The sequence below is a fragment of the Pelovirga sp. genome, from assembly GCF_059864205.1.
This window is the reverse complement of record NZ_JCBCBS010000076.1, coordinates 1-57,671: the sequence shown is the minus strand read 5'-3', so window position 1 is coordinate 57,671 and position 57,671 is coordinate 1. Positions and strand designations below refer to the sequence as shown.

Annotated in this window: 48 protein-coding genes, 1 other RNA gene and 1 riboswitch (1 of these 50 running past the window's edge); of the genes, 34 read left to right on the top strand and 15 right to left on the bottom strand. The window is 52.9% G+C overall.

The window, feature by feature from the left end:
* The 5 genes from hflX to AC6F7T_RS04800 all read left to right on the top strand — a co-directional run.
* Positions 1 to 283 carry the final stretch of a GTPase HflX gene (hflX, locus tag AC6F7T_RS04820; RefSeq protein ID WP_500716865.1) on the top strand. The gene continues 1,427 nt to the left of window position 1, outside the view, so only the last 283 of its 1,710 coding nucleotides appear in the window; the start codon falls outside the window, past its left edge; its stop codon occupies positions 281 to 283.
* Between the two features lie 58 nt (positions 284 to 341).
* A complete protein-coding gene (locus AC6F7T_RS04815) occupies positions 342 to 1,925 on the top strand; it encodes a LysM peptidoglycan-binding domain-containing protein (RefSeq protein ID WP_500716864.1) in 1,584 nt (527 codons plus the stop codon).
* Positions 1,926 to 2,219: 294 nt separating this feature from the next.
* On the top strand, positions 2,220 to 2,945 hold the full coding sequence (locus AC6F7T_RS04810) for a tetratricopeptide repeat protein (protein WP_500716863.1): 726 nt from the start codon (positions 2,220 to 2,222) through the stop codon (positions 2,943 to 2,945).
* A gap of 6 nt (positions 2,946 to 2,951) precedes the next feature.
* Positions 2,952 to 3,638 (top strand): Smr/MutS family protein, encoded by a 687-nt coding sequence (locus tag AC6F7T_RS04805; protein ID WP_500716862.1) that lies wholly within the window; start codon positions 2,952 to 2,954, stop codon positions 3,636 to 3,638.
* 158 nt (positions 3,639 to 3,796) lie between these two features.
* Positions 3,797 to 5,572 (top strand): dynamin family protein, encoded by a 1,776-nt coding sequence (locus AC6F7T_RS04800; RefSeq protein ID WP_500716861.1) that lies wholly within the window; start codon positions 3,797 to 3,799, stop codon positions 5,570 to 5,572.
* Positions 5,573 to 5,585: 13 nt separating this feature from the next.
* Here AC6F7T_RS04800 and AC6F7T_RS04795 read toward each other — a convergent pair whose 3' ends face one another.
* A complete protein-coding gene (locus tag AC6F7T_RS04795) occupies positions 5,586 to 8,090 on the bottom strand; it encodes an Rne/Rng family ribonuclease (protein WP_500716860.1) in 2,505 nt (834 codons plus the stop codon).
* 516 nt (positions 8,091 to 8,606) lie between these two features.
* Here AC6F7T_RS04795 and AC6F7T_RS04790 point away from each other — a divergent pair.
* The 12 genes from AC6F7T_RS04790 to AC6F7T_RS04735 all read left to right on the top strand — a co-directional run bounded on the left by AC6F7T_RS04790 (position 8,607) and on the right by AC6F7T_RS04735 (position 20,684).
* Positions 8,607 to 9,305, top strand: a complete 699-nt coding sequence (locus tag AC6F7T_RS04790) for a cytidylate kinase family protein (protein ID WP_500716859.1) — start codon at positions 8,607 to 8,609, stop codon at positions 9,303 to 9,305.
* A gap of 175 nt (positions 9,306 to 9,480) precedes the next feature.
* A complete protein-coding gene (locus tag AC6F7T_RS04785; RefSeq protein ID WP_500716858.1) occupies positions 9,481 to 11,403 on the top strand; it encodes an ATP-binding cassette domain-containing protein in 1,923 nt (640 codons plus the stop codon).
* Between the two features lie 107 nt (positions 11,404 to 11,510).
* Positions 11,511 to 12,212 carry a DUF2226 domain-containing protein gene (locus tag AC6F7T_RS04780; RefSeq protein WP_500716857.1) on the top strand — a complete coding sequence of 234 codons (702 nt, stop codon included), beginning with the start codon at positions 11,511 to 11,513 and terminating at the stop codon, positions 12,210 to 12,212.
* A gap of 147 nt (positions 12,213 to 12,359) precedes the next feature.
* Positions 12,360 to 13,466, top strand: coding sequence for an ABC transporter substrate-binding protein (locus AC6F7T_RS04775; protein ID WP_500716856.1), 1,107 nt, complete (start codon positions 12,360 to 12,362; stop codon positions 13,464 to 13,466).
* A 185-nt stretch (positions 13,467 to 13,651) separates the two neighbouring features.
* Entirely contained in the window at positions 13,652 to 14,554 is a 903-nt protein-coding gene (locus AC6F7T_RS04770; protein WP_500716855.1) for an ABC transporter permease subunit, read from the top strand.
* Positions 14,555 to 14,563: 9 nt separating this feature from the next.
* Entirely contained in the window at positions 14,564 to 15,781 is a 1,218-nt protein-coding gene (locus AC6F7T_RS04765) for an ABC transporter permease subunit (protein WP_500716854.1), read from the top strand.
* A complete protein-coding gene (locus AC6F7T_RS04760; protein WP_500716853.1) occupies positions 15,774 to 16,574 on the top strand; it encodes an ATP-binding cassette domain-containing protein in 801 nt (266 codons plus the stop codon). The genes AC6F7T_RS04765 and AC6F7T_RS04760 overlap by 8 nt, the downstream gene beginning before the upstream one ends.
* Positions 16,567 to 17,274 carry an ATP-binding cassette domain-containing protein gene (locus AC6F7T_RS04755; protein ID WP_500716852.1) on the top strand — a complete coding sequence of 236 codons (708 nt, stop codon included), beginning with the start codon at positions 16,567 to 16,569 and terminating at the stop codon, positions 17,272 to 17,274. Before AC6F7T_RS04760 ends, AC6F7T_RS04755 begins: the two co-directional genes overlap by 8 nt.
* 41 nt (positions 17,275 to 17,315) lie before the next feature.
* Positions 17,316 to 18,641: a diguanylate cyclase gene (locus tag AC6F7T_RS04750; RefSeq protein ID WP_500716851.1), complete on the top strand. Its 1,326-nt coding sequence runs from the start codon at positions 17,316 to 17,318 to the stop codon at positions 18,639 to 18,641.
* Positions 18,642 to 18,691: 50 nt separating this feature from the next.
* Positions 18,692 to 19,033, top strand: coding sequence for a hypothetical protein (locus tag AC6F7T_RS04745; protein ID WP_500716850.1), 342 nt, complete (start codon positions 18,692 to 18,694; stop codon positions 19,031 to 19,033).
* Positions 19,034 to 19,145: 112 nt separating this feature from the next.
* Positions 19,146 to 20,030, top strand: coding sequence for an EamA family transporter (locus tag AC6F7T_RS04740; protein WP_500716849.1), 885 nt, complete (start codon positions 19,146 to 19,148; stop codon positions 20,028 to 20,030).
* A 222-nt stretch (positions 20,031 to 20,252) separates the two neighbouring features.
* Positions 20,253 to 20,684 (top strand): Hsp20 family protein, encoded by a 432-nt coding sequence (locus AC6F7T_RS04735; protein WP_500716848.1) that lies wholly within the window; start codon positions 20,253 to 20,255, stop codon positions 20,682 to 20,684.
* Between the two features lie 109 nt (positions 20,685 to 20,793).
* Here AC6F7T_RS04735 and AC6F7T_RS04730 read toward each other — a convergent pair whose 3' ends face one another.
* Complete coding sequence (locus tag AC6F7T_RS04730; protein WP_500716847.1) at positions 20,794 to 21,219, bottom strand: thioesterase family protein; 426 nt, start codon at positions 21,217 to 21,219, stop codon at positions 20,794 to 20,796.
* A 179-nt stretch (positions 21,220 to 21,398) separates the two neighbouring features.
* Between AC6F7T_RS04730 and AC6F7T_RS04725 the strand changes: the two genes are divergently transcribed.
* Positions 21,399 to 22,817 carry an aldehyde dehydrogenase family protein gene (locus AC6F7T_RS04725; RefSeq protein WP_500716846.1) on the top strand — a complete coding sequence of 473 codons (1,419 nt, stop codon included), beginning with the start codon at positions 21,399 to 21,401 and terminating at the stop codon, positions 22,815 to 22,817.
* A gap of 99 nt (positions 22,818 to 22,916) precedes the next feature.
* Here AC6F7T_RS04725 and AC6F7T_RS04720 read toward each other — a convergent pair whose 3' ends face one another.
* Positions 22,917 to 23,798: an OmpA family protein gene (locus AC6F7T_RS04720; RefSeq protein ID WP_500716845.1), complete on the bottom strand. Its 882-nt coding sequence runs from the start codon at positions 23,796 to 23,798 to the stop codon at positions 22,917 to 22,919.
* 211 nt (positions 23,799 to 24,009) lie between these two features.
* Between AC6F7T_RS04720 and nadC the strand changes: the two genes are divergently transcribed.
* The 8 genes from nadC (at position 24,010) to AC6F7T_RS04680 (ending at position 33,064) form a co-directional block, all read left to right on the top strand.
* The gene (nadC, locus tag AC6F7T_RS04715; protein WP_500716844.1) at positions 24,010 to 24,837 is read left to right on the top strand and encodes a carboxylating nicotinate-nucleotide diphosphorylase; all 828 of its coding nucleotides are present in this window, start codon (positions 24,010 to 24,012) and stop codon (positions 24,835 to 24,837) included.
* Positions 24,834 to 25,817 (top strand): biotin--[acetyl-CoA-carboxylase] ligase, encoded by a 984-nt coding sequence (locus AC6F7T_RS04710; protein ID WP_500716843.1) that lies wholly within the window; start codon positions 24,834 to 24,836, stop codon positions 25,815 to 25,817. The genes nadC and AC6F7T_RS04710 overlap by 4 nt, the downstream gene beginning before the upstream one ends.
* A gap of 26 nt (positions 25,818 to 25,843) precedes the next feature.
* Positions 25,844 to 26,611: a type III pantothenate kinase gene (locus tag AC6F7T_RS04705; RefSeq protein WP_500716842.1), complete on the top strand. Its 768-nt coding sequence runs from the start codon at positions 25,844 to 25,846 to the stop codon at positions 26,609 to 26,611.
* 96 nt (positions 26,612 to 26,707) lie between these two features.
* Positions 26,708 to 28,786, top strand: a complete 2,079-nt coding sequence (fusA, locus tag AC6F7T_RS04700) for an elongation factor G (RefSeq protein ID WP_500716841.1) — start codon at positions 26,708 to 26,710, stop codon at positions 28,784 to 28,786.
* A 60-nt stretch (positions 28,787 to 28,846) separates the two neighbouring features.
* Positions 28,847 to 29,905, top strand: coding sequence for an SPOR domain-containing protein (locus AC6F7T_RS04695; RefSeq protein ID WP_500716840.1), 1,059 nt, complete (start codon positions 28,847 to 28,849; stop codon positions 29,903 to 29,905).
* A gap of 11 nt (positions 29,906 to 29,916) precedes the next feature.
* Positions 29,917 to 30,957: a hypothetical protein gene (locus AC6F7T_RS04690; RefSeq protein ID WP_500716839.1), complete on the top strand. Its 1,041-nt coding sequence runs from the start codon at positions 29,917 to 29,919 to the stop codon at positions 30,955 to 30,957.
* A 166-nt stretch (positions 30,958 to 31,123) separates the two neighbouring features.
* Positions 31,124 to 31,627: a molybdenum cofactor synthesis domain-containing protein gene (locus AC6F7T_RS04685; protein WP_500716838.1), complete on the top strand. Its 504-nt coding sequence runs from the start codon at positions 31,124 to 31,126 to the stop codon at positions 31,625 to 31,627.
* A 228-nt stretch (positions 31,628 to 31,855) separates the two neighbouring features.
* Positions 31,856 to 33,064 (top strand): M24 family metallopeptidase, encoded by a 1,209-nt coding sequence (locus tag AC6F7T_RS04680; RefSeq protein ID WP_500716837.1) that lies wholly within the window; start codon positions 31,856 to 31,858, stop codon positions 33,062 to 33,064.
* 107 nt (positions 33,065 to 33,171) lie between these two features.
* Here the strand turns inward: AC6F7T_RS04680 and AC6F7T_RS04675 are convergent, their stop codons facing one another.
* The 5 genes from AC6F7T_RS04675 to ssrS form a co-directional block, all read right to left on the bottom strand.
* Positions 33,172 to 34,002, bottom strand: coding sequence for a Sir2 family NAD-dependent protein deacetylase (locus tag AC6F7T_RS04675; protein WP_500716836.1), 831 nt, complete (start codon positions 34,000 to 34,002; stop codon positions 33,172 to 33,174).
* Positions 34,003 to 34,017: 15 nt separating this feature from the next.
* On the bottom strand, positions 34,018 to 34,500 hold the full coding sequence (gene ybaK, locus AC6F7T_RS04670; RefSeq protein WP_500716835.1) for a Cys-tRNA(Pro) deacylase: 483 nt from the start codon (positions 34,498 to 34,500) through the stop codon (positions 34,018 to 34,020).
* Between the two features lie 40 nt (positions 34,501 to 34,540).
* Positions 34,541 to 35,275, bottom strand: coding sequence for a rhomboid family intramembrane serine protease (locus AC6F7T_RS04665; protein WP_500716834.1), 735 nt, complete (start codon positions 35,273 to 35,275; stop codon positions 34,541 to 34,543).
* 22 nt (positions 35,276 to 35,297) lie between these two features.
* The gene (locus AC6F7T_RS04660) at positions 35,298 to 36,479 is read right to left on the bottom strand and encodes a TraB family protein (protein ID WP_500716833.1); all 1,182 of its coding nucleotides are present in this window, start codon (positions 36,477 to 36,479) and stop codon (positions 35,298 to 35,300) included.
* A gap of 193 nt (positions 36,480 to 36,672) precedes the next feature.
* A non-coding RNA gene (gene ssrS / locus AC6F7T_RS04655) (6S RNA) lies at positions 36,673 to 36,854 on the bottom strand.
* Between the two features lie 342 nt (positions 36,855 to 37,196).
* Between ssrS and AC6F7T_RS04650 the strand changes: the two genes are divergently transcribed.
* Positions 37,197 to 37,577 (top strand): desulfoferrodoxin, encoded by a 381-nt coding sequence (locus tag AC6F7T_RS04650; protein WP_500716832.1) that lies wholly within the window; start codon positions 37,197 to 37,199, stop codon positions 37,575 to 37,577.
* Between the two features lie 133 nt (positions 37,578 to 37,710).
* Here the strand turns inward: AC6F7T_RS04650 and AC6F7T_RS04645 are convergent, their stop codons facing one another.
* The 5 genes from AC6F7T_RS04645 to AC6F7T_RS04625 form a co-directional block, all read right to left on the bottom strand.
* Positions 37,711 to 40,587, bottom strand: coding sequence for a biotin/lipoyl-containing protein (locus AC6F7T_RS04645; protein ID WP_500716831.1), 2,877 nt, complete (start codon positions 40,585 to 40,587; stop codon positions 37,711 to 37,713).
* A 65-nt stretch (positions 40,588 to 40,652) separates the two neighbouring features.
* On the bottom strand, positions 40,653 to 42,377 hold the full coding sequence (locus tag AC6F7T_RS04640) for a carboxyl transferase domain-containing protein (RefSeq protein ID WP_500716830.1): 1,725 nt from the start codon (positions 42,375 to 42,377) through the stop codon (positions 40,653 to 40,655).
* A 355-nt stretch (positions 42,378 to 42,732) separates the two neighbouring features.
* Positions 42,733 to 44,568 carry a YgiQ family radical SAM protein gene (locus AC6F7T_RS04635; RefSeq protein WP_500716829.1) on the bottom strand — a complete coding sequence of 612 codons (1,836 nt, stop codon included), beginning with the start codon at positions 44,566 to 44,568 and terminating at the stop codon, positions 42,733 to 42,735.
* A gap of 476 nt (positions 44,569 to 45,044) precedes the next feature.
* Complete coding sequence (locus tag AC6F7T_RS04630) at positions 45,045 to 45,221, bottom strand: hypothetical protein (protein ID WP_500716828.1); 177 nt, start codon at positions 45,219 to 45,221, stop codon at positions 45,045 to 45,047.
* A 189-nt stretch (positions 45,222 to 45,410) separates the two neighbouring features.
* Positions 45,411 to 45,593 carry an FmdB family zinc ribbon protein gene (locus tag AC6F7T_RS04625; protein WP_500716827.1) on the bottom strand — a complete coding sequence of 61 codons (183 nt, stop codon included), beginning with the start codon at positions 45,591 to 45,593 and terminating at the stop codon, positions 45,411 to 45,413.
* 159 nt (positions 45,594 to 45,752) lie between these two features.
* Between AC6F7T_RS04625 and AC6F7T_RS04620 the strand changes: the two genes are divergently transcribed.
* Positions 45,753 to 46,529, top strand: coding sequence for an enoyl-CoA hydratase-related protein (locus AC6F7T_RS04620; RefSeq protein WP_500716826.1), 777 nt, complete (start codon positions 45,753 to 45,755; stop codon positions 46,527 to 46,529).
* Between the two features lie 309 nt (positions 46,530 to 46,838).
* Positions 46,839 to 46,913: riboswitch (cyclic di-GMP riboswitch) on the top strand.
* A 415-nt stretch (positions 46,914 to 47,328) separates the two neighbouring features.
* A complete protein-coding gene (locus AC6F7T_RS04615) occupies positions 47,329 to 48,831 on the top strand; it encodes a diguanylate cyclase domain-containing protein (protein WP_500716825.1) in 1,503 nt (500 codons plus the stop codon).
* Between the two features lie 142 nt (positions 48,832 to 48,973).
* On the opposite strand, the gene ilvA is transcribed toward AC6F7T_RS04615, so the two are convergent.
* Both ilvA and AC6F7T_RS04605 read right to left on the bottom strand, forming a co-directional pair.
* The gene (ilvA, locus tag AC6F7T_RS04610; RefSeq protein ID WP_500716824.1) at positions 48,974 to 50,482 is read right to left on the bottom strand and encodes a threonine ammonia-lyase, biosynthetic; all 1,509 of its coding nucleotides are present in this window, start codon (positions 50,480 to 50,482) and stop codon (positions 48,974 to 48,976) included.
* A 27-nt stretch (positions 50,483 to 50,509) separates the two neighbouring features.
* The gene (locus AC6F7T_RS04605) at positions 50,510 to 51,595 is read right to left on the bottom strand and encodes a dihydroorotate dehydrogenase-like protein (protein WP_500716823.1); all 1,086 of its coding nucleotides are present in this window, start codon (positions 51,593 to 51,595) and stop codon (positions 50,510 to 50,512) included.
* A gap of 92 nt (positions 51,596 to 51,687) precedes the next feature.
* Here AC6F7T_RS04605 and AC6F7T_RS04600 point away from each other — a divergent pair, with 92 nt between their 5' ends.
* The 5 genes from AC6F7T_RS04600 (at position 51,688) to AC6F7T_RS04580 (ending at position 57,608) form a co-directional block, all read left to right on the top strand.
* Positions 51,688 to 52,008 carry a putative signal transducing protein gene (locus AC6F7T_RS04600; protein WP_500716822.1) on the top strand — a complete coding sequence of 107 codons (321 nt, stop codon included), beginning with the start codon at positions 51,688 to 51,690 and terminating at the stop codon, positions 52,006 to 52,008.
* Between the two features lie 323 nt (positions 52,009 to 52,331).
* Positions 52,332 to 52,853, top strand: a complete 522-nt coding sequence (gene dcd, locus AC6F7T_RS04595; protein WP_500716821.1) for a dCTP deaminase — start codon at positions 52,332 to 52,334, stop codon at positions 52,851 to 52,853.
* A gap of 49 nt (positions 52,854 to 52,902) precedes the next feature.
* Positions 52,903 to 55,545 carry an aminopeptidase N gene (gene pepN, locus AC6F7T_RS04590; protein ID WP_500716820.1) on the top strand — a complete coding sequence of 881 codons (2,643 nt, stop codon included), beginning with the start codon at positions 52,903 to 52,905 and terminating at the stop codon, positions 55,543 to 55,545.
* Between the two features lie 20 nt (positions 55,546 to 55,565).
* Positions 55,566 to 56,474 (top strand): NAD-dependent epimerase/dehydratase family protein, encoded by a 909-nt coding sequence (locus AC6F7T_RS04585; protein ID WP_500716819.1) that lies wholly within the window; start codon positions 55,566 to 55,568, stop codon positions 56,472 to 56,474.
* A 141-nt stretch (positions 56,475 to 56,615) separates the two neighbouring features.
* Entirely contained in the window at positions 56,616 to 57,608 is a 993-nt protein-coding gene (locus AC6F7T_RS04580) for a class 1 fructose-bisphosphatase (protein ID WP_500716818.1), read from the top strand.
* Positions 57,609 to 57,671 lie beyond the last annotated feature (63 nt).

Sequence of the window (57,671 nt, the reverse complement as noted above, 5' to 3'; positions counted from 1 at the left end):
TGAAAAGATTCTTGATGCTCTCAACCTGGGCCATAGCAAGCGCCTGCTGGTGTTCAACAAAACCGATCAGCTGCCAAAAGAGGAGCTTCCTCATATCTGTCGCCGTTTTAACGCCATTCCGGTGTGCGCCATTGATCGTGGTAGTTTTGGGCCGTTGCTGGACGAAATGCAGCGTCGTTTCTGGCCGGAAGAAATGCTGACCGACTCCTTTGTCGAAACCGGCGCGCAGGACAGCGCCGATCCAACGAGGACTCAGCCACCCCATTCAATGACGGCCGAATAAGGGAAATAATGTGTTAAAATACCGATACCTTCTTGTGTTGTTATGGTTTGTCCCAGTATTGAGCAGCTGCCAACTTGGTTCGGTGGCCCCCTTCCCTGACCCTGACCCTGGCGTGGCTGTCGAAGCGCTTATGCGCGAAGCTGATGTCGCTATAATCCCTGACCAACCCTTTGCCGCTGATTCGCTACTGGTTAACTCGATCCTGGCAAACCAGGAACTCTCCAGTGGCCTACCCGAGTCCCTGGGTAATTTTCTTCAGCCACAGCCGTTACTCCCCTATGCCGGCGATTTTCCGACGTGCGATCATCCGCGGGTGATGGCGTTTCTCGATCGCTATCAGGGGCGGCAGAAACAGACCTTAACCGCCTGGCTGCAACGTTCAGGGCGTTACATCCCCAGGATGCAGCTGGTTTTTGCCAGCGAGGGGGTGCCCCTTGATCTGGCCTATCTGGCGATGATTGAATCCGGTTTTAATGTGCGCGCCTACAGTTGGGCTCATGCTGCCGGGCCCTGGCAATTCATGGAGAGCACCGGGGAGATGTACGGACTGAAAAACGACTGGTGGCAGGATGATCGCCTCGACCTTGAGCGTTCAACCCGCGCTGCTGCCCGTTTTTTAAAAGATCTGCATAAGCGTTTTGATGGCGACTGGTATCTTGCTGTTGCGGCCTATAATGCCGGTCCGGGGCGCGTTTCTCAAGCCATTCGTGCCAGTGGTAGTCGTGATTTCTGGGATCTGGCCGATGGCCGGGTATTGCGCCCCGAAACGATCGAATACGTCCCCAAGTTACTGGCAGCCCTGCATCTGATCAGTAACCCGGAAGCTTACGGTTTTGCCGACCTTGAGCTGGCCGATCCCATCGATTACGAAGTGGTAGCTGTTGCAACCCAGACCGATCTGGAAATCATCGCTGAATTAAGCGGGGCCGGTTATCAGCAGATCAAGGAACTCAATCCGGCGTTGAAGCGCTGGTCGACGCCGCCGGGAGTTGAAAATTATCAGGTGCGGGTGCCGGTAGGAACGGCAGAGAGGTTTCAGCAGTTGTATGCTGAGCTGCCTGCTGATCAACGTGTTCGCTATCATCGTCATCAGATCAAGTCCGGAGATACCCTGCTGGCACTTGCCCAGCGTTACCAGATTCAGGTTGATGACATTATGGCGCTGAACAATATCAGTAATCCACGGGCTCTGCAGGTTGGCCGAGATCTGATTTTACCGTTGCGTGAAGGGTTCACCCAGCGCCCGGTGGAGTCGCTGGCCGATAGCTATGTGCGTAGTCGGCGCCGCAGCTACACCGTGCAGGCGGGTGACAGCCTCTGGTCGATTGCCAGGCGTTTCGAGGTAACCGAAAAACAACTGCGCGTCTGGAACACTCTGGGGTGGAGCAATATGCTGCGTCCAGGCCAGGTGTTGCTGGTTTCTCAGCCTTCAAGCCGTGTTGCAACCCAGATCGGTACTACAATGCAACCGACAGCCGAGGTGATTTACCAGGTTGAACCCGGCGACACCCTGTGGGGGATTGGCCGCCGCTTTGCGGTTAATACCGACCAGATCCGCCAGTGGAATGATCTGACCCGTGAGCATGTTTTGCGCCCCGGCCAGAAGCTTACTCTGCTGGTTCCCGCTGGTCGCCGGGGTTGATGACCTAGCCTCTTCCGCTTAGCGCAATGCATCCTTTTTATCAGTTCAGCACCGGGCCGGAAATCCTGTGCCAAGGGACGTTTTTCGCCGTCCATGGCAGCTTGACTGTCGCCGTCCCGGGCGACAGACACCCTTGTCACCGGATCCCCGACCCTGTGACAACGATGGGGCTGAATAATTACCCTTTTTTTTGACTTTTAGCAACCGGATTGCTATAAGGATTTCGCGGTTTTTACCGCTGTTTTGTTGCCGTATTTTTCCCCCGAATTTTTTACCAGAAGGATCCTTAAGGCTATGCTTAATTTGCTGATTTCGATTACCGCATCAATTTTTACTACCGCCTTGATGCTGCGCTTTGTGACGGATAATACCTGGATTGCCATGGCCGTTTCGACACTGGTTTTTCTGGCGATTTTTATTCTGATTACCCGTATTGTGATGAAAAAAGTGGGCGTGCTGATGCAGTCGGCACAAAAGGATGTTCTGGCCAACCGTGGGGATCGCGCGATCAAATCACTGCAGGGGGGGATGAAGTACGGTGCCTGGCAGTTTTATGTCAAACCGCAGATCAATTCCCAGATCGGCAGCATCCACTACCTCAAGCGCGAGTTCAATGAGGCTCTTCCCTATCTGGAAAAGGGGTTTGTGCGTAACTGGGTCAGCATGGCGATGCTGGGTATCAGTTACATGAAAAAAAACAAGCGCAATAAAATGCACGCCACCTTTGATAAAGCCATGACCGGCAACCGAAAAGAGCCGATGATCTATGCCCTTTATGCCTACTGTCTGGATCAGATCGGAGAACGCAACAAGGCGATCGAGGTGCTACAGAAGGGTATCAAGAAAACCGGCGGTGATGAACGTCTCAGTGAAAATGTGGCTTTGCTGGAGGCGGGTAAAAAAATGAAAATGAAGGGTTTTGGTGACGCCTGGTATCAGTTCCATCTTGAAAAACAGGGAGCGATCATCAAAAAACAGACCAAAGCCCTCACCGGACGCCGCAAGCAGGTGCTCAGGTAGCAAGAAATGGCCAAGAATAAGCAAACAAAACCCGTTGGCAGCAAACATCTTAACAACCCCTTTGGCTCGCTGAAGGGGTTTGCTGTTTCCGCAGGGCAACCTCCGGCTTCGGTACCGGTTACGGGCCCTGCTGACGAATCCTTGTCAGCTGCGGACGAAGCAGTTGACTTTGATGCGCAGATGGCACGTTTTGGGGTGCAGCGCCTGAATTCTGAAGAGCTGAGAGGAGATCATGATCGCGCCGAGCCATTAGTGGATAGTGAGTCAGGCCCGCAGGCTTGCGATCAGGATCTTTTTTTGTCGGCGATGAAGGGTCTGAATGTGGTCTTTGCTGACACCTTTAACGACGACGAGCCGCTGTCGCCCGGCGCGCCACGGCGAATGAAGCAACTGCGCCGTGGCACCCTGGTTCCCGAGGCAACTCTCGATTTGCATGGTGCTGTGCGTCAGGATGTTGAAGCAAAACTGACCTCATTTATTGCCAACGCGCGCTATCATGGCTGGCAGGTACTGCTGGTGATTACCGGCAAAGGGCTGCATTCGCCCGAAGGAGAAGGGGTTCTACGATCGGCGGTCGAAGAATTTTTACAGCGTGGCAAAAGTGATCTGGTAGCCGAGTGGGGTCGCGCTCCGCGCCGGTACGGCGGTGATGGCGCTATCGTATTGTTTCTGCGCCGTCAGCAGGAAGGATAGGTTACTGCTACAGCATTCACCTTTCGATCGCCGCCCTTGTGTGATAAATTCATTAAGAAAGGAATCATCGTGACGATCACATCGATTGGTTGGTTTCTCAAGTTGATGTGGGTTTTTCCTGCGGACATTAAACCCTTTATTGTAAAGAGTCCCTGTTGATGCCATCCGATGCGAATATGACTCTCGACGCGATCATTGATCGCGCCCTTGCCGCTCTTGCTCCAATTGACCCACAGCAGCAGGCTGGAGATGCTCCTCTACGGGCGTTACGGGCGCGGCAAGAGGAAGGAACCTTTCGGTTGGCGGTACTGGGGCAATTCAAACGCGGTAAAAGCACCTTTTTAAATGCTCTGCTGGGCGTAGATCTGCTGCCTACGGATATCCTGCCTGTCACCGCTATACCGACCTTTATTCGCACTGGCGATTCGGTAACGGCCAAGGTGTTTTTTTTCAACCAGACCGATCCGGTGAGCTTTGATGCAAAACAGGGGGGGAGCTTTGGTGATTTTCTGCAGGTCTACGTAACCGAAGCAGGAAATCCCGATAACCATCTTCAGGTGGAGCGGGTTGAGATCGGTCATCCGGCGGAGATTCTTAAACAGGGAGTGGTGCTGGTTGATACTCCGGGGATTGGATCAACCTTTAAGCACAATACCGAAGTTGCTTATCAGATTCTGCCGCACTGCGATGCTGCGCTGTTTCTGGTGTCCCCGGATCCGCCGATTACCGAAGCCGAAATTACCTACCTGCGCGAAGTGCGTGAACTGCTGCCGCGAACCTTTTTTCTTTTGAACAAGGTCGACTTTCTCAATGAAAAGGAAAAAGTCGTTTCCTTGACCTTCCTTGCTGATCAGCTTCAGCCCCTTTTTGACGGCGCGCCGCAGGTGTTGCCCATCTCCGCCAAAAGCGGTCTGGCCGCCAGGTTGACGCAGGATAAGGATCTGTGGAAAAGCAGCGGCATGTATCGGGTAGAACAGAATCTGATTGATTTTTTCGCGCGCGAAAAGCAGCTGACCCTCGAGTTATCGTTGCGGCGCCGACTCAAGGATCAGCTCAATACCCAGATCATGCATTTGCAGTTGTCCCTTGAGGCGCTGCGTTTGCCGGAGCTCGATCTGAAAAAGCGGATTGCCATGTTTCACGAAATCCTGCCCGCCATTGAGCGGGAGAAACAGGCTTCAGCTGATGTTCTTGCCGGTGATCTGAAGCGGATTGTCACGGCCTTGACCCAGCAGATTGAGGCGCTGCGAACAGCGGCCAAACAGCGGATTATGCCGAAGGTGGAAGGGGTGATTCAGGGGGTAGCGGATACCGAAGAGTTGGAGCGGCAGGTACGTGCCATTGTTGCAACCCAGTTGCCGATATTTTTTGCCCCGGCACTGCGCCAGGTTGATGATGCCATCAGGCGACAGGCGACAGAGATCCTTTCTATGCATCAGAAACGCTGTGAGCAGCTGATCGAACAGGTTTGTCAGGCAGCAGCGGAGCTTTTTAATGTTCCCTATCATGCGCCACTGGTAGAGAGGGTATACGCCCATTTTGATCCGCCGGGCTGGAGTCAGGACCTGTTTATTTCAGATATGGATCCCATCGGCCAAAAAATTTCCCGTAAGCTGATGACCAAGCGTTTCCGTCATCGGTGCACAGTACAGCGCCTGCGCGAGCAAACGCAAAAACTCCTCAACGAGAATACCGAGCAGATGAACTGGGCTTTAAGGCGCGGGCTGGATGAGAGTTTTCGGCGTTATGGTTTTGAGCTCGATGAGCAGCTTGCCAAGGTGATTGCCGCAACCCGAGCAGCGATGGACATTGCCCTGCAGAAAAAAGCCAACCAACATCAGCAGATTGAAGATCAGATCACTCTGCTGGAGCGTACCATTGCCGAGTTGCAGAACCTGGCGCAGGAATGTCTGGTGCCGGAAGAGTCAAACTGAATAATTCCCCTTTTCAGGACTCCGGGGGTATCGCGTCGGTTGTTTCTGCCGGCGCTGCTGCCGCTTTGGTCGGCTTGGTTCGGCGCCGGCGCTGAGGGGTCCTGGTTGCGGTTGTCCCGGTCGGCGGGGTCTGCTCCTGGTTGGCCCCGTTGCTTGTTGTGGCTATTTTGTTCTCCGCCGTTTCTGTGACAACTTCCTTTGTGTCTGGCTTTTGTGTAACGCTTTCTTTGTCCCCTGCCGCTGTCATCGCGGTGGTTTTGCGGCTACGGCGTGGGCGTTTTGGCGCTGGTTTGTCAGCTGGAGCGTCCTGGGTCTTTTGCTCCGTTTTTTCCGCATTTTCTGGAGCTACTGGAGTAGATCTTTTGGAAGTAGAGCCTTTGGCCGCAGATTGCCGGGGCTTACGTGCTGGTTTCTTCCCCTTGTCAACCGCATCCTGCCCAGATGGTGTTGAATCTGCTGTTATCTCTATTGCCGGCTGTGGGGTATTATCCACATCTGCTGTTGCAACGACGGCTTCCTTTTCTTGAGCAGTTGTCTCGTCTGCCTGGATGCTTTTCGCCGTCGTTTTGCGTGGCCGGCGTGGTCGGCGTTTGGGCTTTTCCTCAGCTGTTGGAGGCGTTTCTGCGGTTTCTGCGATAGCGGTCATTGAGGTGGCAGGTTGGCTGTGTTGGCTGTCAGTTGTCTCTTGCCCAGAGGGTTCAGTCGGCTGCTGTTCGACCCTGGTGGAGGTTTCCTCTGGGGCAGAAGGGTCGGCTGCTGCAGCTTCTTCACCCGAGGTCGGGGTGGGTTGCGCTGCCGGTTTCTTCCGCCGTCTACGACGACGTTTTTTTGCCGGAGCCGGGGTTTCGGCGTTTTCCGGAGATATTACAGCATCGGCCTCGGCAGCTGCTTCCGGGGTATTTACTTGTTCATCCGGGGTTGCTGCTGGATCTATAGCGACCGAGGAATCTGCCTGTTCTTCCTCTAGTTTTGCTTCCGCCAGAGCCATTTCGATCTGGTTGGCATGGGACACCGGTACGTTCTGGATGTCTTCACTGATGTTTTTCTCCCGTTTAAAACTTTCCAGATGGAGTTCGCCGGGAAGCAGATCAGACTGACCAAGGATGGTGACGTTGAGGCCGAGGAGGATTTCAAGCTGGGTAATGGTGTGCCGTTTCTGATTCAACAGGTAGTTGGCGACCTCGTAGGGAACACGTGCTTCTATGTGGCCGATCTGCCCTTTGGCTGCAGCTGTGTGTGCCTGGCGCAGAAAGGCTACTGCCTGGGCTTCGATGCTCTTGATGCGGCCCAGACCGTGACAGTGTGGACACTCCTGATAGGCTCCGACACTTAACACCGGCTTGATGCGCTGGCGACTCATTTCGAGCAGACCAAATTGGCTGATTCTGCCGACAGATACGCGCGCTTTATCGTTTTTCAGGGCTTTGCGCATTTCCTGCTCGATCTCACGAATATGTTTGCGATCGCGCATATCGATAAAGTCGATAACGATCAGTCCCCCCAGATCACGCAGACGCAGTTGACGACCGATTTCCGTCGCGGCTTCCAGATTGGTTTTGGCTGCGGTTGCTTCGATACCGCTTTCGCTCGACATTTTGCCGGAATTGACGTCAATAGCAACCAGCGCTTCCGTCGGGTCGATGACAATGGAGCCGCCGGAGGGCAAGGAGACCTGGTTGCGTGACAGGGCGTCGATCTGTTCCTCAATCTGGTAGCGTGAAAAGATTGGGCGGCGTTCGCGATGGCGTTTGACCAGATGGCCATGCTCGGGCATCACCAGGGCGAAAAAGTCTTTGGTGTCATGGAACACCTTCTCATCATCAACCAGCACTTCGTCCATTTCCGTGCTGAAATAATCTCGGATGGAGCGTATCGCCAGGTTGGACTCCTGATAGAGCTGTGCCGGCGCCTTGACCTGCTCTTTGCGCTGAATAATTCCTTCATAGAGGCGTACCAGATAGTCAAAATCACGCTTGAGTTCTTCTTTTTCCTTACCAATGCCGGCAGTACGAACAATGTAACCCATCTGGTCGGGGAGATTGAGTTCTGCCATGGTATTTTTAAGAACTTTGCGCTGCGCCTCTTCGGTGATTTTTCGTGATACCCCCTTGGTTGTGCTGTCCGGCATTAACACCATGTAGCGGCCGGGCAGGGATAAAAAGGTGGTTAAGGCTGCACCTTTGTTGCCGCGTTCTTCCTTGACGACCTGGACGAGAATTTCCTGACCGCGATGAAGAATGTCGGCAATCCGTGGCCGCCCGGTGGTCTGGTGTCTGGCGGGGTAGAGTTCGGGGTGGATTTCACTGATTTGCAGAAAGCCGAGTTTGTCAGCGCCATAATCAACAAAAGCGGCCTGTAGTCCGGTTTCTACCCGAACCACAACCGCTTTGTAGATGTTTCCTCTGCTCTGTTCCTGGCCGGCCAGTTCGATGTCTAACTCGCTCAGCACACCATCGACGACGATCGCCACCCGATTTTCCTCCGGGTGGGAGGCGTTAATCAACATCTTCTTGCTCATTGGTAAACCTTTCTGTCCGCATTGATGCGGCATCTGGTGGTGAATCACCGCTCCGGACCTCACCGCAATGCGGGGTCGGCAGAACAGTGCCTCAGCACTAAAGAGTAGGGGGTCGCCGGGTAACCAGGGAAGTTGGCGCCCAGCAGGGTGAAATCTATCAGCAGCCTCGACACGACACGGGCCGTGGAAGCACGTTTCATCGTGAGAACATTACTTTTGACGGTCATATACTAGCAGAGAACAGGACCCATTGAATACGGGAATTATCATTGCGCAAGATTTTCTGAAAATTAACCGGCGTTATTCCAGCGGACTGCCAGCGGGTGTATTTTAACTGTTTATTTCAGTGGTTTTTTTGTTAGCCAGGGAATATGCGAAGTGCGCCGGCTGATGGATTTCACCAGAGATCCAGGGAAGTTTTTTGATTTTTTCCCAAATGGATGAATAATCAGTTATAATTATGGCAACTTATAACTGTTGATCGGAATGAGTAAAACGGCCGATAAGGAGAATCTTATGATCAAAAGCAATGTCTGGACCCCACAGATGGAAGCTATGCTGCAGGCGTGGTATAAGCAACAGCAGCTGGCCGATCAAGGCAAGCCGGCGACCTGTGTCACCCTGACCCGTGAATTTGGTTGTCAAGCCCATGCGCTGGCCGGGGCCTTGCAAAAACGCCTCAATGCCCGCACCAAGGGGGAACCATGGGTTATCGTTGGCCGTCAGGTTATCGATGAGGTGGCCAAGATGTCGGGCTTTACTGTAGATCAGATCGAAAAATCAGAAAATACCCCGTCCTCGCTGAAAGCTATTCTCTCTATGTTTCTTGACCGCACCAATGCTGAAGAAACTGAAATATTCGCCCATATGCGTCGCGTAATTCGTGGTTTTGCCGAGCGCGGAAACTGCATTATCATTGGTCGTGGGGCTCCTCATATTACCCAGGATCTGGCGAACTGTATTCACCTGCGGCTGGTGGCACCGCTGGCATATAAAATTGATACCATCTCCAGCAAATACGGCATGAATCAGGCTGAAGCCCGCGATCATATTGACAGGCTGCAGGGGCAGCGCGAGGCTTTTGTCCAGCGTTTTGTCAACGAGCGTACTGACAACCCCACCCTCTACCATCTGATTATGAATAATGCGCGGATGGATACTGAAGGGCTTGCACTGCTGATAGATGGTTATATACAACGGTTACAACAGTCTTAACCGGACAGCGAACAGCCGTTAGCAGGGCACTCAACAGCGATGTTGTTTATTGAACATCATAAAAAATGGAGGTTTCCGCAGGGGACCCTCCGTTTTTTATGATATCTGGTTGCCACCTTGTTGTATAAGTGGGTTCCCGTCATTCTTTACTAACCAATAATGTCGACAGATTTTTATGCTGCAGCTTAAAAACATTGATAAATATTTTGCTGATCGCCGCTTGTTTGCCGCTATCGATTGGCATATTCGCCCAACTGATCGGATCGGTCTGTGCGGTGCCAATGGTGCCGGCAAATCGACCCTGCTCAAACTTCTTGCCGGTCTGGTAGAGCCTGATGGTGGCACCATGCAGGTTGCCAAAGGGACGACTTTTGGTTATTTGCCTCAAGAAGGGTTGGTGCACCAGGGCCGATCCCTGGTTGTTGAGGCGCGCAGCGCATTGGCCCAGTTGCAGCAGATGGAAAAAGACATCCGTCGGCTGGAGAGTTCTTTCAGTGCCCAGACAGCCTCTGCCGAGTTGGAACATTACGCACACTTGCAGCAGGAGTTTGAACGGCGCGGCGGCTACCTGATGGAAACGGAGGTTGGCAAGGTTCTTCATGGTCTGGGATTTTCTGCAGAGGATTTCGACAAGCACTGCGAACATTTTTCCGGCGGCTGGCAGATGCGCATTGCTCTGGCCAAGTTGTTGCTTCAGCGCCCCAATCTGTTATTGCTCGATGAGCCGACTAACCATCTTGATCTGCCGGCCCGGGACTGGCTGGAGGGGTATCTGCAGAACTATCCTTACGCCGTGGTTCTGGTGTCCCATGATCGCTTTTTCCTCGATCAGGTCGTTACCCGGATTGTCGAAGTCTGGAACGGCGCCCTGACTGAATATCCCGGGAATTACAGTCGCTATGTTAGTGCCCGTGATGAACGCATCGCCGCCCTTAAAGCCGCCAAACAGCAACAGGATGAAGAAATTGCGCGGACTGAGGCATTCATCAACCGCTTTCGTTACCAGGCCAACAAGGCGGCCCAGGTGCAGAGCCGGGTGAAGCAGCTGGATAAGATTGAGCGGATTTTTCTGCCACCGGAGCGCAAAAAAATCTCTTTCAGTTTTCCTGCGCCGCCCAAAGGTGGGCGGATCGCCCTGAGTCTGAAAGGGGCGTCGCAGCACTATGGCGCACTAAAGGTGTTGGAGCAGATTGACCTTGATATTCTGCAAGGGGAGCGCGTTGCCCTGGTCGGTCCGAATGGTGCCGGCAAATCGACCCTGATGCGCCTGTTGGCCGGCGTCGAAAAGCCGGTTAACGGCAAGCGTGTGGCGGGGCACAATCTGCTGCAGGCGTATTTTGCCCAGGATCAGGCAGTAACTCTTGATTCAGCCCGCAGCGTTTATGCCGAGCTGATGGCTGATGCGCCAGTGGCGATGGTGCCGCGCTTGCGCAACATTCTCGGGTCATTCCTGTTTTCCGGTGATGATATCGAAAAACCGGTTAAAGTTCTTTCCGGCGGTGAACGCAATCGCCTGGCTCTGGCCAAGCTGTTGTTGCATCCAGCCAATTTACTGCTGCTTGATGAACCCACCAATCACCTTGATTTGCAGTCAAAAGAAGTGCTCCTTGAGGCGTTGAAAAAATATCAGGGAACCATTGTTTTTGTTTCTCATGATCGCTATTTTGTCGATGCCCTGGCCTCCCGGGTAGTTGCTGTTGGTGGCGCTGCCATTGACTCTTATCCGGGTAATTATGGAGATTTTCTGGCGGCTCGTCAGCAACTGGGTGATCTAACCCATAGCGCCAAGCGGGTTGAACAACATGCCGATAAAGATTCTACAACAGAGTCGCGAGAAGATAAGGACGACCGCCTTAAAGCCCATGCACAACGCAAAGAGGAGCAGCGGCGGCACCAACGGCGCGAGCGTGAACTGAGGATTTTGGAAGAGCATATCGAGCAGGCAGAAGGGGCATTGGCCAAACTCGAAAAAACCATGGCACAGCCGGAACTCTATCAGGATCAGGAACAATGGCGGCACATTAGTCAGAACCACGAGCAGTTGCGCCGGCAGCTGGATGATATGTATCTGTCCTGGGAGCAACTGCAGGAGAGCTGAATCGCGCCAACAGTTCTTCAATAGTGCAGATTATCAGTTTTTTTTGTTACGATGCGTCGATTGTTTGGTTGCTGCAAGGAAGCAGAGTGTCAGTCTGGGAGAAACAGATGGTGAATTTACCCAAAGGAAAAGCTGTACGTCCGCAGGTCAATCCGGCCCGTATCAATCTGCCGGAAGCCATGGCCAAGTTGCGCGCCGGTAAATTTACCGGTTATCTGCGTTTCGATGCCCCGCAGGGTGCCGGCGTTGTGCTTTTTCAGAGGGGTAAATTAATCAGTTCGATTTTTGTCGCCAGCGAAAAGGGCTCCCGGCAGATTGCCTATGATGCTATTGCCAGAATTTTTGAAATGTCGATTATGGGTGACGCCCGCCTCAATATCTATCAATTGTCGGCTGATCTGGTCATTTCAGTACACGCGCTGTTGCAGGGGCGTTACTTGCATCGGGGGGAAGATTTAAGCCATTTCGATGTGGCTGCCATGCTTGAACAGATCAGCGCAGAAGGGCTTAACGTTTGTGTGCGGGTCCATGCCGTTGATCGCACGACCCTGATCTTTTACGACAGTGGTTATCCGCTGGGCTTTTTTCTCGAAGGGATGACAGATCTGCTACAGGAGGTTGATGTGACGAAGTCAGTAGCGGCATTGCCTGGCGCGCGCCTTGATCTGGTGGAAATCCAGAATCCTGACCAGATTGTTCTGGCCGACCTGATGGGTTCAGCAGATCTGGCCCCAATCTGGCGAAAGGCCCGTAAGGAATGGCTTGAGGAGCGTCGTCAGTATGAGGAAAGTCAGATCCCGTCGCAGTAAACAGGGATTGCGCTAGCGCCGCGGCGGCTTGACCGCCTGATCAAATTTTAGCAAAAATCCTGCCGATAGTTGACCGGTTAGGTCGGTTAGTTTATACATTGAAGTTCATCAGTTTTCTTAATGTCGTGACAAATCAGGAGGTTGACCATGAAAAGAATGGTAGTGTTGTGTATGTCGTTTGTGCTGTGCCTTGCCGTCACCGGTGTTTCTGCCGAGACCATCAAACTGGGTGTCGCCGGTCCTCATTCCGGTGATCTTGCTCCCTATGGTATTCCTACCATGCGTGCCGCTCAATTGGTGGTCAAGCAGATCAATGAGCAGGGCGGCGTTCTTGGCAAGCAGGTTGAATTATTGATTCAGGATGACCAGTGTAATCCGAACATTGCTACCAACGTGGCAACCCGCCTGGTCAGTGATGGTGCCCACGTCGTGCTGGGGCACATCTGTTCCGGTGCCACCCGTGCTGCCCTTGGCACCTACCGCGAAGCCAAGATTCCGGTTATGTCGCCGTCAGCGACCAATCCGCCGCTGACCCAGAGTGGCGAATATCCCAACTTTTTCCGTACCATCGCCTCGGATGATATGCAGGCAAAACTGGCAGTTGATTATGCTGTGAACACCCTTGGCGTCAAGAAAGTTGCTGTGCTGCATGATCGTGGCGATTATGGTCGTGGCTTTGCTGAGTTCGCCAAACAGACTCTTGATGAAAAAGAAATTGAGGTTGTTCTGTTTGAAGGAATCACTCCCGGCGCCATGGACTATTCTTCAATCATCCAGCGGGTCCGCCGCGAAGGGGCTGATTCGTTGATTTTCGGGGGCTATCACCCCGAAGCCTCCAAACTGGTGACCCAGTTGGAGCGTCGGCGGGTTGATGCCGTCTTCATCTCTGACGACGGGGTGAAGGATGAAAGCTTTCTCAATGTTGCCGGATCCGCTGCCGAGGGTGCCTATATGACCGGACCCAAGGATCTTTCCGCACTTCCACTAAATAAAGCGGCTGTAGATGCCTTCCAGGCTGCTTATGGTGCCGAACCAGGTGCTTTCTTCCAGGAAGGATATGCTGCGGCTCTGGCGTTGCTCAATGCTGTTCAAAAGGCCGGTAGCACTGATTATGACGCAGTCGTCAACGCGCTGCGCACCGAATATGTTGAGACTCCGGTAGGTCTGATCAAATTCGATGAAAAAGGCGATGCCGAAGGTGTTGGTTTTTCCATGTTCAAAGTGGAAAATGGAACATTTGTCGAAATGCAATAGTTTATGAAGGCAAGCAGGCGGCGATAAAATAGCTGATACCTGTCTATGGACAGCTGGCGGGGGACTGTTCTTTCAGACAGTCCCCCAATCTGTGTTGTGCCGAGATTGTTGTGCTTTGATCCTTAGTTTTTTTCGACTGGATTTCCTTTGCCCCGCACTTTTTCTGATCCGGGTGGTTGTCATTTATGGAATATTTTTTAGAGCTTTTCTTCAGTGGACTGACCCGAGGAAGTATTTATGCCCTGATTGCCCTGGGTTACACCATGGTCTACGGCATCATCCAGTTGATCAATTTTGCCCATGGTGAAATTTACATGATTGGTGCTTTTGTGGCTCTGATCGTGGCCGGAGTCTGTACCATCTACGGGCTCAGCGGGTTTGCAATCTTGATTCTGGCTGCCGCTATTGCCGCTGTTTACGCCGCTGCCTATGGCTATACTCTGGAAAAGATTGCCTACCGGCCGCTACGGGGTTCGCCACGCTTGTCACCATTGATCAGTGCCATCGGTATGTCGATTTTTCTGCAGAATTATGTATTGCTGGCTCAGACCCCTGATTTTCTTCCCTTCCCGCGACTGATTCCCGATTTTGCCTTTATGGATGATGTCGCCCACATTATCGGTTCGCCGGAACTGGTAATTCTGGTCACCACCCTGATAACCATGGTTCTGTTGACCTTGCTGATAAAGAAAACGCGGGTTGGCAAGGCAATGCGCGCAACCCAGCAGGATCTGAACATGGCGCGCCTGGTCGGTATCAATGTTGACCGGGTTATTTCCCTGACCTTTGTCATCGGCTCGGTCCTTGCGGCTATCGGTGGTGTTCTGGTGGCATCCTATATCGGGCAGGTCAGCTTCTATATCGGCTTTTTGGCCGGGATCAAGGCGTTTACTGCGGCAGTTCTGGGGGGGATCGGCTCGATCCCCGGTGCCGTTTTAGGGGGGTTAATCATCGGCTGGTCTGAAAGTTTTGCTGCCGGCTATATCTCGAGTGACTACGAGGATGTTTTGACCTTTGTTCTGCTGGTCGTCATTCTGATCGTCAGGCCGGCCGGAATTCTCGGAAAAGTCCGCAAGCAGAAGGTGTAGGTGAGAGTTATGTTGCAGGATTTCAAACAATCCCTGGTCGTCTCCCTGTGGTTCGTTTTTCTCACTTTCCCTCTGCTGGTCGTCCGGGTCAACACCATCGAAAATGTGGTGGTCTGGCGCTGGTCCAACATCCTCTGGGTTGCCATCGGCAGTTTTGTCCTGTCCTATTTCTGGCGTTTTTTGCTGCTCCGGCGTAATCGCCGGCAAAAGCAGGCTGAGGAAGGGATTGCTTCGTACGGACCGCTGCAGGCGGCTCTTGACAACATCCTGTTGCGTAATCGCGCAATGGCTGTACTGCTGGTTCTGGCGCTGATATTCCCATTGATTTTTGATACCTACCAGACCAATATCATGGTGACAGCGTTGATTTTCGTTGTCCTGGGGCTTGGCTTGAATATCGGGGTCGGTCTGGCGGGTTTGCTTGATCTGGGTTACGTTGCCTTTTTTGGCGTTGGTGCTTATTCCTACGCCATTCTCAATTACTATTTTGACCTCGGTTTCTGGATAGTGCTGCCGATCGGCGGCATTTTAGGTTGTCTGTTCGGCATTGTCCTGGGTTTTCCTATTCTGCGTCTGCGTGGTGACTACCTGGCGATTGTGACCCTGGGTTTCGGGATGATCTTCAAGGTGATGATGGAAAACTGGGAAACCCTATCCCTGGGACCCAGCGGGATTGCCAATATTGATCGCCCCGGTTTTTTTGGGGTGCAGATGAGCCTGGCGCAATCAACGACCTACATCTATTACATCATGATAGCGCTGGTGGTGTTGACGATCATTGTCACCAATCGACTGAAAAACAGTCGGGTCGGCAGGGCCTGGATTGCTCTGCGCGAAGATGAGATTGCCTGTGTCGCCATGGGGATCGATATGGCCCGCACCAAATTGTCCGCCTATGCCCTCGGTGCCTTCTGGGCCGGCATAGTTGGCGTCATTTTTGCTGCGAAAACGACCTTCATCAACCCGGCCAGTTTCACCTTTATGGAATCAGCGATTATCCTGTCGATTGTTGTTCTGGGGGGGATGGGGTCGATCCTCGGGGTCATTCTCGGCGCTTTTATTCTGGTGTTGTTGCCGGAATATCTGCGGGCATTTTCCGAATACCGGATGCTGGTGTTTGGTGCCGCTATGGTGCTGATGATGATTTTCCGTCCGCAGGGACTGATCAGCAATCTGCGCCAGATTTATCAATATAAGGGGACGAAGGATAAAACTGCTCATGACTGAAAATAAACACAAATTACTGGAAGTCAAAGGGCTGACCATGGATTTCGGTGGTCTACGAGCGGTAGACAGCGTTTCTTTGGCTGTTCACGAAGGGGAAATTGCCGCTCTGATTGGCCCTAACGGCGCCGGCAAAACGACATTTTTTAACTGTGTGACCGGGATTTATACACCAACGAGCGGTGATATCCTGTTGCATCCCAAGGGACTGGAGACCCGCCGCCTTAACGGACTCAAGCCGAACAAGGTCACTGAAATGGGGTTGGCCAGAACCTTTCAGAATATTCGTCTTTTTTCCAGTATGACGGTTCTCGAAAACGTCATGATTGGGCGTCACTGCCGTACCCGTTCCGGTATTTTCCGTTCCATTATCCGTAATCGCGGCGTCCGTGAAGAAGAACAGGAGATTGTGGAAACCAGTTATCGGTTACTGGAAAAGGTCGGTCTGGAAAAATTCGTCAATGAGTTCGCCCGGAATCTACCTTACGGAGCCCAGCGCCGTCTTGAAATTGCCCGCGCCCTGGCGACCGATCCCTTTTTGTTGCTGCTCGATGAGCCGGCGGCGGGGATGAACCCTTATGAAACGTCAGAACTTGACCAACTGATTTGCCGGATTAGCGAAGAAGAGCAGATTGCGATTTTGTTGATTGAACACGATATGAAGCTGGTCATGAAAATCTCTAATCCGATCTATGTCATGGAATACGGCAAGAAAATCGCGCAGGGATCACCCCTTGATATCAGAGACAACCCCAAAGTGATCGAAGCTTACCTGGGAGAAGAAGTCGATGCTTAAGGTGCAGAATATTCAGACCTATTACGGGAATATTCAGGCGTTGAACGATGTGACCATTGAGGTGGGAGAGGGGGAAATTGTTGCGCTTATTGGTGCCAATGGGGCGGGCAAAACAACAACGCTGATGTCGATCTGTGGCATTACTCCCCCTCGCGCCGGCGCAATCTTCCTTGATGGCGATCCGATTCATGGGTTAAGCCCGGAAAATATTGTCAAAAAGGGGATCGTCCAGGTGCCCGAAGGGCGGCGGATTTTTCCTGACATGACGGTGCTGGAAAATCTGGAAATGGGTGCCTTTCTGCGTGGCAATAAACGCCAGATTGAGCAGGATCTGAACTATGTCATGACCCTTTTTCCTATTCTGGAGAAGCGTCAATCCCAGTTAGGCGGCACGCTGTCCGGCGGTGAGCAGCAAATGCTGGCAATTTCCCGTGCCTTGATGGCGCGTCCCCGGGTCCTGTTGCTGGATGAGCCGTCATTGGGGCTGGCGCCGTTGATTATCAAGCAGATTTTTGAGATAATCCGCCAGATTAACAAAGAAAGTAACACCACTATTTTTCTGGTAGAGCAGAACGCCAATCAGGCCCTTAAGCTGGCTGATCGCGGCTATGTTATGGAAAATGGCAGGATTACCCTGGTTGATTCAGCACCGAACCTGTTGTCCAACGTTGACGTGCGCAAGGCCTATCTTGGCATTTGACCCGACCGTTGCCGATTCATTCGTCAGGGCGTGAATACGACATGCGTAAGCTGTTTTCAACAGTGACCAAAAAAGTCGTGATCGGTTATCTGGTCATTGTCTTTTTTACTCTCGGTGCCGTTGGTTACGCCCTCTATCAGCTCCACCAGCAAACCCGTCACACCGAACATCTGGTACAAATCGAGTTTTCAACCTTTGAATTGTTGCGCGATCTGCAGCAGAACCTGCTGGCCCTGGAAAATATCGAAAAGCAGTTGCTGATATTGCGTGATGTCGAATTGATCGACCTGCGCCGCAATCGTAACGATGAACTGGTACGTCACGTCTTGACCCTGCAGGGATTGCCCAGCAATGAACAGAGTCAGACCCTGCTGCAAATTCTCGATGCTTACCGTCAGGCTGATAAGCACCTGGCAGCGGCACTGCAGCACGAAGACTGGGTGGTGGCAACGGCCCTTTCCGGTTCGACGATGGTGCCGCTGCGCACCCAGATTGTTGAATTGCTGGTGGCATACCGGGAACGCCAGCAACAACAGATCAATACCGATCTGACTCGCCTGTCGCAAAAAACCAGCGCAGCTTTTCGCGCTACTGTGCTTCTTACCCTGTTCGGGATCTGTCTTTCGGCACCGGTAACAATCACCGTTATCATCAGTATTCATCGCTCGGTCAAGGCGCTTAAAAGAGCGACACAATCGATTTCAGCCGGCCGTTTTGATCATCGCCTGGAACTTCCTGGTGATGATGAGTTCTCCGAGCTGGCACATGATTTTTATCAGATGGGGGAGAAACTGCGTGAACTTGAACAGTTGCATCTTGATGCCAACCCTTTGACCCTGTTGCCGGGCAATCGAGCTATTGACCGCGCTATAGACACCCGCATCAACCAGAAAATTGATTTTTGCCATCTCTATATCGATCTCGACAACTTTAAAAGTTATGGCGACCGTTACGGCTACAAAGCCGGTAGCGATGTCATCAGTCAGGTTGGAAATCTGATTCAAGCCGTTGTCAATGAATGCGGTCATCCTGATGATCTGGTTGGCCATATTGGCGGTGATGATTATGTTGTTGTGACCTCGCCGGATAAGGGTGAAGTGCTGGCACAGACGATTATTTCCCGGTTTGATGAGATGGTGCCAACTCTCTATTCGCCGGAGGATCGCCAGGCACAATCTTTTGTCGGCAAAGATCGCTATGGGGTGGAGCGCACATTCCCCCTGTTGTCGATTTCTATTGCCGTTATTCACTCTACCCGTTACAAGTATCCATCGCGTCTGGCAATCAGCCAGGATTGTGCTCGCCTCAAAGAATACCTGAAGCTGCAGGATGGTAGTACCTATATGGTGGAGGAACACAGGGAATGAGCCGGTGGCCTTTTGTGTTGTCAATAGCTACGTTGTTGTCTGGATGTGCTTTGTTGCTTCCCGAAGAAAAAGAGTTGCCGCCGGTACTGCCGGAATCGGTGCAGGTACAGCAGCAGGAATTTAACCGCTATCTTGATGATTTCCTTGCCGTTGGTGATTCTGCCGCCCTGGGTCAATACCTTGCCGGCGCCCCTGACAATAAACAGCATCAAGCGATGAGGCGCCTTGCCCGCCAATTGCAGCAGTGCCGCGCTGAACATGCTGAATTGTCGGCGGAACTGGAATCCGGAAATCAGCTGGTTACTGATCTGGAGGGGGAAAATCGCCAGTTGCGGGAAACCATTGAACAGCTTAAAAGCTTGCTGATTCAGCTGGAACAGCGCGCCCACTAGATGCCTCACAATGGCTCTTTTCAGCCGTAGCGTCGGTCAATCTGTTGACTTACCTGTGTGCCGTCCTATTTATCAACTCTCACCTGGCGTAGCCTGACGGTTCTTTGTCCCTATGTCCGCACCCTCACCCACAGCTGTTCCGCCGCGCGGTATTGTCCTTCTTTATGTCGGGTTAACCCTGCTGAGCCTTAACGGTCTGTTCGCCAAATTGATTCCCCTTGATGCTTTTTCCATAACACAATTACGCAGCCTCATTGCAATCGGCGGGTTCTATCTGTTCTGTCGGCTTTTTCGTATGCCTTTGCGGGTGCAAAGTTTTAAACAGTTGCTGGCGATTTATGGGCTTGGTGTGGTCATGGGTGTGCACTGGGGTACCTTTTTTTATGCCATGCAGATTTCAACTGTTGCCGTCGGCATTCTTGCCCTGTTCAGCTATCCGATGATCACGATTCTGCTTGAACCCCTCTTTGCCCGCTGTCGTTTGTCGGCACGTGATGTTTTTTCCGGAATCCTCGTGCTGGTCGGACTGCTGATCATGGTCTGGCAGGATCTGGGTGGTGGATTGTTCGGCAATATGCTGCAGGGTGCCATCTGGGGCGTGTTTTCCGCACTGTTGTTTTCCCTGCGCAATTTATGTCAGAAATATTACTTCGCGGCGATTCCCAGCAGTACCCTGATGTTTCATCAATTGGTGGCGATTGCCCTGTTGTTTGTCCCTTTTGTCGATCTGACAACTGCGCGTTTGCTCAATAACCATGACTGGCTGCTACTGGTACTGTTGGGTTTCCTGGGAACCGCCGCTGCTCACACCCTGTACACCGCCAGTCTGAAACTGTTGGCAGCCAAAACCGTTTCCCTGGTTGGCTGTATGCAGCCGGTGGTTTCTATTTTGCTGGCTTGGGTTCTTCTGCGGGAAGTGCCATCTGCGGCAGTTATTGTCGGCGGGTCCATTATCCTTGTCGTTGCCATTGCCGAATCCCTGGCCAGATCCCGCTAGCTTTTTCTTTTGTAATCAACTGGTTGTAGTACAAGCATGGGGCCCTCAATGCCCGCGGCAGAAACTTGCAATCTGCCGATTATGCGCTATTCTTTTAGCAGGTTGTGCACTGAATAGCGTGTTTTTTCGATTTATTTTTGTCCGCTTTTTCTCGGGCTGAGGTCGGCTGGAGCGGGCAGCCTGCCTTATTAAACCATCCCGCGTTTACCCAAGGAGGAAGCGATGAAACTGACAAAATGGGATCCGTTCAGAGAGATGGAAGGCTTGATGGGACGCCAGGATTGGCCGTTTCGTGGTGGCACAATGACTGCTGGCGAAGGCGCAGATTGGGCTCCGCGGGTGGATATCAGCGAGACAGACACAGGGTTCACCATCAAGGCTGATATACCCGGGGTCAAGCGTGAAGATGTAAAAATCAGTATTGAAGACCGGGTATTGAGTATCCGCGGCGAAAGTCGGCAGGAAAAAGAAGACAAAAGTGAAAAAATGCATCGGGTCGAGCGTTTTTATGGCAGCTTCAGCCGCAGCTTTACTCTACCGGAGAACATCGACATCGAAAAAATTGACGCCAGCTTTAAGGATGGCCTGTTAAACTTGGTTATTCCCAAAATCGAGGTGGTCAAACCCAAGAGCGTTGAGGTAGAAATCAAGTGATCGGCCGTGATGGCGGCTGTCGTTGTGGTGCCGGGAAGAAACCACTCCCGGATGATAAGGCAGGCAGGTTGACCTGCCTTTTTCTTTTTTGACGGCTGTTGGCCGACGACTAAGGTTCCTCTTCCGGAGTAACCAGATCGAAAGCTTCACTGACGGCAATGTCAATTTTCTTCGGTTTTCCCGCTACGTTATCGACATAAACCCAGTCGGTTTCTGCCCGCGCCGGCGGCATTCGATCCGCACAGCGAAAAAAACGATAACGGCGCATCGAGCGGGTTCTTTTCATGTTACAAACCCATGTTAGTATCTCGATTTCTTCACCGGCAAATGCCGGCTGCAGATATTCAATCTGGTGCGAGCGCACGACCCAGCTAGTGCCAAGTTGTTGATACTTGTCTATCGTCCAGCCTTGCGCATCCGAATGCCTGATTGCCACATCCTGCATCCATTGTACGTAGGCGATATTGTTAACATGGCCATTGGCATCGTTGGCATCATCAGGTACAAAAAAGCGATAGGAAAATATTTTTGGCATCCTTGGCCTCAAAAAAACAGGGTGTTATCGTCACTACTTACTCAGGAACCCTTCTGGATGGGTGTTGACGATAATCTTGACAGGGTTTGATCCGATTTTCGCATTTTCTCGCAGGTTGAGCAAATCATTGTTATGATGATGCTGTGAATCAACGGTTCAGCTTTTATCAGGAGGTTGAAATGAAATCGTATGGCAAGATTTATATCGGTGGTCACTGGTGCCTCCCGGCATCCACTGACTTAATCGAGGTCATTAATCCGGCAACGGAGGCCGTTATCGCAACTGTTCCGGCTGGTTCCTCAGTCGATGTCGAGGCTGCCGTAACAGCAGCGCGCAAGGCGTTGCCCGGCTGGTCGACGACCAAACCCGCCATCAGGGCCGGTTATCTGACTCAGATTTACGAGGCCTTGGTAACGCGCGGGCCGGAGTTGGCCGAATTGATGACCACTGAATTGGGAATGCCGATCAAGCTCAGTCAACGCATTCAGGCGGGATTACCGACGGTTGTGCTGGAAAGTTACATCAAACTGTTAGGTGAGTTTGCTTTTTCCGAACGAATCGGCAATTCCCTGGTGTTAAAGGAACCTGTTGGTGTCGTTGCTGCCATCACCCCCTGGAACTATCCCCTGCATCAGTTGATGATTAAGGTGGCAGCGGCTCTGGCTGCCGGTTGCACCATTGTTGCCAAGCCGAGCGAACTGACCCCTCTCAACGCCCTGGTGCTGGCAGAGATCATTGATTCCAGCGGACTGCCGCCGGGGGTGTTCAATCTGGTGTCAGGTTATGGTGCCGAGGTTGGTGAAGCGTTAGTTTCTCATCCGGATGTCGATATGGTTTCATTCACGGGTTCCACTGCCATTGGCAAGCGCATCATGGCCCTTGGCGCACAAACAGTGAAGCACGTGGCGTTGGAACTGGGGGGGAAGTCCGCAACCATCCTTCTGGATGATGCCGATATTGAAACCGCTGTCAAAGCCACGCTGAGCAGTTGTTTTCTTAACTCCGGCCAAACCTGCAGCGCCCATACCCGTATGTTGATCCCCCAGGATAAATACGAGCTGGTGGTGGCGTTTGTCCGTCAGCATGTTGCTCTTTATGTTCCGGAAAATCCTCTCAATACACAGGCCCGAATCGGGCCGCTGGTTTCTGCCGTACAACGTGATCGGGTTCTTGATTATATTCGCAGCGGCATTGCTGATGGTGCCGAACTCCTGATTGGAGGTATCGAACCACCGGATGGATTGCCTCTGGGCTATTACGTGCGTCCGACGGTGTTTGGCCGGGTGACAAAAGAGATGAAGATTGCCCGTGAAGAGATTTTCGGTCCGGTGTTGTCAATCATGACCTACCGTGACGAAGATGAGGCGATTGAAATTGCCAATGACACGGTGTATGGCCTGTCCGGCGCTGTCTGGTCGGCTGATCCGGAGCGTGCCGAGCGGGTGGCGAGGAAACTGCAGACTGGACAGGTCGATATCAACGGGGGACGCTTCAATCCCCTCGCACCTTTCGGGGGCTACAAGCAGTCCGGTAATGGACGGGAGTTAGGGCGTTACGGTTTGGAAGAGTTTCTGCAGACCAAATCGCTGCAGTTTTGACCGGCGCTATGTCATGACGCAGAGGTCCTTTGATTGACTTTTTGAGGGTTAGCCTTCCGGTAGCCCCGGTTTGTACTGCCTACAGGACTAAAAGCTGATTCACTCACTGAGTTCCGACGCAAAGGGCACCAGCAGAATTTCGATGCGCCGGTTCTCGGCACGTCCTTCTGCGGTTGCGTTACTGGCGATCGGGTAATATTCACCAAAACCGGCCGCGATCAGCCGATTACCAGGCAACCCTACCTCCTGCTGTAAAAAGTGGATAACGCTGGTGGCGCGGGCAGTAGAAAGCTCCCAGTTGGTTGGGAATTGCTCCAGCAAGCGTGGGCTGATCGGAACATTGTCGGTATGTCCGGCAACCTGCAAGGCGCGCTCAGGAAAGCGATTAAGCACATCACCAAGGTTTTTCAGGACACTTTTGCCTTCCGCGCGCAGATGGGTGGCTCCTGAGTCAAAAAGGATCTGATTGAGCAGGTTGACGGTCAGCTTGCCTTCAAGGTTGGAAATCGTGAGTTCACCGCGCTTGATCTCGTCCTCGAGGGCTTCAACCAGCTCCTCATAGGTGTGCCTAACCTGCGCCAATCGTGCTTCGCGGGCAATGCGTTCTTTGTCCAGAGCATGGTTTAATTCTTCAACAGTTGCTTGTAGTTCCTCGCTTCTGGCCTGCATTGCAGCAATGCGCTGCTGATGAAGGGAGAGGTTCCCCTCCTGGCGTTCCTGGGTGGCAGTAGCGACCAACAGATCGCGTTGCAGGCGGGAATTTTCCTGGAGAACCTCCACCAGGCGAGAGTTGAGGGTTGCCAGGTCCGCTTGCAGAATCTGCTTGTCCTGTCGCAACTCTGCTACTGTGGCTGTGAGGGTGGTCACATCCTCGCTGAGGAGATCGGCTTCGTTAACCTTTTGCTGATAGCTGTTCTTGCTGACGCATCCGGCGGTCAGTAACAGCAATGCTGTCAGGAAAAAAAAATGGCGATAATTCATTTGCTACTCCTCGTCAGACGTGGTTTTGGGCGGCGTTTAAAACGATCCCTATTTTTATCACAAGTAACGGAAATGTAAAGGGGATTTGCTCCCTTGGCGACATTGTTTTCAGTTGCGAGAGAGGGAGCCGCTATGCTATAGATGAACCTCATTTATGGCATAAGTTCTTTGGTTTTGGGGCTGTTGCTATCCTTCCGTGGAGAGACCAGGGATGAAGTTTGAAATTGAAAGAATTGTCCGCACGGCACTTGAGGAAGATATCGGTCTCGGCGATGTGACGTCCATGGCTACCGTCGCGCGTGATACAACGGCGCGGGCCGAGCTGGTAGCCAAGGAGGATTTTGTCGTCGCCGGTCTCGATGTGGCGGCTGCCGTTTTTCATCAGCTGGACAAAGATGTTCGATTTGAGAAGATTTTTGTTGATGGCCAGAAGGTGAAAAGGGGCGATGTTCTCGCCTGGCTGAAGGGATCTGCCCTGATGTTGCTGCAAGGGGAGCGGGTCGCCCTGAACCTGTTGCAACGCATGTCAGGGATCGCTACTCTGACCGCGCGTTTCGTGGCGGCAGTTGAGGGTACCGGTGCCTTTATCGTCGATACCCGCAAAACGGCTCCCGGTTTGCGGGCGCTGGATAAATATGCGGTGCGGGCCGGTGGCGGGCGCAATCACCGTATTGGTCTTTTTGATGGGGTGCTGATCAAGGAAAATCATATTGCCGCCGCCGGGGATATTGCCGCAGCGGTTGCCGGCGCTCGGGAAAAAGTCCCCCACACCCTCAGGGTAGAAGTCGAAACCCGTGACCTGAATGAGGTTCAACAAGCCCTTGATGCTGGTGCTGATGTGATTATGCTTGACAATATGACCAACGCCGAGATGGTTCAGGCCGTGGCCCTGATTGATGGCCGCGCTCTGACGGAGGCCTCTGGTGGGGTCACCCTTGAACGGGTTCGTGAGATCGCCGAAACCGGTGTCAATATCATTTCTGTCGGTGCTCTGACCCATTCGGTGCTTGCGGCTGACATCTCGATGCTGTTCAAGTGATTCCGCCTCCTTTGTCTTCCCGTGATCGTATTCTGGCATTGCTGCGTTGTCACGCTGATGGCTGGTTGTCGGGTGAAAAAATCAGCACAGAGTTGCAACTGTCTCGGGCGGCGATCTGGAAACAGATTAATTCCTTGCGGGCCTTGGGCTTGGCGATTGAAGCGCGGCACGCCAAAGGCTATCGGCTACTTGAAATCCCTGATCTGCTGTTTAACAGCGACGTTGCCGGCGAACTTGATTGCCGTATCGTCGCCCGCTCACTGGACATCCTTCAGGTTGTTGATTCAACTAACCTGCAGTTGAAAGCCCAGGCGGAAGCAGGTGCTGCGGAGGGTGCTGTGCTGGTCGCTGATCAACAGTTGGCCGGTAAAGGGCGTCTGGGGCGGCAGTGGGCCTCTCCGGCCGGAGTGAACCTTTATTGTTCCATATTATTAAGGCCACAGATTCCGGTTCAACAGGCTCCGCAATTGACTTTTCTTTCCGCGGTAGCGGTCGTTGATGTTCTTGAGACGGTCGGCAAGGTCAAGGCAGAAGTCAAATGGCCTAACGATATTCTCGTTGGCGGGGCAAAAATTGCCGGTCTGCTCAATGAAATGAGTGCAGAAACCGAACAGATTAACTATGTTGTCCTTGGTATTGGCATTAATCTCAACATGACTGCCGATCAGTTCCCGCCGGAGCTTAACTATCCGGCAACATCGGTTCTGCTTGAAACCGGCCAGTTGGTTGACCGCCGGGTTTTTCTTCGCGCGTTGCTCGAGCGCCTCGATTTCTATTATGTTGAGTTTCTTGAGCAAGGGTTTGCTTCGATCCGTCAGCGCTGGGAACAGCGGTGTCCTATCATCAATCGTCGGGTTTCCGTCGACGCCGGCCCGGTTGGTACGGTGGTGGGACTGGAGGTGGATGGCGCCTTGCGCCTGCAGTTCGATGCCGGCACGATTGAACGGATTGTTGCCGGCGATGTGCGCCTGGTCAACTGATTGACGTTAAAAAGGATATTGACGCCATGCTGCTGGTGATCGACGTAGGTAACAGCAATACCGTATTGGGTGTTTATCAGGATCAGCAGTTGATCTATGACTGGCGGGTTGCTACCGATAAGTACCGCACCGTGGATGAATATGCCATGCTCATGCGGCAACTGTTTCAACTTGGTGGTATCAGCTTCTCCGACCTGCGCGACGTGATTGTCTCAACCGTCGTCCCGTCGATGCAGAATACCGTCGAAGGCTTGTGTAAGAAATATTTTCAGTTGACCCCCTATATGGTTGGTCCGGGAATGAAAACCGGCATGCCGATTCTTTACGATAACCCCAGGGAAGTCGGCGCTGATCGTATTGTCAACGCGGTTGCCGCTTATGAACAGTCCCGTTGCGCCCTGATTGTGGTAGATTTTGGTACGGCGACAACTTTTGATGTGGTATCAGCCGACGGTTGTTATCAGGGGGGAGCCATTGCCCCGGGAATCGGGATTTCAGCCGATGCGCTGTTTGAGCGGGCGAGCAAGTTGCCCCGCGTTGATTTTTTGAAACCCGCTCAGGTTATTGCCAAAAATACAGTCAACAGCATACAGGCGGGGATATTTTTTGGTTATCTCGGCCTGGTGGAGGGGATTGTCGGTCGCATGAAAAAAGAGTTGCCGCAATCGCCCCTGGTCGTCGCCACTGGCGGACTGGCTGCGCCGATTGCCGCGGCAACAACAATAATTGATCTAGTAGAGCCTTTTCTCACTTTGAAAGGGCTGCGGTTGTTGTACGAGCGCAACAAAAAATAGCAGGCCACTAATCTTTCTGTGCTTCGCAATGCTGCGTAACCTGTGTCGGTTCCAGCAATTTGCGGGGAAGTGACTTTTCATGCAAAGGAGCGTTTCATGAGCAAGCACGACACGACAAAGGTAAGAAATCTTGGCATTGTGGCGCACAATGGTGCCGGCAAAACCTCTCTGGTTGAGGCGATCATCTTCAATACCGGGATGACCGAGAAGCTGGGGAAGGTTGACCTTGGTACCTCGTTAATGGACTTTGAAGAGGAAGAAATCAAACGCAAGTCGACCTTGAGCGCGAGTCTCAATCACTGTCGCTGGGGTGACTACAGTCTCAATATCGTCGACACTCCCGGGGTCAGCAACTTTCTTCATGACACCCGGCGCTGCCTGCGTATCCTCGGCGGGGCGGTGGTTATTGTTTCCGCTATCTCCGGAACCAAGGCTCAGACCAAACGGATATGGGAATGGTGCGATAACTTCGAAGTGCCGCGCATCGCATTTGTCAATAAAATGGATAAGGAGCATGCGGATTTTCTCAAAGCCGTCGATGATATGGAAAAATCCCTTGGTGCCAGAGCGGTGGTGGTAACCCAGCCCATTGGCGCCGCAGAAAACTTCAAGGGAATTATCGATCTGGTGCGGATGAAAGCGCGCGTCTATACCTTTGATGAAACCGGAAAGTACGCTGAAACCGATGTTCCCGAAGAGTATCTGAAGGAGGCCACGCGTCTGCGTGAGCAATTGCTTGAAGCGGTCGCTGAGGCTGACGATGAATTGATGGAAAAATACCTTGAAGGGGAGACATTTTCCCAGGAGGACATCCTGCGAGGGTTGCGTGAGGGCACCCTGACAGGAGTTTTTACCCCGGTTTTCTGCGGCAGTGCGACGGCCAATATCGGTGTGCGGCAACTGCTCGACTATGTTGTTGCCTGTTTGCCATCGCCCATTGATAAGGGGATCCAGGTCGGCTTCAAGCCCGACACTGATGTGCCGACGGAGCGCAAACCCAGCCCTGATGACCCCTTTTCCGCCATGGTGTTCAAAACCATTAACGACCCCTATGCCGGCAAATTGACCCTGATGCGGCTGTACTCGGGGACGCTGTCGGCTGATACGGTTGTGTTGAATCCGAACAAAGATGAGAAAGAGCGGATCAGCAACCTTTATAAAATGGAAGGGAAAAAGCAGACCCCCATCGAGGTTGCCGCCGCCGGTGACATTATCGCTGTACCAAAACTCAAGGTGACGGCCACCGGAGACACCCTCTGTGATTTAAAAGAACCAATCATGTACGAACCACTGGTGCCCCTCAAACCGGTGATATCCTTTGCGTTGGAAGGTCGTAACAAGGGAGATGAAGACAAGATTTATACCGGGCTGCAGCGTCTCATGGAGGAAGATCCGACCCTGACCGTAACCCGTGACGATGAAACCAAAGAAATGGTTCTGTCAGGGATGGGGCAAATCCATCTGGAGGTCGCTGTTGAACGTCTCAAGCGTAAATATGGCGCAGATGTTATTCTGAAAGAGCCCAAGGTGCCGTATCGGGAGACGATTCGTGCCTCGACCCAGGTTCAGGGTAAGTATAAGAAACAGTCAGGCGGTCGTGGTCAGTACGGCGATGTCTGGATCGAAGTCAAGCCGCTTCCACGCGGTAGCGGCTACGAGTTCGTCGACAAGGTCGTAGGTGGTGTTGTCCCGCGCAACTACATTCCCGCTGTCGACAAAGGGATTATCGAAGCGATGAAAACCGGTCCTCTGACCAAGAACCAGGTGGTTGATGTTCAGGTCAGTCTTTATGATGGGTCTCATCACTCCGTCGATTCGTCAGAAATGGCCTTCAAAGTGGCCGGCTCCATGGCCTTCAAAAAAGCCATGGAACAGTGCAAGCCTGTTCTACTCGAACCGATTATGGCGATGGAAATCACCGTGCCTGATGACTGTATGGGGGATGTTATTGGCGATTTGAACTCACGCCGCGGCAAGGTTGTCGGGGTAGAGCCGCAAGCTAACAGTCAGACTATCCGTGCTGAAGTGCCGATGGCCGAAGTGTTGCGCTATGCTCCGGAGTTGCGTTCCATGACCTCCGACCGTGGCATGTTCACCATGGAATTCAGCAAATATGAAGAAGTCCCTTCCCATCAAACCGCCAAGATTCTTGAAGAACAAGCCAAAGAGGCTTAACCTGTATGGCGGGGTGTCCGTCCTGGGTGCCCCGCCGAAAATTTTTCCGGGAATCAGATCATGACAGAAGACAACAGCCGGGATCATTCAACGTCGACAATTACCAACACCGCTGTAAATCCCCCGGCATCGGCGCCCAAAAAAAGGATTGAAGATCTGCTGTTAGACGATGAATCCCCCATAAAAACTTTCAGGGAGCTTGCCGGTCAGGAAGCGAAAAGCGGCAAGAGCCCAGACCGTTCGTTGCGCTGGCCCCTTGTTGTGTCCGCGCTACTGATTGTCGCTGTTGTCGGCTGGTTTCAGTTCGGCGAATTATTCACTGGTCAGTCAGGGTCGCAAGATCAGATTCGCGTTGAAAAACGGATGGTTGTTCCCGAACGCCCGCAACCACAGGCAGCCGCCCAGCAAAAGAACGCGGATACAGCGCGGGACGTCGTGACCGGGGATGGGAGCGTTGATACTGAAATAGCTGAACAAGTAGTAACTGACGAGGCTGCTGAAGTGGCTGCTGAAGTGACAGAGGCTCCGCTGACTGAGGCTGTTGCTCCCCCCGAAGTTGTCCCTGGTGCTACCCGAGAGGATAGCGACGAAACCGTTTTGATCGCGACACAGGGCATAGTCAACCAAGAGCAGCAGATCGCAACAGAAGCGCCGGCTCCTGTGGTAGCTGAGCCGACTCATCGGGTTCTGGTCGGCCCCCTTGTCAATCAGAGGGATCTGGAGCAGGCAGCAGCACTGTTGCGTGAGCGCGGCTTTGAGCCGTACCAGCAGCATGGCTCGGGGACTGTTGATATGATCAGATTGCTCGAAGGGATCTACCCTCAGGCCCAAGCCCAACAGCGCCTGGAAGAGCTGCATAAAGAGTTCTCTTCTGCTTTTCTGCTCCCGGATGGTGAGCGCTGGGCACTCTACATCGGTTCTTTTTCTGATCGTGAACATGCACGTCGCCAGCAGCGCGAGTTGGCAGAACGGCAGATCCAGGTGGTGCCGGTTGATTCTCAACTGACCATGGAGGGACCGTTGCTGATTGTTGCCCGCAGTAGTTTGCAAGCTGCCGAAGAGGTTGCTGCAGAAGTCAATGCGGTTGGTTTGCGTGCGCGTATTGAGATCGAACGCTGATAAGGTGATCTGTGAACGGCGAGCATAAAAGCGAAAAGGTTCAGATCAAGCTCCCTGCTGAAGTGGCCAAAATCATGGGCAAGTGGGGTGGCCACGGTGTCCGGTTAGCTGCGGCCCGTGGTGCCTTGCCCATGTCCGGCCTCAATCTGGTCATGGTCCTTTTTGTTTTTTATCATGGTGATAATCAGGAACTGAAAGAAGAGGCGTTAAGTACCCTGCAGACCTTGCCGGCACAGATTCTTCTGGCCGCCCTGACCGAACCCCAACTTCATCCAGCGATTATCGACCTGATTGTTCATCTGCGCTATGAGGATGCAGTAGTGATGCAGGCGGTTCTTGCCCATCCCATGACCGGGATCAGAAGTCTGTTGTTTGTTGCCGAGAAGAGTTCTGGCGATGTCCTCGATATGCTGGCTGATCATGATGAAATTCTGCTAAAGTCCGACGTTATTCGTAAGATTATCATCAACAACCCCAATGCTGACAAGGTAACGCGATTGCGCCTGGGGTGGGTTGAGCCGCAGGAGGATCCAGCTCACACCGACCAGCGTGGGCCGGGAAATAAGAGCGCTGCGGCTACCCCCCAGATAGAAGAGACGGCAGAGGCTGACGCTGTTGATGTGGATGAATGTGATGAAGAGTCACTCTCCAAATATCAGCAGTTGCAGGAGATGACGGTCAACGAAAAAATCAAGATGGCCCTGACCGGCGATAAGGAGTGGCGGACGTTGCTGATCCGGGAGGCAAACAAACAGATCAATACCGGTGTGTTGCGTAATCCGCGCATCACCGAGGGGGAAGTGCTGGCGGTGGCGCAGAATCGCAGCAGCAGTGAAGAACTGATCCGGGTCATTCTGCTTAATCGTGACTGGGTGAAACTTTATGATATGAAGAAGGCCCTGGTGCATCATCCGCGGACGCCAGTGCAGCAGGCGATGCGCATGATGAACTTTCTGTCGGAGCGCGATATCAAGGAACTGGCAATCAGTCGCAATGTTACCCAGCCGATTATCAACAATGCCCGCCGCATGTTAACAACCAAGAAAAAATAAAGGTCACTGTACAGCACGAGATCGGGGCTGCTACGCCAAGGGATACTTTGCGCCGTCCATGGCGACCGACGCCCTTGTCATGGCAGCCCCGATCTCGTACAAAGTGGGTACTGAGTCGTAACAAAAAATTAACTCTTTCTTATTCTCTGGTAAAGGAGCTGCGCTGATGTCTTCTGAGCGATACCGTATTGGTATTCTTACCCTGTCAGACAAGGGCGCCCGTGGTGAGCGGATTGATGAGAGCGGGCCGCTTTTGTCATCGATGGTTGCTGGATTGGGCGATGTTGCACGTTATCAAATTATCCCCGATGAGGCACAAACCTTGACCCTGATGTTAACCCGGTGGGTTGATGACTTGAAGCTCGACCTGATTCTTACCACCGGCGGCACCGGGCTCAGCCCGCGTGATTTAGCCCCCCAGGCAACGGAAGTGATCCTCGATTACCAGATTCCTGGTATGGCGGAAGCGATGCGTGCTGCCAGTCTTATTAAGACACCACATGCCATGTTGTCTCGGGCGCTGGTCGGAGTGCGCAAACAGAGTCTGATCATCAATTTGCCCGGAAGCCCCAAGGGGGCCGGAGAAAACTTTTCAGTGTTGCTGCCGGTACTTCCCCACGCCCTGGCCAAACTCAAAGGCGATCCTGCCGACTGCGCTGTGGCGCCATAACAGCTTACCGTAAATGGGGATAGCACTGTCAGTAGCTGCTCAAATTGTCGTAGTACCCGATTAGCATAGCGGTCTTTTCCTCTTTAAACAATATTTGCGCATTCTTCCGACGGTTGTCGTAAGCATTTCTGGCCATGAAAGCCGCTGGAAGATAAAAGAAATCATAGCTGCTGCCGAATGTTGACGGGCCGCAGTCCCCTTCCTGATTTTTCCCTTCAAGGAGACAGCATGCGTATTACCCCACTGACAGAACTGATCGATCGCTCACACAAGCTACAGGAAAAGCTACGTGAACAGGACATCGATGCAACCATTCTGGTACAGAATAGTGATCTGTTTTATTTTACCGGCTCCATTCAACGTGGCCTTTATTATCTGCCGGCAGAAGGGGAGCCGCTCTATTTTGTCTTTCGTGACCAGGGGCGCGCGCGCATGGAGTCCGGGCTGTTTCATGTCGTGCCCCTTGATCGGCTTGGCAGTTTGCCCGGTGAACTTGTTCGTCGCGGGTTGCCGCTGCCGCAACGTGCAGGGATGGAATTCGATGTGCTACCGGTGGTCGAATTGCAACGCTATAAAAAGTTGCTTCCCGCTACCGAGTTGGTAGATGTGAGCTCACTTGTGCGCACCGTGCGCGCAGTGAAGAGTAGCTACGAAATCGAAATTATGAAGGATGGTGCCTTGCTCGCCGATCGGGTTTATGAGCAGGCAAAAAATCTGCTTGTTGTCGGCAAGACCGACCATGAGGTGATGGCTGAACTGTTCAGCTTTGCCCTCAAAGAAGGGCACCAGGGGCTGATCCGTATGCGCCGCTTTAATGCCGAAATGTTCTTCGGCCATATTTTTTCCGGTGCTGATGGCGCGGTCCCGGCGCACCTGGATGCTCCTTTAGGTGGCCTGGGAACAACCCCCGCTGTTGGTCAGGGGGCCGGGCACAAAAAAATTGCTGCCCATGAGCCTATTATCGTTGATTTTATCATCGCCTATGACGGCTACCTGGTCGACCAGACCCGTACCCTGTCGATTGGCCCCCTGCCGGATAAATTGTTGCGGGCCTATGCTGATATGCTGGAGATTCAGAAATTGATGTTTGAACTGGCGCGGCCGGGATTGAGCTGGTCCGAGCTGTATCAACGCTGCCATGAGCGCGCCTGTGAGATGGGACACGAACAACATTTTATGGGCTCAAGCCCATCACAGGTGCGATTTATCGGTCATGGCATTGGTGTCGAGGTCGATGAATACCCCTTCATTGCCGCAGGCTTTGATGATCAGGTGCTGCTACCGGGGATGACTTTTGCCTTTGAACCCAAGGTTGTTTTCCCGGGAGTAGGTGCAGTAGGGATAGAGAATACCTGGTGGGTTACGCAAGAAGGTGTAAAAAGGTTGACCTATTCCCATGAAGATTTATGGCAGTTGCCTTTGCCGGCGTCTACTTGATAGGTGCTTTTTTTCTGATTAGCGCCACACCTTGTTTTTCCAATGAAAGAGAAATTGTCCGCGACTGTTGGTTTTATCAGGTGATTAGATTTGCACATCAATACAGATCATGTGTCGAGGGCCTTCTGCAGTTCCGTGAGGGTTTCGATGGCGCCACCAGCAAAGGAAAAATGGTCACCACGAATCTGCGGTTCGCGCGGGTTGATACGAAAAACGCTGGTATCGGGACGCTGACCCAGGCGCTCACTGAGGTTGCGAATGGTTGGTATCGTTGTGCCGGCACCGATTTCAATGACGACCAATGGTTTTTCCTGATACTGCCTTAGAAACTGATCGAAACCTTCTTCCTGGGTGGCCGAGCGTTGGTGCAGCCAGGCGTAGTCACCGAACATCAGGATATTGGGTCTGGCTACGCGCCGACATTTGGGGCACAAAGGGACAGAGGTGGAGCGCATGGTCGCTTCATTGATGTCGAAGGTTTCCTGGTTAAGCCAGATATCGCGACTGCAGGGGGTTGTACATTGAAGATGATGGATGGAGCCATGGACTTCTAGAATCTGATCCTCAGTAAAGCCGGCTTTCTGGAACTGGCCGTCGACGTTTGATGTGGCAATGAAGGTTGGCAGGTTGAATTGTTCGCCCCAGGCCTTGATGAGGTGAAATCCGGCATGGGGAACGGTGTTGCGATAAAGATTGGTGCGGTGGCCGTAAAAGCCCCAGCCAAAGTGCGGATCCTGCTCAAAATGTTCAGGATTTGCCGCTTGGATAAAGCTCAAGCCCAGACGTTCGTACATGGGGTAGGCGTTCCAGAATCCCTGGTTGCCGCGAAAATCGGGGAGCCCGGAATCAACCCCCATGCCGGCACCTGTGGTGATTACCAGGGCCTCAGCGTTGCGGATGCGCTGTGCTGCTTCAGAGAACCGTCCTGTTACTACCATTGTTGCTCTCCTTGTTTAAATTGCCACCGACACCTTGACCGGTTGCAGAGTGCGAATCAGTTCCGCCGGGGAAATTTCAACCAGCAGACCGCGCTTGCCGCCGTTAATCCAGATTTTCTCCAGTTGTTCGATCGATGCTTCCATGTAGACAGGCAGGGGCTGTCGGGTTCCAAAGGGAGAAATGCCGCCGGTCTGGTAGCCGCTAAGGCGATCAGCTTTATCCGGATTGCAAGGGCTAACCTGTTTGACTTTGAGCTGTCTGGCCAGATGTTTGAGTGATACCTCGCAGCTGCCGTGCATCAGAACGATAAATGCTTGCTGCTGATCATCTTCCATGATCAGGGTCTTGATAACCGAGAATTCAGCGACATTCAGTGCCTTGGCACTGGCTTTTGTCCCCCCTTTTTCTTCGTAAGGATAGAGATGCGGAACAAATTTGACCTTATGCTGTTTTAGAAAACGGATCGCTGTCGTTGCCGGAACCTTCAGCTTGCTCATCGTTGATCTCCGTCACTGGGGCCAAGCAGATTGTTTGTTGTCAGCGGGCAATCCATGACAAGGGAATACAAAAAATGCTGATCACCGTTGCTATGGCAAATATCAGCCCACCGATCTGAAAAAGTCGTTCGGTCTGACGTAAGCCGCGAATGCTGATCGGCATCCACCAACCGATGGCTGCGCCTGATAGCAAACCACCTAAGTGCGCGGCATTGTCGGCACCGACCATAATCCCGAAAATAAAGGCCATCACCGCCCACTGAAACATGAAATTGCGGCGTTGAATACCAATATGTCCACCAATACGGTGATAATAGCTGACGGAAAAGCCGATGAGCCCAAAAATAGCGCCGGAGGCCCCCACGGTAACGACCTGGGGGTGCCAGAACAGGCCGGCAATGGTAGCGACCAGGGCGGTAACAATATAGATTGACAGAAAACGATTCCAGCCAATTTCCTGTTCCAGTAGCGGGCCAACCTGATAAAGAACCATCATGTTAAAACCCAGATGGATCAGACCGCCATGGGTAAAGGCGTAGGTAATAGCACGCCACCACTGCCCCCCTTCCAGCACCAGGGGCCAGTACTGCCCTCCCCAGTAAACCAGCAGATTAGTGGGAGGTCTGAGCATCACCTGCATGCCCAGGCCCAGGATGGTGCCGTGCAGAACCATCAGGGTAAACAGGACCAGATTGGTATAAATCAGAACCTGCACGAGCGAGCGCCCGCGCAGGGAGTTTTTGAGAAAAAACAGGTGACGTGACGGTTGGTTCATGTAGTACTCCAAAAAATCCCGGCTAAAATAGACTTTTTATCCAGCCAAGGGCAAAAAAGGTGCCGATGGACGACCCGAGGGACGAAAATAGAAAGACCAGCAGTACCCGCGCCAGGCGGTTGTGCCACCAGCCTTTTAGGCTCAGTAGATCTTCACCAACCCGCTTCATATCAGATACCAGTGGCGGGGCAACAAAAGATTGTACCAGTGCGGTAACAAAGCCGGCACCAATAGTTGGATTAAGGGATGTTAGTGGTGCAGCGATAAAAGCGGTGATAATGGTGGCTGGATGCCCCCAGGCCAGCAGCGCACCGGCGGCAGAGAAAAGGCCATTGGCAAGAACCCAGGCCCAGGCGGCCTGGGCCATCTGCTCAGAGTCGGCGAAAAAAAAACCACCGACAAACAGTGTCAGCACGATGACGGGAATCGCCCAGGGGATCAATTTTGACGAAAGGGATTTGGGGGGGATTTTGTTGATCCGCTCGATGTCAGTGGCGCTGGCCTGCTCCCCCTCCAGTCGTGCTATGATTCCAGGCAGATGGGCCGCACCAACAACCGCAACAATCGTGTCTCCCGGTGCCTGGCGGATATGATAGGCCATGTAGATGTCGCGCTCATCGACGAGGATCTGCTTGACGGATGGCAACAGTTCTCCCATTTCCTCCAGCATGCCGGCGAGGTTGTCTGCTTGCCTCAGTCTGGCCAGTTCCTCTTCGTTGATCTGCTGCTTTTCAAAAAGGCCGGCAAGCAAGCTTGCCAGAACCTTCATCTTGTTCCACAGTCCGGTAATGCGCCACACCCGTAACAGGGTGGTACGGATGTTGCGGTCAACCAGTTCCACTCTTATCCCGCGCTCTTCGGCAACCTGAGCTGCAGCAGCAAGTTCTGCGCCCGGTTGTACCCCGGTGGCTAAACCCATGCGCTTCTGGTAGGAAGAAAGGGCGAGGTTGACGAGAAGAAAGGGGAGCTGTTTTTTACGGATGACTTCTTTAAGGTTGAGGGATTCCCACCCCTTCTGATTAATCAGAGACTGGTAGCGCTGCTGGTCGAGTTCGACACAGACAGTGTCAGGATGCAGCTCATTGATCGCCCTGACAACGGTATCAACTGATTCCTGGGAGATGTGGGCCGTGCCAATCAGGGCAATGTTTTTGCTGTCAACCGTCAGATGGGTAACATCTGCAGATAATGGTGATTCGCTCACGGGTTCCTCCAGGACAATCCAAATCAATGAAACTACATGAAAAAACAGAGTTGCATACTAGCATAATGGCGGCGGTGGGGCCATGGTTTCGGGTTTTTTCAGCGGATAAAAAACAGGGATAGACGGTTCGAAACGGGGAGGAGCAAGAAAAAAACAGGGGACCCGGCTAGTTGCCGGAACCCCTTGATAAAGACGACTCTCCACCGCTACCGTGGGTCGTTGGACTCACATCGAGTGCCAATGAGGTGGGGCATGCTGTAAACCCTTCAGGCGTCCCACTCAAAGGGTGGGCTGGCTCACCGGATTTCTGTAGTGTGCCCCGATTTACTGCTATTCCGAGTGGACGTTCTGACCTCACCTGCAGGGCAGAGAGTCGATCATCGTCTATGTTTGCCAGTATAGATAAAATAGCGGTAAAGATCAAAAAGAATCGTAACAACTCCGTAACCACTTTGTACCGGATCGAGGCTGCCATGACTAGGGCGACTGTCGCCATGGACGGCGACAGTTGAACGGCGATGGACGGCGCAACGTGCCCCTTGGCGTGGCAGCCCCGATCCCGTGTTGAACAGTTACAAAGTATCATTTAAAAAGAACCGCAATCTCGGGGATGAAAAGAGATCAATTTAGTGCTATTATGCAGCGTTGAGCAAGGTCGGTTGATAGGCCTTTCATTGATCTGTGCCCTTTACGGCACCAAGCTAATGGAGGAAAACGATGCCCAAACGTCTCGAAGTGTACAAGTGCAGTATCTGTGGAAACATTGTCGAAGTGATGCACGCTGGCGCTGGTGCGCTGGTTTGCTGTGGTAAAAACATGGAACTGATGACAGAAAATACCGTTGATGCCGCAACCGAAAAGCACGTTCCGGTGATTGAGAAGGGTGATGGTACGATTACCGTCAATGTCGGCAGTGTTACCCATCCGATGGATGCGGCTCACTATATCGAGTGGATTGAATTGCTTGCTGACGATAAGGTTTACCGTAAATTTCTTAAACCCGGCGACGTTCCAGAGGCAACCTTTCATGTAACCGCAGAAAAGGTCACTGCCCGTGAATACTGCAATCTGCATGGTCACTGGACTGCCCAGGGCTAGTTAGTTTTCATCCGGAAATTGCATTAAAAAAGCAGATACATCCTTTTGGGCGTATCTGCTTTTTTTATGATCTGTGTAAGGTCGTCCTGAGACGGGCAGATTCTTGTGCCCGTCTCAGGGGACTATCTATTGATTAGAGGATAACTCCCAGATAGGCGTTGGTCTGTGCCTGTTTCTGGCGCACCACTTGCTGAGGATCGACCTCAACAAATTTTTCATCCGGGGTGACTTTAAACAGGGGTTGCCCCTTCTGGATGATGCTGCCGTCGCCACTGTCGATAAGAATCTTGTCGATGGTGCCGGAGAAAGGTGCAGGTACCTTATTGAACATCTTCATGACCTCCAGAATGAACAACGGCTGACCTTTCTCAAAGTGCATTCCTTCGGTGACGAAAGGTGGCAGGCCGGGCGCTTCCTGACCGTAATACATGCCGCCGCCGGGCGACACAATCTCGTCGGCCTTGGTCGAAGGCGGTGGCACCAGGATTTTTTTCATGGCAGCCTGGAGTTCCGGATCGTGGAGATATTCGGGAATCGTCACTTCCAGATCTTCTTCGACGCGCAGATCATAGAAGTTGGTATTTTCTGCGACCAGGAAGAGCATGCCGAGCAGTTCGTTGCCAATTTCATAACCGGCATGGGCGGACTGGATGCGCTCCCAGGTTTCCTTGTCGTAGCCCCCTTGCGGTTTGTCCTTGGCGAGGAGGTCGTTAAGCTCAACGAAATCCTGTGCGGTAAGGGAGAGTTTCTCGCGCAGTTTGGCATAGAAGCTGAGGGCATCTGCGAGTAGATCGCGATCGTGGGTCCAGATGACTTCAGCCGCCGGTGCTTCGGCCCGCCAGTTCATGTTGAGGTAGCGATAGGTATCTTCAAGAACCAGCAACGGATTGCGCAACCAGAGAATTTTGCCATTTTCCATGCGGTAGTTGCATTTGTTGAGACTTAACCATCCTGAGAGCAGATGAGGATCATTCAGCAACATTTCCATTGGTCGGGTCAGCAGCGTTCCCTTGCGGTCAAGGGCTAAAGAGGAATCCCTGGCGCCTTCCACATCATCAGCGAAGAGATTGCCGTAGTGTTTTTTGGTGGCTAGAAAGGCGTGAACGACATCGATCTTCTGCGCTTCTTCCTTGAGTTTGCCGACCAGAGTCAGATAAGGAACGATAAAACGGGTGGTCGGCTTGGCCATGACATTGTTGCCGATGAACCAGTTGACCAGGCCGTAATGGAACTTCAGATTGGTGGCCAGATTGCGCCCCCGCAGCACAGTACTGCACAGCACCTTCGAAAGGTGATTGTAGCTGTTGAGACGATCCCCCCCCTTGGTCAAAAGCAGGGCAATGTTGGAGTCGTAAGCACCAGCAAGGTGATAGAACATGAATTGACCGGTGTCGGGGTTGGGGGTGCTGATCCCCTGGTCATCACGGATTTCCCCTTCAATCGGGGGGGACCAGTAAAGGATGTAACCGCCGGCACTCGGTGACAGGGAGGCATCGGTAGCGTTCAGGCGCGCTTCTGCGGCAGCGCCAAAGCGTGGAATGCGTTCCGGGCGGGGCAGACGATCCTTGTGAAGTGCCAGCAGAGCCATGGCTTCGACCAGGGATTCGACGATAAAGAACTCGTTTTTATCATCGGGATTGGTGAATTTGAGGCTGTAGACCAGCTCGGTGACACGGTGCTCAACCTGGATGCGGGTGTTGACCTCCATAAAGTAGTGGCGCGCACCATCAACGATACATTCGAAAGTCGATGCCGAATCGAGCCCAACCGCGAGCCCGAAACGCTCGGACTCTTCTTCCATGCGCTTAAGCACGGTCAAGTCAGACTCGAGGGCTTTGACTTGTTTGCTGTTCCTGGCCTTTTTCGCCTTGTCGATCTCTTGCGCCAGGCCTTCCTGAGTGACGGAAATCTCCAGCAGTTTCTGCTCGTGCATCTGTAAAGAGCAATCACGGCCACCCAGAGCGATACACCACTGACCATTACCCAGCAGCTGAATCTCGTTGTGACGGGTCTGCTCAATATTCAGTTCGATCAGCACGTTCTTGTTGTCACCAACACCGTTGGCCTTAACCTCACCGAGAATTTCCCGGACCAGCCCCGGCGCATCAGCTGCAGCTTGCTCAATCTGTTTGTCCGTCGGCTGCTTGGCCATTAGCAGCGAGGCACCGAGGATCCGCTGCCCCTTGCCGCCACCACCACCGATGGCTTTGAGGCGAATCCGCGCTCCCGGATATTTTCTGAACATCTCAGCACATTCGAATTGCACCTGCTGGCCTAGTTCCTCAATGGAAATAAGGTCAATGCCCTTACTGTAGGATGCAAAAAGGACAGCGTCGGCTAGATCCTCGAGGGGGATGTCCTTGTCGTTGATCAGTTTGTGATCAAGATTCAACTCTTCTGCTTTGACTAATTCGCGCAATTGTTCACGGGTCTTGTTTTTCTTGAGCAGGGTACGGGCGGTAACATTGTCGATGCCCGGAGTAACCGAAACGTTAACCTGCAGGGCGGTGCGCTTGGCTTCGTCTTTTTTCCCGGCTGCGCGCTGGGTACCGGAGCAGGGACCAATAAAGCGCAGGCCGGCATTTTCGAGGGCGGCGACAAACTCATCATCTTCCGCCATAAAGCCGTAGCCGGCAAAAATCGAATCGTAGCCGTTGTCTTTGGCTATACTGATAATCTGCTGAATCCGTTCGAGACGCTCTTCTTTAGAAGCGCCACTGTAGTCGGGGACCCGATGAACCCTGCTGGTATCGGTAAGCTGACGCAGTTCCGGGGACAGGGCATTGGGATAGACGATGGAGTCTTTTTCCGATAAGAGAATACCATAGTGGGAGATACCCATTTCTTCGTAAACGTCCATCGCTTCTTTACGAATCGGCCCACGACAGACAATCAATGGTTTTAATTCCTCGCAGGAAAAGGAACTGATCCACTTCGATGGTGATTTGCCGAGACGACGATCTTTATGGATCAGGGGATTATTAAAGTACAGGGCGATATCTTGTTGCATGAGTTTTATCTCCAATTTTCATGTGATGAAAAATAGCACTCAACGGGTTCGTTAGGCCGCCGGAATCAGTGAAATTCGCGCTGGACGCCCTGCCAGGCCGAAGGCTTGTAGTGGCGCAGGAAGAAGTTCAGATTTTCTCCTAAAACCTTGCGCAGATCGGTCGGCATGACCAGCGAGGAGATGGAGCCCAGGGCCAGTCCTTCTTTCGGATTCATCAGTTCTCTTTCGTAACGCTGATTCAGTGCGGCCTCTTCAAGTCTGAGCCATTCCGCCACTTCTTTTTCCGCATCTTTCTTGGCTTCGGCGCCGTCAAGGCCGGCCTTGATGCGCTCGCCGGTACCTTGTGTGATGCGCGTCTTGACCGAGCCACGCAGCTTGCGTAACTCATCTTTGTAGACAAATTCTTTGCCGGCCGGCCCCATAACCGCCAGCCGGGTGGTTGGTAAAGCCAGTACCAGGTCGGCGCCGGTCGGATAGTTGTTGTAGGAGGCGTAGGCGCCACCGAAAGCATTGCGCAGAATCAGCAGGATGCGGGGGGTGCGTACATCGACGATGGCGTCGAGCATGGAACGTCCGGCCTGAACAATGCCGCGCGCTTCCTGCTCACGTCCGGGGAGGAAGCCGGTGGTGTCTTCCATGAAAATCAACGGGATATTGTAAATGTTGCAGAACCGCACAAAACGGGCGATTTTCAGAGCTGAATCACAGTCGATCTGGCCGGAGGAGACGGCAGAGTTGTTGGCGACGAAACCGACGACATTACCACCAAGCCGTCCGAAGGCGGTAATGGCTTCACGCGCCCTGGTCGGCTGGATCTCAAAGTAATCACCATGGTCACAGATCTGCTGAATGACGATGGAAACATCGAACGGCGTATTGAAACCGGTTGGGGAATTAAAGGCTTTTTTCAACAGGGTGTTGATCTCCCAGGTTTTGCGATCAAGAGGATCGCTGGTCTCCTGGAAGTGAGCCATGCTGTGGTTATTGTCGGGGAGGTAGCTGAGCAGGCGAACCGCTGTCCGCAGGGCGGCCATCTCGTCGGAGACAGTCAGGTCGGTCACACCGGAAGCGGCATGAACCTTGGGCCCGCCCAGATCCTCAGGGCTGATGTCCTCACCGAGAACCGACTTGACAACCCCGGGGCCTGTCAGGCCGAAAAAGGTGTCTTCCGGCTGGATGACAAAGCTTCCCTGTCGCGGCAGGTAGGAGCCGCCACCAGCATTAAAACCGAACATGCACATGATGGTCGGAATCACGCCGCTGATTTTGCGCAGGGCGGTAAAGGCTTCAGCGTAACCGTCCAGACCACCGACGCCGGCGGGCACAAAGGCCCCGGCGGAGTCATTCATGCCGATCAGCGGAATTCCTTTTTCGCCGGCCATATACATCAGTCGTGCCAGTTTCTGGCCATTGGTGGCATCGATGGAGCCGGCACGGACGGTGAAATCATGTCCGTAAATAGCCACGTCACGGCCACCGATATTCAGGATGCCGGTCACCAGCGAGGCACCGTCAAGATTTTTTCCCCAGTTCTGAAAGAGAATGTTGGGCTCGTGGCTGGTCAGGAAGTTGATCCGTTCCCAGACCGTCATGCGCTTTTTGAAGTGCTGCTTTTCGATCTGGGCAACGCTGACCGACTTGATCGGACGCTGGATCAGCTCGTACCCTTCACGCATGACTTCTTCATAGGGGCCTGCCTTGCCGGCTATTTCCCCAGGAATAGTGAAATCAACCTGTTTTTTGGCGGCGAGGGGGTTTTGCAATGAGGGCTTGATTTTGTTGTTTGACATCGTTGGCATCCCTTTACAAAAGTTTTAAGTCGATAGTCTGAAGTCTGTTCAACTCAGCAGACATCAAAATGTTGAACACTGTTAAGATGATAAGGTGGTTCAGGGTGAATAAGGTTTATGGTTCGTTCAGGGTCACGCCCGGATGGATCATCCTGATGATTGCTATAAGAACATAAAACGGCGTTTTTTACAGCGCTAACAAACAAAAAATGAGAGAAATTGTCAAGGATAATTTTACTTAGGGTAAAAAAATACAGAATTTGTTTATCCCGGGTTGAATGCTTTTAGCCTGTTGTTTGGCTGGGGTGAGACCTGATTCTATAAATTGTCGCGCATAAATGAGATAAAAGACCGGTTAACGGCGTTTTTTGCGAGGTTTAACAGCGGTTCTGTGCGAATTATGGGTGTCAAGCAGGACCGTCACCAGATCTTCACGCTTACACAGGTGCAAGGCTTCTTCAATGTCGCGACGGGATTCCGGGCGGTGGTAAAGGAGCAGTGCCTTCTGTAGTTTTTTCTCCTTTGCCGTGCGCGGCACGTGCACCAGGGTGCCGCTGAAGGGGTCGCTACCGGTGTGAAAGATACAGGTCGACAGGGTGCCGGGGGTCGGGGTGAAATCCTGTACCTGCTCAACCTTAAGTTGGTGTCGTTGCAGATAGAGGGCCACATCGATCATGTCATTCAGGGTGCAACCGGGATGACCACTGATCAGGTATGGGACGATTCCAGGGAAATGACCTGTTTGCCGACAACGTTGACGGTAGTCATCAAGAAAGGCGGTAAATACCGCAGCACCCGGTTTGTGCATGACCCGGCTGACCGGATCACTGAAGGTTTCCGGCGCCACCTTGAGCAGGCCACCGATGTGATGTTCCAGTAATGCGTGGTAATAATCAGGCTGTAGCGGCAGCAGATCGTAGCGGATACCGGATGCAACGAAAACGTGCTTGACTTTGTGATGGGAACGAATCTGCGCCAGCAATTCGGCATTCTTCTGATTATCCGTTTGCAGATGCCGACAGCGTTCGGGAAACAGACAACTACTGCGGCGACAGCTGCGCTCATGGTCGGGGTTGCCGCAGGCCAGGCCGTACATGTTGGCTGTCGGCCCGCCGACATCGCTGATGGTGCCGTGAAAATCGGGCTGTGCGGCAATGACATCGACCTCTTTGATGATGGCGGCGATTGAGCGTGACTGGATGCGTTTGCCCTGGTGAGAGGCGATGGCACAGAATGCACAGCCGCCGAAGCAACCGCGATGGCTGGTGATCGAATGGCGAATCTGCAGGTAGGCCGGGATCGGCTCCAGGTACGATGGATGGGGTTGACGACTGAAGGGGAGGGCATAGATGCGATCCATCTCCTCTTCGCTTATGGGCAGAGACGGTGGATTTACAACCAGTTGCCGCTCACCGTGAGGCTGGTTCAATGGCACGGCGGCAAAGGGGTTGGTCTGCTCGGCCGCCAGCCGAAAGGCCATATTATATATCTGTGGGTCGGCAACCACGTCTTCAAAACTCGGCAGAGGAAGTGAATGGGCTGGAAGCGGATGATCTTTGCCGGCCAGATAAGCCGTGCCTCTGATATCGCGAAGGGCTGAAATATCCTCCCCCTGAGCGAGACGATGGGTTAACTCGAGGATGGTGTTTTCCGCCATGCCGTAAATGAGCAGGTCGGCTTTGCTGTCGACCAGGATCGAGCGCCTGATCCGATCCGACCAGTAATCGTAGTGAGCCAGTCGCCGCAGACTGGCTTCAATGCCGCCGATCACCGTCGCAACACCTTTGAAGGCCCCCTTGACCGCAGCGGTATAGGCGATGGTGGCACGATCCGGGCGCAGTCCGGCTTTTCCGCCAGGTGAGTAGGCATCGTTAGAGCGGATTTTTTTAGCTGCGGTGTAATGGTTGACCATAGAATCCATGGCACCGGCGGAAATGGCAGCAAAGAGCCGTGGCCGCCCCATACGCTGAAGTTGCTCGGGCTGCTTGATGTCGGGCTGGGGTATCACGCCAACGCGGAAGTCGGCAGCTTCCAACACCCGTGCCAGCAGGGGAACCCCGAACGCCGGATGATCAACATAGGCATCGCCACTGATAAACAGCACATCAAGCTGCTCCCAGCCGCGCCTGGACATTTCCTCCCGGCAGGTTGGTAACGGCTGTGAATTGTAGTCTTGGGGGTGGATGATCATGGGGAGATTTTTACCTTTAAGCTGAGGTTGATGGTGTAACGAGTCGTTTTTGCCCGAGAATAAAATGACCCCTGGTCGATTTGCGTTAAGTTATTCTGGATTCTACTCTGCATGAACTGTGGATGTTACCACTTTTGTGATCATTGCTGTAGCCCCGCAAGCTGTCAGTATATTGTAGTTGCCAAGAGGCAGGGAGGTTGTAAGGATCTTAGATAACACAACAATGTGGGTGTTGGTGAGTAAAGATAATCTGCAGAAGGTCATTGTGAGAGAAACGATAGGTCAGCCAGCTAGTGTGAGCGACGTACGAATCGGTCTTGCTTGAGAACGCCGACCCTTGATTTCAGACGTTACCTGTTTGCCAATGGGCAATTTGCGTGCATACCGATTCGTTGGACGGACAGTGGCGAGTATAGTGAGAAAAAGCTGCGAACCCGCGCAACCGGAGAGCGCGCAGCCTTCAAGGTGTCATTCAATCAGCAGTTAGCAGTGCTGACAGTACCGATGGAAAATCCTTTACCGTATTGATTGTCGATATAGTTGACCTGGCGATCCCGGGTAAAGGGCAGGATCGATTCTTCAATCAGTAGATCAATGTCATTAACAGTGTGAAGCTGCAGGTCATTTTTCAGCTCATCCAGAGCCAACCCCAAGCGGGGGCCGCCTCAGCCAAAGCCTTCAAAAACAACCCGCAGGTATCTGTCGGGATGTTCCTGCATCAATTCCTTGATCTTGTCGCGAGCGAGATCGGTGATTTTCAGCATCATGCATCTCCTGGTGATGGTTATTGGTTCGTCGTCGATTCTGGATGCAAAGTGGGCACGCCACCTTGATGGTTACCCTCAGGTAAAACCGGTTCCGCTATTTGGACGACATGGACTGCCGGACCTGCTGAGTGCCGTACGTGATATCCTGCGTACGGCCGGGGTTGCACAGAGCGGGCAGGGGATATCGGCTAGCGGTTTTGATTGAATCTTTTCGGTAACTTTTTCACATTGGTGGCATTGGTATTCAAAGATCGGCATAACTCCTCCACATCTAAATATGCGGATAATAATATATACAGAACAGACAATTTGCAACATTTTTTTCTGTTACCGAAAGGTGATCATTCGATCATAGACTGGCGATCATTATAATATATACTAACGCTGTTTTACTTTATTCTTTACGAGGAGGTCATTATGACGGAAATACCTGTTTTGAGCCGTGTAGAGGATTATATCGGTTACATCACCCTCAATCGCCCCCAGGCCTTTAACACCTTTACCCCCGAATTTGCTGATCTGCTCGATCAGAGCTTGTGGGCGCTGGAGAAAAATGAAGAGGTTCGGGTCATTGTCGTTGAAGCGAAAGGGAAACACTTCAGCGTTGGTATTTCCCTTGAGGAGTTTCGTGGCAAGTCGCCCCTCGAAGCGCGGCGCTTTCTCCATCGGATCGATGCCTTTTATCACACCCTGAATCGCTTGAACAAACCAACCATTGCCGCTGTCCAGGGGTATGCAGCTGCCAATGGTGCCGGCCTCTCTTTTGCCTGTGATATGACGGTTGCGACCCAAAGTGCAGTATTCGGTACCACCGCCATCAATGTCGGACTGATCTGTCTTGGTCCGGCAGTGCCCCTGCTGCGCCTGGTCGGGCGTAAAAAAGCGCTGGAAATGATTCTCACTGGTGAGACCTTAAGTGCTACCGAAGCGCACCGCCTGGGGTTGGTCAATCGGGTTGTGGCTGACGATGCGCTGGCGGTCGAAACCCTGAAGCTGGCGCAGACCCTGACAGCTAAAAGTCCACTGGCTCTGCGTGCCGGTAAAGAAGGGTTGCGACGGTTGCAGGATGTGCCTTACCATCAGGCGTTGGAAAATATGGACGATCTTTTTGCCGCCCTGACCACTTGCAGTGATGCTGAAGAAGGGATTAGCGCCTTTCTGGAAAAGCGACCACCACAGTGGCAAGAATGTTGAATTTATAATGGTCATCTGGTCAGGTATGCTGGGAACGTCATCCATGACCGCTTGTTGTCGCCATCCATGGCGACAAACACCCCTGCCACAGGACCCAAAGGCCCTTCACAAGGATAGTGGTGAATAGTTACAAAAACAGTCGCCATCGTCTCACGGTTTCGACGTAGGTAAGTACGCCTTATTATTCAACCATGGCGCGCCTTGCATGTGGCGCTTTGAGCTTAGCCATCCAACCTGATGCTTTTGGCGCAAGTATCAAGGTTTGACAACAGGTAAATTTAGGCTACAGTTATATGACTTTTAATAAGCTTCCGATAACAGCAAACCCGGAGAGATCCGGGGACGCAAAGCCACGGGTCCCATGCGGACAGCCGGGTTGCCGAAGAGCCAGTGGTCGGGCCCACTTCGGGATGAAGCTGGGCTCTTTTTTTGCTGACCGTCGTAGCGGAAAAAGCGTGTATTGACGATGATCAGAGCTCGTGTCTAGATGTGATCTGATGATAAAAAGGTGAACGCAGGGTGCCCGGAAAAATAGTATTTAGTCGCTGTTCGGACGGGGTTGGATGATTGCAACCACTGGAGGTCGGCTTTGATGGACGCACCGCGAGAAAACATCTATCAGCAGCGTCGCGTATTGCGTCAAAAACGATCGCGATTTGCAAAATTCACTGCCGCCATTGGTCTGAGACCTCGTCTTTTATCCGCATTTTTTCTCGTCTCTTTGATCCCATTGATCCTTCTCTCTAGTGTTCAATACCATACTACCAAGCGCAATACCCTTGATTTGATTGAGGTAAGCATGGCCCAGCTGGTTGAAGGGCAGCAGCGGCACCTTAATCATGAATTGCAGCGTCTTTTGGAGCAATTGAAACTGGTGACCAGCCGGACCCAGCTGCGCACCAGCCTGAAGGCTTACAGTCAGACGCGGGATTCAGACCAGCTTGAGCTGTTGAACCGGATTTTGAACGATACTCTTTTATCAATGGAACATTTTGTCGGCATTTGGGTTCGTGATCCTGATGACGTTCTGGTGACGGGAGTTTTTGACAGGGATTCTGATGTTCTTCCTTCCTTGGTTCCGCCGGTGTTGAAAACAGCAGTGGAGCAATTACAGTTGCATTGGGGAGAAGGGGAACTTCCATACATCTGGGTAAGTGGCCCCCTTTATCGCGCCGATGAAAACATCGGCAGTCTTCATTTGCTGGTATCAATGGCAGACATATACGCTGTGCTTAAAGATTTCGGCTGCAAAGAGTTGGGCCGGAAAACCGCTCTGTTGCTGCCTGCTGCAAATCAGCAAGTAAAGGTTTTGGCCCCTGATTGTCCTGACCATTTTGAAGATCATCAGGGTTTTTACCATTTCCTGGAGTCGACAGATCTCTATAGCGCGGCCGTTAACCGGGGCGATCCGGTTACTGCCTACCACCGTGGACAGATAACGATGGTGCGCCAACTTAATCACGGCTTTGGTGATGTTTTTGTCCATGGTTCACCGACTTTTCTGGTGGATATCTTCTGGAGCCAGATACGCTATCTGGTGCTGATGACCCTGCTTTCGCTGGTTCTTGTCCTGTCAATGGCCTTTGCCTTGACCAAGATGATCGTGCGACCCGTCAGGGAACTGATCAAGGCAACAGCGATTATGCACTATGGTTCAACCGATGTGCGGATCAAGGAACGCTTCTGGGGTGAGTTTGCTGAGTTGACACGGTCTTTCAATCGTGCCATGCGGATGCTTTCACGCCGTACCCGGGAGTTGAACCGGGAAATTGAAGCACGGCGCCGATCACAGGAAAAACTGATTGACCTGGCCAATACCGATACCCTGACTGGTTTAATCAATCGCCGTTTTTTTATGGAAAAATTGCGCGAGACACTCAGCTCGCCGGGCCGAGAGCGTCAGCCCGCCGCTCTTTTATATCTGGATCTTGATGATTTCAAACCGATCAATGACCGGATGGGGCACGAAGCGGGAGATCTGGTGCTGCAGGTCGTAGCCGGACGGATCCGCCATCTGTTGCGTGAAGGAGACATAGCCGCCCGCCTGGGTGGTGATGAGTTTGCTCTGTTACTGATGAAGAGTACTAGCCACATCCTCGATCCAGACATGGTTGCGAAGCGGGTTGAAGAGCAGATAACCCTGCCGATGACCATCAAGGATCAGGTCATTAGCGTCGGCTGCAGTATTGGCGCGGTCAGGCTTTTTCCCGGTGATGTTCCCCAGGATGTGCTCAATCGGGCAGATCAGAAGATGTACCGGGTCAAGCATAAGAAGCGCGGCACAGTAGCTTCAATAATCTGAGCTTCCAATGGAAAGAACCGTTAAGCCGTTTGATGTCTGCGCAGCAAGGGTGGGATAATCGTAACAGAGACGAAGAATCAGTTGTCTACCGTCAACTCCAGGTGAATGAATCGCCAGTTTCATTGCCGCAGGCTGATGGCTGTCAAAGAAACAGCCTGTAGGCTGGATCATCTGTCTGCTCCAGATAGCGGTAGCCGATACGGTCAAGAAACTGCATCAGTTTGCTTTCATCCCCGTGCGGCAATTCCAGACCGATCAGCACGCGGCCAAATTCTCCCCCCTGGTTGCGGTAGTGAAACAGGGAAATATTCCAGTTGGTTCCCATATCGGCCAGAAAGCGGGTCAGGGCACCGGCGCGTTCCGGGAACCAGAAGCGGAACAGGCGCTCGCTGGTGGCGGTTGACGAGCGCCCGCCAACCATGTAACGCAAATGAGTTTTAGCCAATTCATTGGCGGTCAAATCGATAGTCGGGTAACCGCTTTGAGTGAGTTGGGTACAAAAGGCTTGACGCGCTTGCTCCCCCCCAACGGCAACGCCAAGGAACAAATGGGCTTGTTCGCGATCAGCAAGGCGATAGCTGAACTCGGTGATGCTGATCCCGACCAGCAGGTCACTACAGAAGTGGCGTAATGCTCCAGGTTCTTCCGGAATGGTGACGGCAAACAGAGATTCCAGTCCTTCACCGATCTGGGTGCGTTCCGAGACATAGCGCAGGCGCTCAAAGTTCATGTTGGCCCCGGAGTTGATGGCAACCAGGGTTTGTCCGGTGATCCCCTGGTGCTTGACATACTGTTTAAGACCGGCCATTGCCAGGGCGCCGGCAGGTTCAACGATGGAGCGACTGGCCTGGTAAACACTCTTGATAGCACTGCAGATCTCATCGGTTGAGACGCGAATAATATCATCGACATGTTTACGGCACAGGTCGAAGGTTTTTTTGCCGACCTGGCGCACCGCCACGCCATCGGCAAAAATGCCGACAGTCTCCAGGGTGACACGTCTGTCGGCGGCCAGAGACTGGAACATGGCGTCACTGTCGAGGGGTTCGACACCAATAATCCGGACCTGCGGTGCCAGCGCCTTGAAATAGGTAGCAATGCCGGCAATCAGGCCGCCACCGCCCACCGGCACAAAAATCGCGTCGAGCTTGCCGGCGCTCTGACGCAGGATTTCATCCGCTACGGTTCCCTGTCCGGCAATAATCAGTTCATCATCAAAAGGGTGGATAAAGGTCAGGTCACGCTGCTTCTGCAGCAGATCGCAATGGTCCGCGGCTTCGGAGTAGTTGTCGCCATGGAGAACAACCTCGGCACCGAGCCTTTTGACCGCGTCAATTTTTATTTTCGGGGTGGTTACCGGCATTACGATCAACGCCTTAATGCCGAGTTTTTTGGCGGAAAAGGCCACCCCTTGAGCATGATTGCCGGCCGAGGCACAGATAACGCCGCTGATCTGTTCGGTTTCGTAAAGGTGGGCAATCTTGTTGTAAGCACCACGAATTTTAAACGAAAAAACCGGCTGTAGATCTTCTCTTTTAATCAGTATCCGGTTATTCAGTTGCAGCGAGAGTTCTGTCGCATCTTCGAGAGGGGTTTCGATAGCCGCCTCGTAGACCCGCGAAGTAAGGATTTTGCGTATCATGTCTTGCATGGTGGTTGCTTCCTTTTAGCTATGGTGTTATTCGCTGCGCAGGTCGGCCGATTGGCCATCCCGTTCAATAAACATCTTCATGTATTGCAGCCGTTCATAATCTTTGGGGGTGTGGCTGGTATGGCGGCTCAGCTGTCCGCGAAATCCTGCTAGCGACCTATAGCCATTGTTTTCCATCCACTGCCGTAGCTCTTTTTCGATTACGCCCAGCTGACCTAACCCGTGCAGGTAAAGGGTCGAGCAGAGCTGCGTGACGCTGGCGCCGGCGAGCAGCGCTTTGATGACCCCGGCGCTATCGTGGATACCTGTCGTGGCACCAAAATCACAGTTGACGGTGCCGTAGAGCAGGGAAATCCAGCGCAATGTATCGGCCATATCATGGGGGGAACTGTAGGGCGAACCGTGGGTCAGTTGTTGCTTGTCAATATCGATATCAAAACGGTAAAAGCGATTGAAAAGAACCAAGGCATCAGCTCCTCTATGGATAAGCTTGCCGGGTTGACGATCCTTCCCCATCCAGCCAACGCTGTAGGCCGGTGCTTCGGCCTGGTTGCTGGTCAGGCGTTTGGCAACATGGGCAAAAGAGGTGAAGTAAGGACCGATTTTCAGCGCCACTGGAATGTTTGCCTGGTGTTTGACTTCACGCAGAATGCCTAGATAATCAGCGACAATGTGATCACAGGGAGGTGACGAATCGGTTGGCAGAATGCTGATATTGAGTTCGATGGCATCGGCTCCGGCTTCCTGGAGCTGACGGGCGTAGCCGGCCCACGAATCAGCACTGACGCAATTGAGGCTGGCAATAATGGGGATGGTCACCGCCTTTTTGGCTTCCCTGACCAGCTTGAGGTACTGCGAGGGGCCGAATGCAGTCCCGTAACTCTGCAAATACTGGAAGGCTTCGCCGTAGCCTGAGTATTCTTCAGCGTGAAGGCTTAAGGACGAAATTTCTCCCTTGATCTGCTCCTCGAACAGGGAGCGCAAAACCACGGCACCGGCACCGGCCTCGGCACATTGACGCACCCCGTCGAGGGTGCCGGTAAGACAGCAACTGGCGACAACCAGTGGATTTTTCAGGGAGAGCCCCATATAGTTAGTGGACAGGTCGATCATCGTCGCCTCCGTTGATCAGCGCCATTGTTGTTAGCCTTAATTGCGGCAGGCCTGTTTCTTTGTGTGTGTCAGTGTGGTTATACTAACGGCCTATGAAAAAAATCCATGTCTTCAGCTTTTATGAAGGATACCAGGCCGAGCTGCTGCGGGATATTCTCGCTCGCGAGGGGATAAACTGCGTTTTGCGCAATGTTCAGTTGACCGCCGCCGTCGGTGAGATTCCTTTTGTTGAGTGTTGTCCGGAACTCTGGGTTATAGATAATGAAGCCTGGCCTCGGGCAAAAATGTTTGTTGACGCCTGGTTTAAAAAAGACGCTGTTGCACCGTCATGGACCTGCCCGCAATGTCGGGAGGCCCTCGAAGGGCACTTCGGCGCCTGCTGGCGCTGTGGCACTATTCGCGCTGAAGGATAGATATTCTCCATCCGGCAGCCCTGGAAATCAACCGGCAAGTTTCTGTCCGCTAGATAACATATCGCTGAGGCGGTGAACAGGGTTGTCTGGTCTAAAGATCGACACAGGCTGTTCTTTTAGCGTTTGTAACTGTTCAGCACCGGATCTTCGGATCCTATGTCAAGGGACGCGATTGTTTCCCGTTGGGTCATCCATGACCGCTTGTTGTCGCCGTCCATGGCGACAAACACCCCTGCCACCGGAGCCCCGATCCTGCACAAGGATAGTGCTGAATAGTTACTAGCGTTTTTCGCTAAAGAGGATCAAAAGAAAGGAATAGACAGATGATACTCTCCGGCCGGGAAATCGACGCTCGCATGGGTCAGGATATTGTTATCCAACCCTACGATAAATCGCGTCTTAACCCCAACAGTTATAATCTGGCATTGCATGACGAGTTGCTGATTTACACGGAGAAGCAGCTCGATATGAAAAAGAACAATCCCTGGACCACCCTCACCATTCCGCCGGAAGGTTTTGTGCTGGAGCCGAACCGGCTGTATCTTGGTCGGACAGTGGAATATACTGAGACCCTCAATCTGGTGCCGATGCTGGAGGGGCGCTCATCAGTGGGGCGCCTGGGGTTGTTCGTTCACGTGACGGCAGGGTTTGGGGATGTTGGCTTTCGCGGCTTCTGGACCCTGGAAATGTTCAGCGTGCAGCCAATCCGAATTTATGCCGGAGTAGAGATATGCCAGATATATTACCACGCCCTGCAGGGGGAAAGTGATCCCTACAGCAGCGGTAAATATCAGGATAACCGGGGAATTCAACCGAGTCTGCTGTATTGCGACTATATCGATTAACTTGATTGTTCCATCATCTTTACAACGTGCATTTTAACTTTGGAGTTTTATGTCAACGCAATCGCCGCTAACTAACTATCTGAAGGATTATCGTTCTCCAGCCTATCTGGTTGAGCAGGTTGACCTCGATTTTTATCTGAACCCGACAGCGACCCAGGTCACCTCGATCCTTAAACTGCAACTGAACCATGATCGCAGCGGGGTCATTGAACCGCTGGTGCTGGACGGCGAAAATCTGCACTTGCTGGGAGTCAAGGTGGATGGTATTCCCCTGTCCCCGGTCGACTATCGGTGTGATGACGTCAGTCTGACGATTGTTGCCCCGCCTGCACGGTTCGTTCTGGAAGTTGTCACCCGTATTGATCCGCTCAACAACACGGCGCTGGAGGGACTTTATCAATCCAACGATATTTTCTGTACCCAGTGTGAGGCCGAAGGTTTTCGCAAGATCACTTATTATCCCGATCGCCCCGATGTCCTGGCACCTTTCCGGGTACGGATCGAAGGGGAGCGGACCGACTGTCCGGTGTTGCTGAGTAACGGCAATCTGTTGGACCAGGGGGTGCTGGATAACGGTCGCCACTTTGCACGTTGGGAAGACCCGTTTCCCAAGCCGAGCTATCTGTTCGCCCTGGTGGCCGGTAATCTGGTTTGTCTCGAAGATTATTACACCACCCTGTCCGGGCGGCAGGTGCTGTTGCAGATTTATGTGGAGGAGCGTAACCGCAACGACTGTGACTTTGCTATGGAGTCGCTGAAAAAATCGATGAAGTGGGAAGAGGATGTCTATGGGCTCGAGTACGATCTCGATCGCTACATGATCGTTGCCGTCGATGATTTCAATATGGGCGCGATGGAGAACAAGGGGCTTAATGTATTTAACTCAAAATACGTGCTTGCCCGACCGGAAATAGCAACCGATAGCGATTATCTGGGAATTGAAGCGGTTATCGCCCATGAATATTTCCACAACTGGACCGGTAACCGGGTCACCTGCCGTGACTGGTTCCAGCTGAGCTTAAAGGAGGGGTTGACGGTGCTGCGTGATCAGCAGTTTTCTGCTGATATGCAGTCTGCCGCAGTCAAGCGAATCGATGATGTCGCCTTGCTGCGCCAGTTTCAGTTCCCCGAAGACGCCGGACCGATGGCCCATCCGGTGCGGCCGGAATCCTACGTTGAAATAAATAACTTTTACACCACAACCATCTACAACAAGGGCGCTGAAGTCATCCGTATGATCGAGACTTTGCTCGGCCGCGAAAAGTTCATCGAAGGTGTACGCCTGTATCTGGCCCGCCATGACGGGCAGGCGGCGACCTGTGAAGATTTTGTCGCGGCCCTGGAGGAAGCCGGTCAGGTTGACCTGACCCAGTTCCGGCGCTGGTATACCCAGGCCGGCACCCCTGAAGTGCAGATTGCCGGCCGCTATGACCCTGACGCTCAAACCTTCACCCTCGACTGTCAGCAAAACTGTCCGCTGACCCCCGGGCAGCCCGAAAAGGAGCCGTTTCATCTGCCGCTGGTTGTCGGCTTGCTCGGCAGCACCGGCACGGATCTGCCGCTGCAGTTGGTCACGGATGAATCCCCCGCTGCCGGTAGTCGAGTTCTCGTGCTGAAACAGGCGCGCGAGCAATTCACTTTTGTTGGCGTTCAGGAACAACCGGTACTGTCGGTGCTGCGAGGCTTTTCCGCGCCGGTACGATTGAAAATGCAAGATCGGGCAGAAGATCTGGCTTTTCGCATGGCGTATGACCGCGATTCCTTCAATCGCTGGGAAGCCGGTCAGCAGCTGGCCGTTACCGAACTGCTGCAGCTCTACCGTCAGAAACAACAAACCGAGGTGTCTAGCGGGCTGAGCAAGGTGTTTGTTGATGCCTGGGGCGTTGCTTTGGCGGATAACACGGCTGATGAAAGCCTGCTGGCGCGCATGCTGCAATTGCCCAGTGAACAGTATCTGGCGGATCAGTTGACAGAGGTTGATCCGCAGTTGATCAGGGTGGTGCGTGAACAGGCCCTCCGCCAGTTACTGGCTGCCCATCGTGACCAACTGGCACGGCGTTATGCCAGCTATACCAGCACGGGAGACTATTCCCTTAGTCCGGTTGCGGTTGGTCGCCGCCGTCTTGCCCATGGCTGTCTGGCGCTGCTGATGCTGGAGCCACAGCAGGCGCAACTTGATCGTTGTTTGCGGCAATATCAGCAGGCCGATAACATGACCGATCGGCTGGCAGCCTTTACTGCCCTGGTAGATAACGATAACCCGCTGCGTGATCAGGTCAAGGAGGACTTCTATCGGCAGTGGAAACACTATCCATTGTTGCTCGATAAGTGGTTTTCTGTTCTGGCGTCGAGGCGTCACGAAAACACTTTTTTTGACATAGAGCGTTTGCTGCTGCACCCTGATTTTACCCTGAACAACCCTAATCGTGTGCGTGCACTGCTTGGTGCCTTTGCCCAGAATCTGACGGTTTTTCATCGCAGCGACGGCACTGGTTACCGCTTGCTCACCGAGCAGATCAGGCGTCTGGACAAGCGTAATCCACAGGTGGCGGCGCGTATGGCAACCCCCCTGACGCGTTGGCAACGCCTGGAGCCGAAGCGGCGTGCGCTGCTGCGCGAAGAGTTGGTGGCTTTGCAGCAGGGAAACCTGTCACGTGATTTATACGAAATCGTCAATAAAAGTCTGGCCTGAGACGGGAGTAATGAAAGCTGATGGATTATACAATTATTGGGTGTGGTGATATCGGTAAACGGGTTGCCGGAGAGTTGCTTGGTCAGGGACACAGGGTGCAGGCGACGGCCCATAAGGCCGATGGGGTAGCTCAACTCGCAGAAACAGGAGTTGTGCCGGTCGTTGCCAATTTCGATTATCGGGAGGACCTGCCGGTCCTGGCAGTCCATTGCCACCGGGTCTTTTATTTTATGCCACCGCAAGGAGGCGGAACCAGCGATGCGCGCATGGCAAACTTCTGTCGCATGCTGAGTTCCGATAACTGCCCGCAGCGGATTGTCTATGTGAGTACCAGTGGCGTTTATGGTGACTGCGGCGCTGAGCTGGTCACCGAGGAAACGCCGGTCAACCCGCAGACCAGCCGCGCCAAACGCCGCGTCAGTGCCGAAAACCAGTTGCGTGACAAAGCCGGAGAGTTGGGTTTTGACCTGATCATTCTGCGCGTGACCGGCATCTATGGTCCTGGTCGCCTGCCATTGGCACAACTGCATAAAGGGCATCAGGTGTTGCGCCCGGAGGACTCACCGGTTACCAATCGCATTCACAGCCTCGATCTGGTGCGTATCTGCCTGGTCGCTATGGAGCGTGGCGAGGCGGGGGACATTTTTAATGTCTGCGATGGTCAGCACAGTAGTATGAGTGAATATTTTACTGCGGTCGCTGATCTGTATAATCTTCCGCGACCACAGCAGTTAAGCTGGGACGAAGCGCAACAGATCATGAATCCCCTGACCCTGTCCTTTCTTCAAGAATCGCGGCGTATGACCAATCGCAAGATGCTGGGAAAGCTTGGCATCGAGCTGCTGTATCCGACCCTCGAGGAGGGGTTGACGGTCTGCCGCCTACTCGATGAGGAACAGGCTGCGGCAATAACGGTCACGTCGGAGTGATGGCTGGCGTTTTTGTGTTATTAACGTCAGTCAACGGTTGCTGGAAATCTTGTAGTGGGCTAAAGTGACAGTTCGAGCCGAGATCTTAAAGCTGACTTTTCACGTCGATTGATACCATCAAGGATAAAGGGAGCATATCTCATGAGTGAACCGGGAAAAACCAAGTTTCAGATCGATCTGCGCCGCCATTTGCGCGAAACTGGTGTTGAGGAGAACCTGATCCATCTTATTTGTGAGATTGCCGAAGCATCCAAATACATTATCCATTCCATTCGAACCGGTGATCTTGGTGTTGCCGGTACTTCCAATCTCTATGGTGAGAAGCAGCTGGCTCTGGACGTTCTGGCGGATCGGATCCTGCGCAAACGTCTTGATCATTCCGGGGTAGTCGCTAACATGATGTCGGAGGAAATGGATCAGATCATCCCCGTTTCCCCGGACTGGGAGGGTAAATATTCGGTTGCCTTTGACCCGCTGGATGGTTCTTCGTTGGTTGACGTCAACCTGGCGGTAGGGACCATTGTTGCCATTTTTCCCGGCTACGATCTAATGCGCCCCGGTCGCGAACAGGTGGCAGCAATGTATATCCTCTATGGTCCGCGCACGACCCTGGTTTACAGCGTTGGTGATGGCGTCTATGAATTCGGAATGAACAGTCTGATGGAGTACACCCTGTTGCGCGAGAACATCACCTTAAAGCCTGAAGGCAAGCTCTATTCTCCCGGTGGTTTGCGTAATCAGTACACCCCAGGGGTCGAGGCTTATGTTTCCGCCCTGGAGAAGCGTGGTGTAAAGTTGCGCTACAGTGGCGGTTTTGTGCCGGATATCAATCAGGTTCTGCTCAAAGGGGAGGGCATTTTTCTCTACCCCCATCTTAAGGACCTGCCGCGCGGCAAGCTGCGCCTGCTGTTCGAACTCAGTCCGATGGCGTATCTGATTGAGCAGGCCGGCGGAGCGGCTTCCGACGGCCACCAACCGATCCTTGATCTGGTGCCGAGCCATATCCACGAGCGCGCACCGGTCTTCATCGGTTGCAAGGAAGATGTCGCTCTGGCAGAGAAAACGCTGCGTAGCCACGAAGGGGGAATAGACGCTCCTGCACAAAAGGGGCGTACAGCGAAGACATCAGCATAATTGCTTGGCCGGGGTTTCCTTCTGGAGGCCCGTCGGGTTTAGCGCAAAGCTAACGGGGGGGAG

Bases quoted from the DNA above. Each gene is read 5' to 3' on its own strand.
- pepN (WP_500716820.1), top strand. From the start codon at position 52,903: ATGTCAACGCAATCGCCGCTAACTAACTATCTGAAGGATTATCGTTCT.
- AC6F7T_RS04580 (WP_500716818.1), top strand. From the start codon at position 56,616: ATGAGTGAACCGGGAAAAACCAAGTTTCAGATCGATCTGCGCCGCCAT.
- AC6F7T_RS04650 (WP_500716832.1), top strand. From the start codon at position 37,197: ATGCCCAAACGTCTCGAAGTGTACAAGTGCAGTATCTGTGGAAACATT.
- AC6F7T_RS04770 (WP_500716855.1), top strand. From the start codon at position 13,652: ATGGAATATTTTTTAGAGCTTTTCTTCAGTGGACTGACCCGAGGAAGT.
- AC6F7T_RS04620 (WP_500716826.1), top strand. From the start codon at position 45,753: ATGACGGAAATACCTGTTTTGAGCCGTGTAGAGGATTATATCGGTTAC.
- AC6F7T_RS04780 (WP_500716857.1), top strand. From the start codon at position 11,511: ATGGTGAATTTACCCAAAGGAAAAGCTGTACGTCCGCAGGTCAATCCG.
- AC6F7T_RS04755 (WP_500716852.1), top strand. From the start codon at position 16,567: ATGCTTAAGGTGCAGAATATTCAGACCTATTACGGGAATATTCAGGCG.
- AC6F7T_RS04720 (WP_500716845.1), bottom strand. From the start codon at position 23,798: ATGAATTATCGCCATTTTTTTTTCCTGACAGCATTGCTGTTACTGACC.
- ybaK (WP_500716835.1), bottom strand. From the start codon at position 34,500: ATGAGCAAGCTGAAGGTTCCGGCAACGACAGCGATCCGTTTTCTAAAA.
- AC6F7T_RS04785 (WP_500716858.1), top strand. From the start codon at position 9,481: ATGCTGCAGCTTAAAAACATTGATAAATATTTTGCTGATCGCCGCTTG.
- AC6F7T_RS04640 (WP_500716830.1), bottom strand. From the start codon at position 42,377: ATGTCAAACAACAAAATCAAGCCCTCATTGCAAAACCCCCTCGCCGCC.
- AC6F7T_RS04625 (WP_500716827.1), bottom strand. From the start codon at position 45,593: ATGCCGATCTTTGAATACCAATGCCACCAATGTGAAAAAGTTACCGAA.
- AC6F7T_RS04775 (WP_500716856.1), top strand. From the start codon at position 12,360: ATGAAAAGAATGGTAGTGTTGTGTATGTCGTTTGTGCTGTGCCTTGCC.
- AC6F7T_RS04615 (WP_500716825.1), top strand. From the start codon at position 47,329: ATGGCCCAGCTGGTTGAAGGGCAGCAGCGGCACCTTAATCATGAATTG.
- AC6F7T_RS04695 (WP_500716840.1), top strand. From the start codon at position 28,847: ATGACAGAAGACAACAGCCGGGATCATTCAACGTCGACAATTACCAAC.
- AC6F7T_RS04805 (WP_500716862.1), top strand. From the start codon at position 2,952: ATGGCCAAGAATAAGCAAACAAAACCCGTTGGCAGCAAACATCTTAAC.
- fusA (WP_500716841.1), top strand. From the start codon at position 26,708: ATGAGCAAGCACGACACGACAAAGGTAAGAAATCTTGGCATTGTGGCG.
- AC6F7T_RS04635 (WP_500716829.1), bottom strand. From the start codon at position 44,568: ATGATCATCCACCCCCAAGACTACAATTCACAGCCGTTACCAACCTGC.
- AC6F7T_RS04705 (WP_500716842.1), top strand. From the start codon at position 25,844: ATGCTGCTGGTGATCGACGTAGGTAACAGCAATACCGTATTGGGTGTT.
- AC6F7T_RS04585 (WP_500716819.1), top strand. From the start codon at position 55,566: ATGGATTATACAATTATTGGGTGTGGTGATATCGGTAAACGGGTTGCC.
- ilvA (WP_500716824.1), bottom strand. From the start codon at position 50,482: ATGCAAGACATGATACGCAAAATCCTTACTTCGCGGGTCTACGAGGCG.
- AC6F7T_RS04760 (WP_500716853.1), top strand. From the start codon at position 15,774: ATGACTGAAAATAAACACAAATTACTGGAAGTCAAAGGGCTGACCATG.
- dcd (WP_500716821.1), top strand. From the start codon at position 52,332: ATGATACTCTCCGGCCGGGAAATCGACGCTCGCATGGGTCAGGATATT.
- AC6F7T_RS04730 (WP_500716847.1), bottom strand. From the start codon at position 21,219: ATGCCAAAAATATTTTCCTATCGCTTTTTTGTACCTGATGATGCCAAC.
- AC6F7T_RS04810 (WP_500716863.1), top strand. From the start codon at position 2,220: ATGCTTAATTTGCTGATTTCGATTACCGCATCAATTTTTACTACCGCC.
- AC6F7T_RS04735 (WP_500716848.1), top strand. From the start codon at position 20,253: ATGAAACTGACAAAATGGGATCCGTTCAGAGAGATGGAAGGCTTGATG.
- nadC (WP_500716844.1), top strand. From the start codon at position 24,010: ATGAAGTTTGAAATTGAAAGAATTGTCCGCACGGCACTTGAGGAAGAT.
- AC6F7T_RS04800 (WP_500716861.1), top strand. From the start codon at position 3,797: ATGCCATCCGATGCGAATATGACTCTCGACGCGATCATTGATCGCGCC.
- AC6F7T_RS04795 (WP_500716860.1), bottom strand. From the start codon at position 8,090: ATGAGCAAGAAGATGTTGATTAACGCCTCCCACCCGGAGGAAAATCGG.
- AC6F7T_RS04790 (WP_500716859.1), top strand. From the start codon at position 8,607: ATGATCAAAAGCAATGTCTGGACCCCACAGATGGAAGCTATGCTGCAG.
- AC6F7T_RS04645 (WP_500716831.1), bottom strand. From the start codon at position 40,587: ATGCAACAAGATATCGCCCTGTACTTTAATAATCCCCTGATCCATAAA.
- AC6F7T_RS04680 (WP_500716837.1), top strand. From the start codon at position 31,856: ATGCGTATTACCCCACTGACAGAACTGATCGATCGCTCACACAAGCTA.
- AC6F7T_RS04675 (WP_500716836.1), bottom strand. From the start codon at position 34,002: ATGGTAGTAACAGGACGGTTCTCTGAAGCAGCACAGCGCATCCGCAAC.
- AC6F7T_RS04605 (WP_500716823.1), bottom strand. From the start codon at position 51,595: ATGATCGACCTGTCCACTAACTATATGGGGCTCTCCCTGAAAAATCCA.
- AC6F7T_RS04600 (WP_500716822.1), top strand. From the start codon at position 51,688: ATGAAAAAAATCCATGTCTTCAGCTTTTATGAAGGATACCAGGCCGAG.
- AC6F7T_RS04750 (WP_500716851.1), top strand. From the start codon at position 17,316: ATGCGTAAGCTGTTTTCAACAGTGACCAAAAAAGTCGTGATCGGTTAT.
- AC6F7T_RS04740 (WP_500716849.1), top strand. From the start codon at position 19,146: ATGTCCGCACCCTCACCCACAGCTGTTCCGCCGCGCGGTATTGTCCTT.
- AC6F7T_RS04765 (WP_500716854.1), top strand. From the start codon at position 14,564: ATGTTGCAGGATTTCAAACAATCCCTGGTCGTCTCCCTGTGGTTCGTT.
- AC6F7T_RS04665 (WP_500716834.1), bottom strand. From the start codon at position 35,275: ATGAACCAACCGTCACGTCACCTGTTTTTTCTCAAAAACTCCCTGCGC.
- AC6F7T_RS04685 (WP_500716838.1), top strand. From the start codon at position 31,124: ATGTCTTCTGAGCGATACCGTATTGGTATTCTTACCCTGTCAGACAAG.
- AC6F7T_RS04725 (WP_500716846.1), top strand. From the start codon at position 21,399: ATGAAATCGTATGGCAAGATTTATATCGGTGGTCACTGGTGCCTCCCG.